53 protein-coding genes and 1 pseudogene (1 of these 54 cut by a window edge) are annotated in these 54,952 nt (G+C 71.5%); 25 read left to right on the forward strand and 29 right to left on the reverse strand.

Going from position 1 to position 54,952, the window contains the following annotated elements; all coding sequences use genetic code 11:
* Together ACFV7R_RS26395 and ACFV7R_RS26400 are read left to right on the forward strand one after the other, a co-directional pair.
* Positions 1–1,194 carry the 3' portion of a SpoIIE family protein phosphatase gene (locus tag ACFV7R_RS26395; RefSeq protein ID WP_385267681.1) on the forward strand. It extends 1,251 nt beyond the left edge of the window, so the window shows 1,194 of its 2,445 coding nt (coding positions 1,252–2,445); its start codon lies off the left edge, out of view; it ends in the stop codon at positions 1,192–1,194.
* A 246-nt stretch (positions 1,195–1,440) separates the two neighbouring features.
* A complete protein-coding gene (locus ACFV7R_RS26400) occupies positions 1,441–2,871 on the forward strand; it encodes a cytochrome bc complex cytochrome b subunit (RefSeq protein ID WP_385267793.1) in 1,431 nt (476 codons plus the stop codon).
* On the opposite strand, the gene ACFV7R_RS26405 is transcribed toward ACFV7R_RS26400, so the two are convergent.
* Together ACFV7R_RS26405 and ctaD are read right to left on the reverse strand one after the other, a co-directional pair.
* The gene (locus ACFV7R_RS26405; protein WP_129803264.1) at positions 2,789–3,190 is read right to left on the reverse strand and encodes a cytochrome c oxidase subunit 4; all 402 of its coding nucleotides are present in this window, start codon (positions 3,188–3,190) and stop codon (positions 2,789–2,791) included. The two genes, ACFV7R_RS26400 and ACFV7R_RS26405, sit on opposite strands and share 83 nt — an antisense overlap.
* The gene (gene ctaD, locus ACFV7R_RS26410) at positions 3,187–4,869 is read right to left on the reverse strand and encodes a cytochrome c oxidase subunit I (RefSeq protein WP_385267683.1); all 1,683 of its coding nucleotides are present in this window, start codon (positions 4,867–4,869) and stop codon (positions 3,187–3,189) included. Before ctaD ends, ACFV7R_RS26405 begins: the two co-directional genes overlap by 4 nt.
* A gap of 127 nt (positions 4,870–4,996) precedes the next feature.
* On the opposite strand from ctaD, the gene ACFV7R_RS26415 reads away from it, so the two are divergent.
* The 6 genes from ACFV7R_RS26415 to ACFV7R_RS26440 all read left to right on the forward strand — a co-directional run bounded on the left by ACFV7R_RS26415 (position 4,997) and on the right by ACFV7R_RS26440 (position 9,478).
* Entirely contained in the window at positions 4,997–5,353 is a 357-nt protein-coding gene (locus ACFV7R_RS26415) for a DUF6479 family protein (RefSeq protein WP_129803882.1), read from the forward strand.
* A gap of 83 nt (positions 5,354–5,436) precedes the next feature.
* Positions 5,437–5,616 carry a hypothetical protein gene (locus ACFV7R_RS26420; protein WP_385267685.1) on the forward strand — a complete coding sequence of 60 codons (180 nt, stop codon included), beginning with the start codon at positions 5,437–5,439 and terminating at the stop codon, positions 5,614–5,616.
* Between the two features lie 130 nt (positions 5,617–5,746).
* Complete coding sequence (locus tag ACFV7R_RS26425; protein WP_385267687.1) at positions 5,747–6,814, forward strand: glucose-1-phosphate thymidylyltransferase; 1,068 nt, start codon at positions 5,747–5,749, stop codon at positions 6,812–6,814.
* Positions 6,811–7,782 carry a dTDP-glucose 4,6-dehydratase gene (gene rfbB / locus ACFV7R_RS26430; protein ID WP_385267689.1) on the forward strand — a complete coding sequence of 324 codons (972 nt, stop codon included), beginning with the start codon at positions 6,811–6,813 and terminating at the stop codon, positions 7,780–7,782. Before ACFV7R_RS26425 ends, rfbB begins: the two co-directional genes overlap by 4 nt.
* The gene (rfbD, locus tag ACFV7R_RS26435; protein ID WP_385267691.1) at positions 7,779–8,642 is read left to right on the forward strand and encodes a dTDP-4-dehydrorhamnose reductase; all 864 of its coding nucleotides are present in this window, start codon (positions 7,779–7,781) and stop codon (positions 8,640–8,642) included. The genes rfbB and rfbD overlap by 4 nt, the downstream gene beginning before the upstream one ends.
* Before the next feature lie 32 nt (positions 8,643–8,674).
* Entirely contained in the window at positions 8,675–9,478 is an 804-nt protein-coding gene (locus ACFV7R_RS26440; protein WP_385267693.1) for a class I SAM-dependent methyltransferase, read from the forward strand.
* Here ACFV7R_RS26440 and rfbC read toward each other — a convergent pair.
* The gene (rfbC, locus tag ACFV7R_RS26445; protein ID WP_385267695.1) at positions 9,462–10,070 is read right to left on the reverse strand and encodes a dTDP-4-dehydrorhamnose 3,5-epimerase; all 609 of its coding nucleotides are present in this window, start codon (positions 10,068–10,070) and stop codon (positions 9,462–9,464) included. The genes ACFV7R_RS26440 and rfbC overlap by 17 nt on opposite strands.
* Positions 10,071–10,074: 4 nt before the next feature.
* Positions 10,075–12,003, reverse strand: a complete 1,929-nt coding sequence (locus ACFV7R_RS26450; RefSeq protein WP_385267697.1) for a glycosyltransferase family 2 protein — start codon at positions 12,001–12,003, stop codon at positions 10,075–10,077.
* 124 nt (positions 12,004–12,127) lie between these two features.
* Between ACFV7R_RS26450 and ACFV7R_RS26455 the strand changes: the two genes are divergently transcribed.
* A complete protein-coding gene (locus tag ACFV7R_RS26455; RefSeq protein WP_385267699.1) occupies positions 12,128–12,628 on the forward strand; it encodes a metallophosphoesterase family protein in 501 nt (166 codons plus the stop codon).
* A gap of 67 nt (positions 12,629–12,695) precedes the next feature.
* On the opposite strand, the gene ACFV7R_RS26460 is transcribed toward ACFV7R_RS26455, so the two are convergent.
* The 7 genes from ACFV7R_RS26460 to ACFV7R_RS26490 are packed head-to-tail and all read right to left on the reverse strand — an operon-like array spanning position 12,696 to position 20,150.
* Positions 12,696–13,340 (reverse strand): SRPBCC family protein, encoded by a 645-nt coding sequence (locus tag ACFV7R_RS26460; RefSeq protein WP_385267701.1) that lies wholly within the window; start codon positions 13,338–13,340, stop codon positions 12,696–12,698.
* Positions 13,341–13,359: 19 nt separating this feature from the next.
* Positions 13,360–14,460, reverse strand: a complete 1,101-nt coding sequence (locus ACFV7R_RS26465) for an XdhC family protein (RefSeq protein WP_385267703.1) — start codon at positions 14,458–14,460, stop codon at positions 13,360–13,362.
* Complete coding sequence (locus ACFV7R_RS26470; RefSeq protein ID WP_385267705.1) at positions 14,436–15,572, reverse strand: VWA domain-containing protein; 1,137 nt, start codon at positions 15,570–15,572, stop codon at positions 14,436–14,438. Before ACFV7R_RS26470 ends, ACFV7R_RS26465 begins: the two co-directional genes overlap by 25 nt.
* A 5-nt stretch (positions 15,573–15,577) precedes the next feature.
* Positions 15,578–16,453: an AAA family ATPase gene (locus ACFV7R_RS26475; RefSeq protein WP_385267707.1), complete on the reverse strand. Its 876-nt coding sequence runs from the start codon at positions 16,451–16,453 to the stop codon at positions 15,578–15,580.
* 15 nt (positions 16,454–16,468) lie between these two features.
* A complete protein-coding gene (locus tag ACFV7R_RS26480; protein WP_385267709.1) occupies positions 16,469–17,323 on the reverse strand; it encodes an FAD binding domain-containing protein in 855 nt (284 codons plus the stop codon).
* The gene (locus ACFV7R_RS26485) at positions 17,320–19,683 is read right to left on the reverse strand and encodes a xanthine dehydrogenase family protein molybdopterin-binding subunit (RefSeq protein WP_385267711.1); all 2,364 of its coding nucleotides are present in this window, start codon (positions 19,681–19,683) and stop codon (positions 17,320–17,322) included. The genes ACFV7R_RS26480 and ACFV7R_RS26485 overlap by 4 nt, the downstream gene beginning before the upstream one ends.
* Positions 19,680–20,150, reverse strand: a complete 471-nt coding sequence (locus ACFV7R_RS26490; RefSeq protein ID WP_385267713.1) for a (2Fe-2S)-binding protein — start codon at positions 20,148–20,150, stop codon at positions 19,680–19,682. The genes ACFV7R_RS26485 and ACFV7R_RS26490 overlap by 4 nt, the downstream gene beginning before the upstream one ends.
* Before the next feature lie 253 nt (positions 20,151–20,403).
* Here ACFV7R_RS26490 and ACFV7R_RS26495 point away from each other — a divergent pair, with 253 nt between their 5' ends.
* Positions 20,404–22,374: a GTP-binding protein gene (locus ACFV7R_RS26495; RefSeq protein ID WP_385267715.1), complete on the forward strand. Its 1,971-nt coding sequence runs from the start codon at positions 20,404–20,406 to the stop codon at positions 22,372–22,374.
* A 73-nt stretch (positions 22,375–22,447) separates the two neighbouring features.
* Positions 22,448–24,304 (forward strand): endoglycosylceramidase, encoded by a 1,857-nt coding sequence (locus ACFV7R_RS26500; protein ID WP_385267717.1) that lies wholly within the window; start codon positions 22,448–22,450, stop codon positions 24,302–24,304.
* On the opposite strand, the gene ACFV7R_RS26505 is transcribed toward ACFV7R_RS26500, so the two are convergent.
* Positions 24,297–25,553, reverse strand: a complete 1,257-nt coding sequence (locus ACFV7R_RS26505; RefSeq protein ID WP_385267719.1) for a YncE family protein — start codon at positions 25,551–25,553, stop codon at positions 24,297–24,299. The two genes, ACFV7R_RS26500 and ACFV7R_RS26505, sit on opposite strands and share 8 nt — an antisense overlap.
* Before the next feature lie 170 nt (positions 25,554–25,723).
* Here ACFV7R_RS26505 and ACFV7R_RS26510 point away from each other — a divergent pair, with 170 nt between their 5' ends.
* The gene (locus ACFV7R_RS26510) at positions 25,724–26,386 is read left to right on the forward strand and encodes a TetR/AcrR family transcriptional regulator (protein WP_385267721.1); all 663 of its coding nucleotides are present in this window, start codon (positions 25,724–25,726) and stop codon (positions 26,384–26,386) included.
* 72 nt (positions 26,387–26,458) lie between these two features.
* On the opposite strand, the gene ACFV7R_RS26515 is transcribed toward ACFV7R_RS26510, so the two are convergent.
* The 3 genes from ACFV7R_RS26515 to ACFV7R_RS26525 form a co-directional block, all read right to left on the reverse strand.
* Entirely contained in the window at positions 26,459–26,827 is a 369-nt protein-coding gene (locus ACFV7R_RS26515) for a nuclear transport factor 2 family protein (protein WP_385267723.1), read from the reverse strand.
* A 144-nt stretch (positions 26,828–26,971) separates the two neighbouring features.
* Positions 26,972–28,690, reverse strand: a complete 1,719-nt coding sequence (locus ACFV7R_RS26520; protein WP_385267794.1) for an ABC transporter ATP-binding protein — start codon at positions 28,688–28,690, stop codon at positions 26,972–26,974.
* A gap of 115 nt (positions 28,691–28,805) precedes the next feature.
* Positions 28,806–29,372 carry a rhodanese-like domain-containing protein gene (locus ACFV7R_RS26525; protein ID WP_385267725.1) on the reverse strand — a complete coding sequence of 189 codons (567 nt, stop codon included), beginning with the start codon at positions 29,370–29,372 and terminating at the stop codon, positions 28,806–28,808.
* A 94-nt stretch (positions 29,373–29,466) separates the two neighbouring features.
* On the opposite strand from ACFV7R_RS26525, the gene ACFV7R_RS26530 reads away from it, so the two are divergent.
* Positions 29,467–29,754, forward strand: coding sequence for a metal-sensitive transcriptional regulator (locus tag ACFV7R_RS26530; protein WP_385267795.1), 288 nt, complete (start codon positions 29,467–29,469; stop codon positions 29,752–29,754).
* A 15-nt stretch (positions 29,755–29,769) separates the two neighbouring features.
* Here ACFV7R_RS26530 and ACFV7R_RS26535 read toward each other — a convergent pair whose 3' ends face one another.
* The gene (locus tag ACFV7R_RS26535; RefSeq protein ID WP_385267727.1) at positions 29,770–30,516 is read right to left on the reverse strand and encodes a sulfite exporter TauE/SafE family protein; all 747 of its coding nucleotides are present in this window, start codon (positions 30,514–30,516) and stop codon (positions 29,770–29,772) included.
* Positions 30,513–32,189 carry a rhodanese-like domain-containing protein gene (locus ACFV7R_RS26540; RefSeq protein WP_385267729.1) on the reverse strand — a complete coding sequence of 559 codons (1,677 nt, stop codon included), beginning with the start codon at positions 32,187–32,189 and terminating at the stop codon, positions 30,513–30,515. The genes ACFV7R_RS26535 and ACFV7R_RS26540 overlap by 4 nt, the downstream gene beginning before the upstream one ends.
* Positions 32,190–32,399: 210 nt before the next feature.
* On the opposite strand from ACFV7R_RS26540, the gene ACFV7R_RS26545 reads away from it, so the two are divergent.
* From ACFV7R_RS26545 to ACFV7R_RS26560, 4 genes are all read left to right on the forward strand, one after another.
* Positions 32,400–33,488: an S-(hydroxymethyl)mycothiol dehydrogenase gene (locus tag ACFV7R_RS26545; protein ID WP_385267731.1), complete on the forward strand. Its 1,089-nt coding sequence runs from the start codon at positions 32,400–32,402 to the stop codon at positions 33,486–33,488.
* Positions 33,488–34,117, forward strand: a complete 630-nt coding sequence (locus ACFV7R_RS26550) for an MBL fold metallo-hydrolase (RefSeq protein WP_385267733.1) — start codon at positions 33,488–33,490, stop codon at positions 34,115–34,117. Before ACFV7R_RS26545 ends, ACFV7R_RS26550 begins: the two co-directional genes overlap by 1 nt.
* Positions 34,118–34,194: 77 nt before the next feature.
* Entirely contained in the window at positions 34,195–35,109 is a 915-nt protein-coding gene (locus tag ACFV7R_RS26555; protein WP_385267735.1) for an SDR family oxidoreductase, read from the forward strand.
* 129 nt (positions 35,110–35,238) lie between these two features.
* The gene (locus ACFV7R_RS26560) at positions 35,239–35,934 is read left to right on the forward strand and encodes a L,D-transpeptidase family protein (protein ID WP_385267737.1); all 696 of its coding nucleotides are present in this window, start codon (positions 35,239–35,241) and stop codon (positions 35,932–35,934) included.
* Between the two features lie 25 nt (positions 35,935–35,959).
* Here the strand turns inward: ACFV7R_RS26560 and ACFV7R_RS26565 are convergent, their stop codons facing one another.
* From ACFV7R_RS26565 to ACFV7R_RS26580, 4 genes are read right to left on the reverse strand one after another with little or no spacing between them, the layout of a single operon-like run.
* A complete protein-coding gene (locus ACFV7R_RS26565; protein WP_385267797.1) occupies positions 35,960–37,162 on the reverse strand; it encodes a Gfo/Idh/MocA family protein in 1,203 nt (400 codons plus the stop codon).
* A 14-nt stretch (positions 37,163–37,176) separates the two neighbouring features.
* Positions 37,177–38,520 carry an ABC transporter substrate-binding protein gene (locus ACFV7R_RS26570; protein WP_385267739.1) on the reverse strand — a complete coding sequence of 448 codons (1,344 nt, stop codon included), beginning with the start codon at positions 38,518–38,520 and terminating at the stop codon, positions 37,177–37,179.
* Between the two features lie 10 nt (positions 38,521–38,530).
* Positions 38,531–39,472 (reverse strand): carbohydrate ABC transporter permease, encoded by a 942-nt coding sequence (locus ACFV7R_RS26575; RefSeq protein WP_385267741.1) that lies wholly within the window; start codon positions 39,470–39,472, stop codon positions 38,531–38,533.
* Between the two features lie 18 nt (positions 39,473–39,490).
* A complete protein-coding gene (locus ACFV7R_RS26580; RefSeq protein ID WP_129803122.1) occupies positions 39,491–40,387 on the reverse strand; it encodes a carbohydrate ABC transporter permease in 897 nt (298 codons plus the stop codon).
* Between the two features lie 165 nt (positions 40,388–40,552).
* On the opposite strand from ACFV7R_RS26580, the gene ACFV7R_RS26585 reads away from it, so the two are divergent.
* Positions 40,553–41,713, forward strand: coding sequence for an ROK family protein (locus tag ACFV7R_RS26585; protein WP_385267743.1), 1,161 nt, complete (start codon positions 40,553–40,555; stop codon positions 41,711–41,713).
* Between the two features lie 100 nt (positions 41,714–41,813).
* The gene (locus ACFV7R_RS26590) at positions 41,814–41,999 is read left to right on the forward strand and encodes a hypothetical protein (RefSeq protein ID WP_385267745.1); all 186 of its coding nucleotides are present in this window, start codon (positions 41,814–41,816) and stop codon (positions 41,997–41,999) included.
* A gap of 73 nt (positions 42,000–42,072) precedes the next feature.
* Here the strand turns inward: ACFV7R_RS26590 and ACFV7R_RS26595 are convergent, their stop codons facing one another.
* Positions 42,073–43,437 (reverse strand): S1 family peptidase, encoded by a 1,365-nt coding sequence (locus tag ACFV7R_RS26595; RefSeq protein ID WP_385267747.1) that lies wholly within the window; start codon positions 43,435–43,437, stop codon positions 42,073–42,075.
* A gap of 202 nt (positions 43,438–43,639) precedes the next feature.
* Between ACFV7R_RS26595 and ACFV7R_RS26600 the strand changes: the two genes are divergently transcribed.
* Complete coding sequence (locus ACFV7R_RS26600; RefSeq protein WP_385267749.1) at positions 43,640–44,818, forward strand: MalY/PatB family protein; 1,179 nt, start codon at positions 43,640–43,642, stop codon at positions 44,816–44,818.
* Positions 44,819–44,842: 24 nt separating this feature from the next.
* Positions 44,843–45,229, forward strand: coding sequence for a PPOX class F420-dependent oxidoreductase (locus ACFV7R_RS26605; RefSeq protein ID WP_129803117.1), 387 nt, complete (start codon positions 44,843–44,845; stop codon positions 45,227–45,229).
* An 11-nt stretch (positions 45,230–45,240) separates the two neighbouring features.
* Here ACFV7R_RS26605 and ACFV7R_RS26610 read toward each other — a convergent pair whose 3' ends face one another.
* From ACFV7R_RS26610 to ACFV7R_RS26620, 3 genes are all read right to left on the reverse strand, one after another.
* Positions 45,241–45,654: a Zn-ribbon domain-containing OB-fold protein gene (locus ACFV7R_RS26610; protein ID WP_385267799.1), complete on the reverse strand. Its 414-nt coding sequence runs from the start codon at positions 45,652–45,654 to the stop codon at positions 45,241–45,243.
* Between the two features lie 162 nt (positions 45,655–45,816).
* Positions 45,817–46,551, reverse strand: a complete 735-nt coding sequence (locus tag ACFV7R_RS26615) for a TetR family transcriptional regulator (protein WP_385267751.1) — start codon at positions 46,549–46,551, stop codon at positions 45,817–45,819.
* Positions 46,552–46,666: 115 nt separating this feature from the next.
* The gene (locus ACFV7R_RS26620) at positions 46,667–47,383 is read right to left on the reverse strand and encodes an ANTAR domain-containing protein (RefSeq protein WP_385267753.1); all 717 of its coding nucleotides are present in this window, start codon (positions 47,381–47,383) and stop codon (positions 46,667–46,669) included.
* Positions 47,384–47,514: 131 nt separating this feature from the next.
* Between ACFV7R_RS26620 and ACFV7R_RS26625 the strand changes: the two genes are divergently transcribed.
* Positions 47,515–47,865, forward strand: a complete 351-nt coding sequence (locus tag ACFV7R_RS26625) for a MarR family transcriptional regulator (protein WP_385267755.1) — start codon at positions 47,515–47,517, stop codon at positions 47,863–47,865.
* Positions 47,866–47,925: 60 nt separating this feature from the next.
* Here ACFV7R_RS26625 and ACFV7R_RS26630 read toward each other — a convergent pair whose 3' ends face one another.
* The 3 genes from ACFV7R_RS26630 to ACFV7R_RS26640 all read right to left on the reverse strand — a co-directional run bounded on the left by ACFV7R_RS26630 (position 47,926) and on the right by ACFV7R_RS26640 (position 51,135).
* Positions 47,926–48,306: a hypothetical protein gene (locus tag ACFV7R_RS26630; RefSeq protein WP_224736273.1), complete on the reverse strand. Its 381-nt coding sequence runs from the start codon at positions 48,304–48,306 to the stop codon at positions 47,926–47,928.
* A 208-nt stretch (positions 48,307–48,514) separates the two neighbouring features.
* Positions 48,515–49,438, reverse strand: coding sequence for a MurR/RpiR family transcriptional regulator (locus ACFV7R_RS26635; RefSeq protein ID WP_385267757.1), 924 nt, complete (start codon positions 49,436–49,438; stop codon positions 48,515–48,517).
* Positions 49,439–49,530: 92 nt separating this feature from the next.
* On the reverse strand, positions 49,531–51,135 hold the full coding sequence (locus ACFV7R_RS26640) for a glycosyltransferase family 39 protein (RefSeq protein WP_385267800.1): 1,605 nt from the start codon (positions 51,133–51,135) through the stop codon (positions 49,531–49,533).
* A gap of 162 nt (positions 51,136–51,297) precedes the next feature.
* Between ACFV7R_RS26640 and ACFV7R_RS26645 the strand changes: the two genes are divergently transcribed.
* Positions 51,298–53,190, forward strand: a complete 1,893-nt coding sequence (locus ACFV7R_RS26645) for a hypothetical protein (protein ID WP_385267759.1) — start codon at positions 51,298–51,300, stop codon at positions 53,188–53,190.
* A 38-nt stretch (positions 53,191–53,228) separates the two neighbouring features.
* On the opposite strand, the gene ACFV7R_RS26650 is transcribed toward ACFV7R_RS26645, so the two are convergent.
* On the reverse strand, positions 53,229–53,864 hold the full coding sequence (locus ACFV7R_RS26650; protein ID WP_385267761.1) for a nucleoside/nucleotide kinase family protein: 636 nt from the start codon (positions 53,862–53,864) through the stop codon (positions 53,229–53,231).
* An 88-nt stretch (positions 53,865–53,952) separates the two neighbouring features.
* Between ACFV7R_RS26650 and ACFV7R_RS26655 the strand changes: the two genes are divergently transcribed.
* Together ACFV7R_RS26655 and ACFV7R_RS26660 are read left to right on the forward strand one after the other, a co-directional pair.
* Positions 53,953–54,348, forward strand: a complete 396-nt coding sequence (locus ACFV7R_RS26655; protein WP_385267763.1) for a YybH family protein — start codon at positions 53,953–53,955, stop codon at positions 54,346–54,348.
* Positions 54,349–54,376: 28 nt separating this feature from the next.
* Positions 54,377–54,710, forward strand: a pseudogene (locus ACFV7R_RS26660) (hypothetical protein).
* Positions 54,711–54,952 lie beyond the last annotated feature (242 nt).

The following is a 54,952-nucleotide window of genomic DNA, read 5'->3' on the forward strand; positions in this document are numbered from 1 at the left end:
GGCTGGGACCGCCCGCACGACTTCGGCCCCGACGAACGGGCCCTGCTCACCGCCTCCGCCGGCCTCGCCGGGCAGGCCCTGATGCGCGCCCACGCCTTCGACGCCGAGCACGAACTCGTCGGCATGCTCCAGCGCCAGCTCCTGCCACGCCGCCTGCCCAAGCTCCCCGGCGCGGTCGCCGTCGCCCGCTATCTGCCCGCCACGGCCGGCCTGGAGGTGGGCGGCGACTGGTACGACGTCATCCCGCTGCCCGACAACCACGTCGCCCTCGTCATCGGGGACGTCCAGGGCCACAGCGCCGCTGCCGCCACCCTCATGGGCCAGATGCGCACGGCCATTCGCGCGTACGCCGTGGAGGGACACCCGCCGGACGTGGTGGTCTCGCACGCCAACCGCCTCCTCGTCGACCTGGAGACCGACCTCTTCGCCACCTGCGCCTACGTCGACGTCGACATGGAGGAGGGCTCCGCGTGGTGCGTGCGCGCCGGACACCTGCCTCCCGTCCTGCGCCACCCCGACGGCAGCACCCACATCGCCGAGGCCGAGGGCGGTCCGCCGCTCGGCGTGGCGGCCCAGGCCGACTTCCCGATGAGCCCGCTGCGGCTGCAGCCCGGCACGCTGGTCGCCCTGACCACGGACGGCCTCGTCGAGTCCGCCGACGCCGACATCGACGAGGGTATGGAGGGGTTCGCCCAGGCGCTGGGTGCCGCCGACCCCGCGCACCTCGGCCTGGTCGCCGACGCCCTCCTCGGCAACGCGCACCGCGGCGACGACGTGGCCCTGCTCCTCATGCGGTACGACGGCATGGCCGTACGCCCGCGGCGCGAGACCTGGACCGTCTGGCGGCTCCCGGAGGCCGTGCGGCACGCCCGCCGCTTCACCCGGCGCACGCTGCGCGCCTGGGGCGTGACCGAGGAGGCCGACGCCGTCCAGCTGGTCGTCTCCGAACTCGTCACCAACGCCCTCGTGCACACCGACGGCCAGGTCCGCCTCGACCTCACCCTGGTCAACAGCCGGCTGCGCGTCGCCGTGGCCGACACCTCGCCCCGCAGCCCCGTCCGGCCGACCAGCATCGGCTGGGAGGCCACGGGCGGCCGCGGTCTGCTGCTGGTGGAGGCCATGTCGGCGGACTGGGGGACAGTGCCCGTCAGCGGCGGCAAACAGGTCTGGAGCGAGATCACCCTGAACCGCTGACGCCGCACGCGCCGACGCAGGCACCCGGGTGCACCCCCCGAACGGGGTGTTTCACGGCCCGCCGGCGCTCAGCACCGCCCCGGCGCGGGATAGACAGCACGGCGGGACGGTGCGTGCGGCGGTCGGAGGTGGCGGCAGGTGGCAGGAGGCGACGAGGCGGCGGCCGGGCGCCGCCCCACTCCCCGAGGGGCCCGCCTCGCCGCCGCGGCGGACGCCCGTCTGCCGGTCTTCGAGGGCGGCGGCCTGATGCGCAAGGCGTTCCCCCACCACTGGTCGTTCTTCCTGGGCGAACTCGCCCTCTACAGCCTGCTCGTCATCCTCCTGACCGGCGTATGGCTGACGCTCTTCTTCAAGCCGGAGATGACCGAGGTCGTGTACGACGGCTCCTACACGCCCCTGCGCGGCGTGCCCATGTCGGCGGCCTTCGACTCCACCCTCCAGATCAGTTTCGACGTACGCGGCGGCCTCCTCCTGCGCCAGGTGCACCACTGGGCGGCCCTCGTCTTCCTCAGCGCCATCGGACTGCATCTGCTGCGGATCTTCTTCACCGGCGCCTTCCGCCGCCCGCGGGAGATCAACTGGCTCATCGGCGTCACGCTGTTCGTGCTCGCCCTCGCCGAGGGCTTCGCCGGCTACTCGCTCCCCGACGACCTGCTCTCCGGCACGGGGCTGCGCATCGCGCAGGGCATCATGCTGTCCATCCCCGTCGTCGGGACGTACCTCAGCATGTTCGCCTTCGGCGCCGAGTTCCCCGGTGAGGACATCATCACCCGGCTCTACGTCCTGCACGTCCTGCTGCTGCCCGGCGCGCTGATCGCCCTGGTCACCGTCCACCTGATCCTGGTGTTCCACCTCAAGCACACCCAGTGGCGCGAACCGGGCCGCACCCGGCGCAACGCCGTCGGCAAGCCGTTCTTCCCGCAGTTCACGGCCTCCTCGGCAGGCCTGTCCCTCATGGTCTTCGGCGTGCTCACCCTGCTCGGCGCAGTGGCGCAGATCAACCCCGTGTGGATGTACGGCCCGTATCGCGCCGACCTGGTGTCGACCGGCGCCCAGCCCGACTGGTACGTCGGCTTCCTGGAGGGCGCGCTGCGCCTCGTACCGCCCTGGGAGACGACCATCGCCGGGCACACCCTCATGTGGAACGTGCTGCTCCCGGCGGTCGTCCTGCCGGGGCTGCTGTTCCTGGTCCTGTACCTGTATCCGTTCGTCGAACAGCGCCTGACGGGGGAGTGGGATCAGGAGCAGCACCTGTGCGACCGGCCGCGGGAACGCCCCGTCCGCACCGCCCTCGGTGTCGCGGGCCTCACCTTCTACGGCGTCCTGCTGCTGGCGGGCGGCAACGACGTCGTGGCGTTCGCCTTCCGAATCTCGGTGAACGCCCTCACCTGGGTGCTGCGCATCGCCCTGGTGGTGGCGCCGATCCTCGCGTTCATGCTGACCCGGCGGTTGTGCCACGCCTTGCTGGACGCGGAACAGGAACGGCTGCGGGAGGGCCTGGAGACGGGTGAGGTACGGCAGACCGTCGAAGGGGCGTACGAGAGCGACCACCGCCCACAGCGCACGTTCCCGCCAGGAGCGCCCCGCCCGCCGCTCACTCCTGCGGACCGGCGCCCCGGCCCACGTACTGGAACACGAGCCCCAGAACGCCCCGGGCCAGCACCGCGCAACCGATGAGGAACAGCCACAGGCCGTACACCACGCCCAGGGCGGTGACGGTGAACCCGGCGGCCGTGACGATCGGCCACGGGCTGTCGGGCGGGAAGAACTCCAGCGGCCCGCTCCCGTCGGCCACCTCGGCGTCGCGCCGGTCCTGCGGCCGCCGCCCCTTGCGCCGGTACTGGACGGCGCTGAAGAAGGACACGACGGCCGCCATCAGGAACGCGATCACCAGCACCGCCGACCCGGCCGGTTCCTCGGACCAGAAGCCGTAGAGACCGGCGATGCCCGCGAAGAACAGCGCGACGCCCCCGAACAGCAGTGCCTCGGTCTTCATCGCTCCACCTCTCCCATCCTGGGCGGCCGTTGCCTGGCGATCTCCGGATGGTGCAGATCGAAGGCGGGCGACTCCGAGCGCACCCGGGGCAGCGCCGTGAAGTTGTGGCGCGGCGGCGGGCACGCGGTCGCCCACTCCAGCCCCCGCCCGTACCCCCACGGGTCGTTCCTCGTGACGAGCCGCCCGTACCTGGTGGTGTGCCAGACGTTGTACAGGAAGGGCAGGGTGGACACGCCGAGCAGGAACGCCCCCGCCGACGACAGGGCGTTGAGGACGGTGAAGCCGTCGGCGGGCAGATAGTCGGCGTAGCGGCGGGGCATGCCCTCCTCACCGAGCCAGTGATGCACCAGGAACGTGAGCTGGAAGCCGGGGAACAGCAGCCAGAAGTGCAGCTTGCCCAGCCGCTCGTCCAGCATCTTCCCGGTGAACTTCGGCCACCAGAAGTAGAACCCGGCGAACATCGCGAACACGACGGTCCCGAACAGCACGTAGTGCAGGTGGGCGACGATGAAGTACGAGTCCGTCAGGTGGAAGTCCAGCGGCGGGGAGGCGATGAGGACCCCGCTGAGACCGCCCAGCAGGAACGACACGAGGAAGCCCATCGCCCACAGCATCGGCGTCTCGAAGGACAGCGAACCCCGGTGCATGGTGCCGATCCACGCGAAGAACTTGATCCCGGTGGGCACGGCGATCAGGAACGACATGAGGGAGAAGAACGGCAGCAGCACGGCGCCGGTGGCGAACATGTGGTGCGCCCAGACCACCGCGGAGAGCATGGTGATCACGATGGTCGCGCCGACCATCGGCAGGTAGCCGAACAGCGGTTTGCGGGAGAACACCGGAATGATCTCCGTGATGATCCCGAAGAACGGCAGCGCCACGATGTACACCTCGGGGTGCCCGAAGAACCAGAACAGGTGCTGCCACAGCAGTGCGCCGCCGTTCGACGCGTCGAAGATGTGCGAGCCGAACTTCCGGTCCGACTCCAGGCAGAGCAGTGCCGCCGTCAGGACGGGGAACGACGGCAGCACGAGGATCGACGTGAACAGCACGTTCCACGTGAACATCGGCATCCGGAACATCGTCATGCCCGGGGCGCGCAGACACATGATGGTGGCGATGAAGTTCACCGCGCCCAGCGTCGTCGACACGCCTGTCACCACTTGCCCCATCACCCACAGGTCGGAGCCCGCGCCGGGGGAGAAGTACGCGCTGTTCATGGGCGCGTAGGCGAACCAGCCGAAGGCCGCCGCGCCACCGGGCACGACGAACCCCGCGACCACCATCAGCCCGCCGAAGAGGTACATCCAGTACGACAGCGCGTTCAGGCGCGGGAACGCCACGTCAGGGGCGCCGATCTGCAACGGCATCACCGCGTTCGCGAAGCCGGCGAACATAGGGGTCGCGAACAGCAGCATCATGATCGTGCCGTGGTTCGTGAAGAGCTGGTTGTAGCCGAGATCACTGAAGAACTGCAGTCCCGGGGCGGCGAGTTCGGCGCGCATGCCCAGGGCCAGCAGACCGGCGACGAGGAAGAAACAGAAGGCGGTGACCATGTACAGGCGTCCGATCACCTTGTGATCGGTCGTCGTGGTCCAGTGCAGCAGCGTGGCGCCCAGCGAGCGCCCCGGTGCGCCGCGTCGCCGGGCGGTCGGGGTGTCGTGCGACAGCTCCGTCATTGTCCTCCTCTCCGGCCGCCGCGACGCTATCGCCGTGACCTGCGGTGCCGCCCGCGCCACGCCCTGTTGTCGCCCGTCAGAGGGCCGACGGAGTCATCCACGTCCCGGGCCCGGGTACTCGGCGGCCATGGACACCACCGTTTATGAAGCAGCCGCATCCGGCTCCGTGGTCGGCATGATCGCGATCCTCGTCGTCGGCGTCGTCATCACCGGAGCACTGATCTGGGCCGTTCAGCTGGGCATCCGGGTACGCCGGCGCGAGCCCCGGCGGCCGCGGCCCGGCGAGCACCCGACGCTGCCGGAGTCCGGCCCGGTCCGGGAGGCCCGGGAGCAGCGCGAACCCCATGAGGTCGCCCGAGGCGAACGGCTCACCCCGCACGGACTGAGGCCCTCCGGCGGTGCCCGCAGCGACGATCAGCGCCGCCCGCGCTGGAACCGCGGCTCCAGCGGTTCGTCCGGCAGCGGCGGCCCCGGCGCCACCTGACCGGCGGCGTTTGCCCGGGCCGGAGGCGGGGACCCGGCCGGAGAACACCAGCACCACCGGACGCAGAAGGAAGATGAAGCGCCGTGACCACGTCCGCCCGTGAAAAACCCGCCGTCCGCCGCCCGGAGACCGGCTGGTCGAAGGCACGCCGACTGCGTGGCAAGGCCGTGCTGCGCACCTGCCTCCCCGCCGTCGAAGGCCCGGACGCGCCGCGGACCTCGCACACCGGCCAGGAGTGGAACATCGTGCGTGGCGAGGACTGACACCCCGCCCGCCCGATGCAGCGACGCAACCCCCTCGTCGTGCCCCCGTAACCCTGCTGTCTGCTCGCCGTAACGGTTGATTAGGACGAGCGGTGCTCCGATGAGCGCGTTCGCCGCTATGGTGAAGCAGATGAAGGCTCTCGTGCTGTCCGGCGGCGCCGGTACACGACTGAGGCCGATCACGCACACCTCGGCCAAACAGCTCGTGCCGGTCGCCAACAAGGCCGTCCTGTTCTACGGCCTGGAATCCATCGCCGCGGCCGGAATCACCGAGGTCGGTGTGGTCGTCGGGGACACCGCCGAGGAGATCCGGGAAGCGGTGGGCGACGGATCGGAGTTCGGCCTGGAGATCACCTACATCCCCCAGGAGCGGCCCCTCGGTCTGGCCCACGCCGTGCTGATCGCACGCGACTATCTCGGCGACGACGACTTCGTGATGTACCTCGGCGACAACTTCATCGTCGGCGGCATCACCGACCTCGTCGAGGAGTTCACCCGCACCCGCCCCGACGCGCAGATCCTGCTCACCCGTGTCTCGGATCCCCGCGCCTTCGGCGTCGCCGAACTTGACCCGTCCGGGCAGGTCATCGGGCTGGAGGAGAAGCCGGAGCGGCCCAAGAGCGATCTCGCGCTGGTCGGGGTGTACCTGTTCACGCCGGTCATCCACGAAGCGGTGCGGGCCGTCCGGCCGTCCTGGCGCGGGGAGTTGGAGATCACTCACGCCATCCAGCACCTCATCGACGCCCGCGCCGACGTCCGCAGCACGGTCATCAAGGGCTACTGGAAGGACACCGGGAACGTCGGCGACATGCTGGAGGTGAACCGGACCGTCCTCGAAGGCCTCGACCGGCGCATCGACGGTGAGGTGGACGCCGGATCCGAGACGATCGGGCGGGTCGTGGTCGAGGCGGGTGCCCGCATCGTGAACTCACGCATCGTCGGCCCCGCCGTCATCGGCTCCGGCACCGAGGTCCGCGACTCCTACGTCGGCCCCTTCACCTCCATCGCGGAGAACTGCCGGATCAAGGACAGCGAAGTGGAGTTCTCCATCGTGCTGCGGGACTCCTCGATCGACGGGGTGGGCCGCATCGAGAACTCGCTGATCGGCCGGCACGTCCGGGTGACGACGGCACCCAGCGTTCCCAGCGCCCACCGACTCGTCCTTGGCGACCACAGCAAGGTGCAGATCCACACATGAACCTTCTTGTCACCGGCGCCGCCGGGTTCATCGGCTCCGCCTACGTCCGCGCCCTGCTCGCAGCGTCCGACGCGCACATCACCGTGCTGGACAAGCTCACCTACGCCGGCTCCCGGGACAACCTGCCCTCCGGCGACCCGCGGCTGGACTTCGTGCATGGTGACATCTGCGACGTCGCCCTGGTCGACAAGCTGATGGCCGACGCCGACCAGGTCGTGCACTTCGCGGCCGAGTCCCACGTCGACCGCTCGATCGACGGAGCGGCCGAGTTCGTACGCACCAACGTCCTGGGCACCCACACCCTGCTGGACGCCGCGCTGCGGCACGGGGCCGGCCCGTTCGTGCACATCTCCACCGACGAGGTCTACGGCTCCATCGAGTCCGGCTCCTGGCCCGAGGAACACCCGCTCAGGCCGAGTTCGCCGTACTCCGCCTCCAAGGCCTCCTCCGACCTGCTCGCCCTGGCGTACCATCACACCCACGGCCTGGACGTCCGCGTCACCCGCTGCTCGAACAACTACGGCCCGCGCCAGTTCCCCGAGAAGGTCGTCCCGCTGTTCATCACCAACCTCTTCGACGGGCGCACCGTCCCGCTGTACGGCGAGGGCCGCAACGTCCGTGACTGGCTGCACGTCGAGGACCACTGCCACGGCATCGAGCTGGTGCGCACCCGGGGCCGGCCCGGCGAGGTCTACAACATCGGCGGCGGCACCGAACTGAGCAACAGGGAGCTGACCGCACTGCTGCTCCAGGCGTGCGGGGCGAGCTGGGACCGGGTCGAGCACGTCGAGGACCGCAAGGGCCACGACCTGCGCTACTCGGTCGACTGGAACAAGGCCCGCACCGAGCTCGGCTACCGGCCGCGCCACGACTTCGCGGCCGGCCTCGCAGCGACCGTCGACTGGTACCGCGACCACCGCGCCTGGTGGGAGCCGCTCAAACGGCGCATCGAAAGCGGGCGCCTATGAGGTGGCTGGTCACCGGGGCGGGCGGAATGCTCGGCCAGGACGTCGTCGACACCCTCCGCGGGCGCGGTGCCGACGTGGTCGCCCTGGACCGGGCCGCCCTCGATGTCACCCGGCCCGACGCGGTCGAGGCAGCGTTCGCCGGGCACCGCCCCGACCTCGTGGTCAACTGCGCCGCGTACACCGCCGTGGACGACGCCGAGACCGACGAGGAACGGGCCCGGTGCGTCAACGCCGACGGCCCGCGGCTGCTGGCCCGGGCCTGCGCCGCGAGCGGCGCCCGGCTGCTGCACGTCTCCACGGACTACGTCTTCTCCGGCACCGCCCGCACCAGCCCCTACCCGGAGGACCTGCCGCCCGCCCCGCGCACCGCCTACGGCCGCACCAAGCTCGCCGGCGAGCGGGCCGTCCTCGCCGAACTCCCGCTGACCGGCGCCGTCGTGCGCACCGCCTGGCTGTACGGCGTCCACGGCCGCAGCTTCGTACGGACGATGCTCGGCCTTCAGGCCCGCCGCGACACCGTCGACGTCGTCGACGACCAGCGCGGGCAGCCGACCTGGAGCGCCGACGTCGCCGCACGCATCGCCGACCTCGGCCCCCGCCTCGGCCCCGCCCTGCACGGCGTCTTCCACGCCACCAACTCCGGCGAGGCCACCTGGTACGACCTGGCCCGCGAGGTGTTCGGCGCGATCGGCGCCGACCCGGCCCGGGTCCGCCCGACGAGCAGCGCGGCCTTTCCCCGGCCCGCGCCCCGGCCCGCCTACAGCGCCCTCGCACACGGCCGTTGGCGGGAGGCCGGCCTGCCGCCGCCGCGCGACTGGCGTGCCGCGCTGCACGAGGCGCTGCCCCTGATTCGCCCCTGATCCGCAAGGAGTCCCCGAAATAAGGAGCCGTCGTGAAACGCCATGAGTTCCTCAGGGAACTGCACAAGGTCACCGCGAACCGCAACTACTTGGAGATCGGCGTCAACGACGGCCGCAGCCTGCGCCTGTCCCGCGTCCCCAGCATCGCGGTCGACCCCGCGTTCAAGGTGGTCACCGAGATCCGCTGCGACGTCCACCTCGTCCGGGCCACCAGCGACGACTTCTTCACCCGCGACAACCCCCTGGCCCATCTCAAGGGCGGCCGCCACCCGCTGCGCAACCTGCGCCGCGGCCGCAGCCCGCTCGGCCACTGGCGGCGCACCACCCTCGACCTGTCCTTCATCGACGGCATGCACCTGTTCGAGTACGCGCTGCGCGACTTCATGAACATCGAGCGGCACTCCGACTGGGGAAGCGTGATCGTCTTCGACGACATGCTGCCCCGCAGCGTCGACGAGGCCGCCCGAGACCGGCACACCACCGCCTGGACCGGGGACGTCTACAAGCTGACCGAGATCCTCACCCGTCACCGGCCCGACCTGCTGCCGGTCCTCGTCGACACCCGGCCGACCGGGCAGCTCGTCGTCTTCGGCGCCGACCCCACGAGCACCGTGCTGCACGACAGGTACGAGGAGATCGTCGCCGAGTACGACGTGCCGGACCCGCAGAAGGTGCCCGAGACGATCCTGGAGCGGGCGGGCGCCGTCCGCCCGGAGGATCTGCTGGGCGCCGGTTTCTGGCCGCTGCTCGCCCGCGCCCGCAACCTCGGAGTGCCCCGCGGCCGCGGCTGGCCCGCCCTGCGGCGCGCGGCGGAGGAGGTCACCCTCCTGCGCTGAGTCCGCGCAGCCGCTCGTAGTGGGCGACGCAGTCGTCGTACGAGGGGAGCAGCCCCGCCCGGCGCACCTCGGCCAGTGACGGGGCCTCGGCGTCCTTGGGCGACAGCACCGGCGACACGCCGTCCGGCCAGGTGATGTCCAGCTCCGGGTCCAGCGGGTGCACGGCGTGCTCCCGCTCCGGCGTGTACGGCGTCGAGCACAGGTAGACCACCGTGGCGTCGTCGGTGAGCGCCATGAAGGCGTGGCCGAGCCCCTCCGCCAGGAAGAGGGCGTGGTGGGCGCCGTCGTCGAGCCGTACCGCCTCCCACTGCCCGAACGCGGGGGAGCCGATCCGCAGGTCGACCACCACGTCGAGGACGGCACCGCGCACGCAGGTGACGTACTTCGCCTGACCCGGCGGCACCTCGGCGAAGTGCACCCCGCGCAGCACGCCCCGCCGGGAGACCGAGCAGTTGGCCTGTGCCACGGCGAGGTCGTGGCCGGTCGCCTCGCGGAACTCCGCGCCGCGGTACCACTCGTGGAAGCTGCCCCGGTCGTCCGGGAAGACCTTGGGCTCCATCACCCACGCACCGTCGATGTCCAGCGGGCGCATCCCGTCACCTCCTCGCCGCTCGCACTCGGTTCGCCGCCTTCCGCACCACTCGCCGTGCCCGCCGTGCCAGCCGCCCGGGAAGGCCGGGGCGGGCCGTGCGCACCACCCGGACGCCACCGGCCCGGCCTCGCAGGACGACGGGCAACGGCAGGAAACGGGGCTCGCCGGCGTCGCTGGGGGCCGGGCACAGCGCGGCCCGCCACGTCGTGCCCGCCAGGTCTCCGACGGGCAGGAGGGCGTCCAGGTGGCCGCCCGGCCTGAGGGTGGCGGGCACGTCGACCCGGGACGCGGGGCCGGTCAGCCGCACCCGTACGTCGGTGGCGGCCGGGACGTACAGCGGCATCGTCCACCGCAGCCGCCCGCCCGGGACGCCGACGTCCCGTGGCCCCGGGCGGCCGAGGTCCAGTCGGCCGCGTGCCGGGTCCACGTCCAGGGAGAGGTTGGCGTGCGGCTCGGTCCAGTACGGCAGGACCACACGACCGGCCACGACACCGGCGTACGGCGCCGACACGTCACCGTGCCGGCCCAGTCGGCACTCCTTGGTCCAGCCGCCGAACCTGACGCGCACGAAGACGTCCCACAGCCCGCCGTTCACCGGGCCCCCGCTCGCTGCCGTACCCGGGTCGACGGTGGTTGTCGCGCGCAGCACCAGCCGGACCCGGCTGCCGTCGTCCACGGGCACGGTCTCCCGGGTCACCTGCACCGGCTGGAAATACGAGGCGGCACTGGAACGCTCCCGCAGCACCACATCCAGCGCCGTCTTCCCGAAGCGGGCCACGCTGTCCGCGCCCAGCCACTCCACCGCCTCGGCCAGGTCCCGCGGCGGCGCGTCGAACGCGGGCGGGGCAGCGCCGGCGGGACAGGTCATCGGCTCGCCGTTCAGCGTGTACTCGGCGGTGAGGCCCACGCGCAGCGCTCCGTCCCGCCACTCCACCCGCTCCGCCCGGGCCACCAGCCCGACGGCGGCCTCCCACTCGGCGAAGGCCACCACGTCGTCGAACCGCCCGGCGGCGGCCAGCGCGGCGACGATGCGCTGCGTCGGCTGCAGCCCGGCCGCGACACCGGGACCGAACCGCTCGACGACGACCTGGTGGATCTGCTGGAACAACTCCCGGCGGAAGTCCTCCGGCAGGGTGAGGAAGCGCCGGCCGCGCAGCCGCTCGACCATCTCGACGCGCAGCCACCGCCGGAACAGCCGGTCGCGCAGCGCACCCGGCTCGGTGTACCGCTCGACGACGTCCAGGGCCTCCCGGAGGTTCTTGAAGTACCCGGCGGGATCGAAGCGCTGGAAGCCCGCGTTGGAGGAGTCGTCCCGGCGGACGTGGTAGTAGCAGACGTAGTCGCTGAGCACCGAGACGTTGTCCGCGCGCAGATACGCCTCGGTCACGAAGACATGGTCCTCAAGCCGCCGTCTGCCCTCGGGAAACCGCAGCCCGGTGCGGTCCAGGAACTCCCGGCGGACCATCTTGTGCGGGGTCAGACTGTCGATCAGCGGGGCGTTGCCGACGGTGGCCCGCGGCCGGTTCGTACGGAACAGCTCCACCGGCACGCCACGGCCCCGGCCCGCCATCTTGCCGACCACGACGTCGGCGCCGTTGGCCACCCCGTAGTCGTACATCCGTTCAAGGGCCTCGTCGCCGAGGTGGTCGTCGTTGTCCACGAACATCACGTACTCGCCGTGCGCGGCGGCGATGCCGACGTTGCGCGGCTTGCCCGACCAGCCGGAGTTCTCCTGGTGGATCACCCGCACCCGGGGGTCCGCGGCGGCGAGGTCGTCCAGTCGGGCGGGTGTCTCGTCGGTGGACCCGTCGTCCACGAAGATCACTTCGTACTCGTCGGGCGGCAGCGACTGCCGCAGCAGCGAGTCGACACAGTCCTCGATGTAGCGCCCCGGGTTGTAGACCGGGACGACGACGCTGACCTTGACCGGCATGGGCTCCAGGTCCCCTCGGGGTCGCTTGCCGTTTACGGAACGGTTCGGTACGCGTTGCCAGATGCTAACCCCCGCCGAGGCGGTCGACACCCCCTGCGAGCGGCGGCCGTCCTACGCTGAAGCCGTGCGTCTGCTCCTGATGTCCGACACCCACCTGCCGAAACGCGCGAAGGAACTGCCGGCCCCGCTGCTCGCCGAACTCCCGCACGCCGACGTCGTGTTCCACGCCGGGGACTGGGTCGACACCGCCACCCTCGACCTGCTGGAGAACCGCTGCCGCCGGCTCGTCGGCGTGTACGGCAACAACGACGGACCCGAGTTGCGCGCCCGCCTCCCCGAGGTGGCGTACGCCGAACTCGACGGCCTGCGCTTCGGCACCGTCCACGAGACCGGCCCCGCCCAGGGCCGCGAGTCCCGCTGCGCCGCCCGCTTCCCCGACCTCGACGTCCTGGTGTTCGGGCACAGCCACATCCCGTGGGACACCACCGCCGCCACCGGCCTGCGGCTGCTCAACCCGGGCTCCCCGACCGACCGCCGCCGCCGGCCCCACTGCACCTACATGACCGCCACGCTCACCGACGGCCGCCTCACGGACGTGACCCTGCACCGGCTGCCGCCGCGCTGAGCGCAGTGTCGCCCGGCCCTGCCGGGACAGCCGACGCACGCGCGGACCACCGCACGGCTCCCATCGCTCAGGCCCGCCTCCTCCGACGTGCGCGTACGACCGCCACGACCACCGCGACGGCCGCCGCCACACCCACCGCAGCCGCCGCGCGTCTGGCGACCGCCGGGCCGACCGCGCGGAGCAGGTCCAGCGGTTCCGACGGCTCCGGGACCTCTGCAAGGTCCACAGGGCGGGGCTCCGCCGTCGGCTGCTCAACGGCCCCCGCGGGCGCCGGCGTGAGCCGCTCCGCCAGACATGCCGCGAACTCGCCGACCAGCCGGTCGCCCACCTCCGTCAGCACCCCGCGCCCGAACTGGGCCGGCCGCCCGGTCACCGCCAGATCGGTCCGCACCGACACCGCCGTACCGCCGTCGCGGCCGGTCAGCGTGCTGGTGACGGTGGCCCGTGCGGTGCCGGGCCCCCGGGTCTCCCGCCCGCTCGCCAGCAGCACCATGCGGTGCGCCGACTCGTCCTGCTCCTCGAAGACGGCGGTGCCCCGGTACGTCACCGTGACCGGTCCGACCTTCACCTTCACCGAGCCCGTCACGGTCTTGCCGTCGTACTCCTCCACCGTCGCCCCCGGCAGACACGGCGCGACCCGCTCGATGTCGAGGAGCGCCCGCCAGGCCTCGTCGACCGGCACGGGCACGGTGAACTCGTGGTGCAGCTCCATCTGTTCCTCCTCAACTGGCTTACGGCGACGGGTGGATCGCGCCCTCCGTGGCCGTCAGCGGAGCCCCGCTGCCGCCCCAGCGCAGCGCGACGATCTCGGCGGCGACGGACACGGCCACCTCCTCGGGCGTACGGGCCCCCAGGTCGAGCCCGACCGGCGAGCGCAGCCGGGACAGTTCACGCGGGGTGAGTCCGGCCTCGGTGAGCCGTTTCTCCCGCTCGTCATGGGTACGGCGGCTGCCCATCGCCCCGATGTATCCGGCGGGCCGGCGCAGCGCCTCCTCCAGCAGCGGCACATCGAACTTCGGATCATGGGTGAGCACACAGATCACCGTGCGCTCGTCGGTTTCGGTGCCGCGCAGGTAGCGGTGCGGCCAGTCGACGACGACCTCCACGCCGGGCGGGAAGCGCTTGGCGGTGGCGAAGACGGGGCGGGCGTCGCACACGGTGACCCGGTAGCCGAGGAAGTCGCCGATGCGGGCCACCGCCGCCGCGTAGTCGATCGCGCCGAACACCAGCATCCGCGGCGGCGGCGCGAAGGAGTGCAGGAACACCGAGACGGTGTCCTCGCGCCGTTCCCCGTGCGGCCCGTAGTGCCGAACCCCCGTGGCACCCAGGGCGAGTTCGCCGCGCGCGTCGGCGGTGACGGCCACGTCCAGGCCGCTCGCACCCAGCGTGCCGGACACCTGGTCCGGCCACACGGCGAGCGTGGCCCCGCGCGGCGCCGGCCCGTCGATCACGGTCGCCACGGTCACCGGGCGGCCCGCGGCGACCGACTCCGCGACCGCACCGAAGGACGGGTCGCGCTCGGCCGTCACGGGCCGGACCAGCACGGTGATCTCACCGCCGCAGGTCAGCCCCACCGCGAACGCGTCGTCGTCGCTGTACCCGAAGGTCTCCAGCCGTGCCTCGCCGCTCGCCACCACCTCCTGGGCGAGCTCGAACACCGCACCCTCCACGCAGCCCCCGGACACGCTGCCCACCACCTCGTCGTCCGGTCCCACGGCCATCGCGGCGCCCGGATCGCGGGGTGCGCTGCGGCTCACCGTGACGACCGTGGCCAGGCCGAACGGGGCCCGGTCCGTGTACCAGCCGTTCAGTGCCGGAAGGATGTCTCGCACGCTCCGCTCCTCTCACCGCGGCCGCGCACCACGGCCGCCAGCCGCTCCAGCGCCGCCAGGCTGTGCCCCTCGACGAAGGCGTCCACGCTCGGCAGCGCCGCCGCCATCCCGGCCGCCAGGGGCGCGTAACCGGGGCGTGCCTTGCGCGGATTGGCCCAGATCACCTGGTGTGCCAGCCGGTGCAGGCGCCGCATCTGGGCCCCGAGCAGCTGCGGATCGTCGCGCTCCCAGCCGTCGGACAGCAGCAGCACGACCGCGCCGCGCGCCATCCCCCGCTGCCCCCATCGATCGAGGAACTCGCGCAGCAGCTCCCCGAGCCGGGTGCCCCCGCGCCAGTCGGGCACGGCCGCCGCCACCTCCGCCATCGCCCGGTCGGGGTCGCGGTGGGACAGCTCCCGGGTCACCCGGGTCAGCCGCGTGCCGATGGTGAACACCTCCGTGCGCGCCCCGCGGGCGGCCGCGTGCGCGAAACGCAGCAGCGCGTCGGCGTACGGCGCCATCGAGCCGCTGACGTCCACCAGCAGCACCACCCGCCGCGGCCGCTCGGCCCGGGCGTGCCGCCGCAGCAGCGCAGGCTCCCCGCCGTGCCGCAGCAGCTCCCGCACCGTACGGTGCGGATCGACGTCGCCGCGGCGGGCCGGTCGCCGTCGTGCGGTGCGGCGCGCCTGCCCGGGCAGCGTGAACGCGGCCAGCAGCCGGTGCAGTTGCGCCCGTTCGGCGGCGTCCAGGTCGGCCACGTCACGGTGGCGCAGGACTTCCGCGGAGCTGGCGAGCGTGGCGGCGGGCGGGGCCCGGTCCTCGTCCGGCGCGGAGGTGCGGGGGCGGCTTCGGGCGTCGCGGACGACCAGGCCGAGGCGCGGCGGGGGAGCGGTACGGGCCGGTTCGGCCGCCGTCCCGCCGGAGCCGAAGTACGCCGCGAACACCCGCTCGTACCGCTCCAGGTCGTCCCGGTCGCCGCACAACGTCAGCCGCCCCGCCCAGTACACGTCCCGGCGCACACCGGGCCGCAGCACGTCCACGGCCCGCAGAAACGCGTGCACCCGCTCGGCGCTCGCGTCGACTCCGGCCGCCCGCAGTGCACGGGCGAAACCGAGGAACGCCGCCATGCCCATGCCCGTCACCTCCCGTGCGCCGCCAGCGCCGCCGTCAGGTCGAGCCGACGGGCCCGTTCGGTGTCCTCCCGGTACTTCAGCACCGAACCCAGCGTCGTCACCGCCAGCTCCGCGTCCACCTCACTCGCGCCCAGCGCGTCCAGGGCCGCCGCCCAGTCGATGGTCTCGGCCACGCCGGGCGGCTTGAGCAGGTCCTGTGCCCGCAGCGTCTGCACCAGCGCGGTCACCTGCTCGGCCAGCCGTGCCGCCACCCCGGGCAACCGCCGCCGCACGATGGCCAGTTCACGCTCGAAGGACGGATGGTCGAACCAGTGGTACAGGCAGCGCCGCTTGAGGGCGTCGTGCACCTCGCGGGTCCGGTTGGAGGTCAGCACCACCACGGGCGGCTCCTGGGCGCGCAGCGTACCCAGCTCCGGCACGGTCACCGAGAACTCCGACAGCAGCTCCAGCAGGAACGCCTCGAACTCGTCGTCCGCCCGGTCGATCTCGTCGATCAGCAGCACCGACGGAGTGGTCTCCAGGGCCTGCAGCAGCGGTCTGGCCAGCAGGAACCGGCGGTCGTACAGCTCGCCCTCCAGCCGCTCGGCATCCCTGACCCCGGCCGCCTCGGCGGCCCGCAGATGCAGCAGCTGGCGCGGGAAGTCCCAGTCGTACAGGGCCTGCGCGGCGTCGATGCCCTCGTGGCACTGCAACCGGATCAGCGGGGCGTCCAGCGCCTCGGCGAGGGCGGACGCGAGCGCGGTCTTGCCGACGCCCGCGTCGCCCTCGCAGAACAGCGGCCTGCCGAGCCTGAGGGTCAGGAAGCAGGCGACAGCCAGCCCCTCGTCGACGAGGTACCCCGTCTCCTCCAGCCGGGCCCGCACCTGCTCCGGGCCGTCCATCGGCGTGATCGGCCCTCACCCCATTCCGGCGGCGGCCAGGACCGCCCGCTTGGTCAGCACCCGCGCGAGGTGCGCCCGGTACTCGGGCGAGCCGGAGGGGTCCTGCGGCGGCCGGGTGCCGTCCGCCGCCGACTCCGCGGCCCGCGCCACGGCCGCCGCGTCCCCGGCACCGGACAGTGCCGCCTCGGCCGGCGCGGCACGCAGCGGGGTCGCGCCCATGTTGGACAGCCCGATCCGCGCCTCGGCGATGTGCCCGTCGTCGCGCCGCACCAGTGCGGCCACGCCGACGATCGGCCAGGACTGGGCGACCCGGTGGAACTTCTCGTAGTGGAAGCCCCAGCCGTCCGCCTTCGGGATCCTCACCTCCACCAGCAGCTCGTCGGGCGCGAGCGCGGTCTGCAGATAGTCGACGAAGAACTCGCGCGCCGGGATGGCGCGCCGACCGCCCGGACCGACGGCGACCAGTTCGCCTTCCAGCGCGAGCAGCACCGCCGGCAGGTCGCCGGCGGGGTCGGCGTGCGCGAGCGAGCCGCCGAGGGTGCCCCGGTGCCGTACGGCCGGGTCGGCGACCGTGGCCGTGGCGGCGGCGAGCAGCCCGGCGTGCCGGCGCACCAGCGGATCGCGCATCACGTCGTGGTGCGTGGTCGTCGCCCCGATGACCAGGGCGTCGCCCTCCTCGCGGACCCCGCGCAGCTCCGGGATCCGGCCGACGTCCACGACGAGTTCGGGGAAGGCGAGCCTGAGCCGCAGCAGCATCAGCAGACTCTGCCCGCCGGCCAGCACCTTCGCGTCCTCGCCCACGTCGGCGAGCGCACGTACCGCCTCGTCGACGGTCGTCGGCCGGGCGTAGTCGAATGCCGGGGGAATCATGCCTGCGCCTCCTTGACCGCACGCCATACGCGCTCGGGTGTACAGGGCATCCGCACGTCCGTCACGCCCAGCGGCCGCAGGGCGTCCACGATCGCGTTCACCACGGCCGGCGTGGACGCGATGGTGCCTGCCTCCCCGACTCCCTTGACGCCCAGGGAGTTCGTGGACGCCGGAGTCTCCGTCCGGTCGGTCACGAAGTCGGGCAGGTCGGGCGCGGACGGCACGAGATAGTCGGCCATGGTGCCGGAGACGAGGTTGCCGTCGTCGTCGTACACGGCTTCCTCGTACAGCGCCTGCGCGATGCCCTGGGCGAGTCCGCCGTGCACCTGACCCTCGACGATCATCGGGTTGATCACCCGGCCGACGTCGTCCACGCACACGTACGAGCGGATCCGGGTCTGCCCGGTCTCGGTGTCGACCTCGACGGCGCACAGGTGGGTGCCGTGCGGGTAGGAGAAGTTGTCGGGATCGACCACGTGCTCGGCGTTGATGGTCGGTTCCATGCCGTCGGGCAGGTCGTGCGAGGAGAACGTCTCGAAGGCGATCTCCTGGATGGTCTTGCGCGCCTCCGGGGAGCCCTTGACGGAGAACACACCGCTCGCGAACTCCAGGTCCTGCTCACTCGCCTCCAGCAGGTGGGCGGCCACCTTCCGTGCCTTCTCCACCACCTTCCGTGCGGCCTGCTGCACGGCCGTTCCGCCCACGACGAGCGACCGCGAACCATAGGTGTCCATGCCCTGCGGGCTGGCCTTGGTGTCGCCGTGCACCACCTCGACGTCCTCGAAGGGCACGCCCAGCGTGTCAGCGGCGATCTGGCTCCAGCACGTCTCATGTCCCTGCCCGTGCGGGCTCGTGCCGGTGACCACCTCGACCTTGCCGGTGGGCAGCATCCGGATGCTCGCCGCCTCCCAGCCGCCGGCCGCGTACCGCAGGTCCCGCAGCACCCGGCTCGGCGCCAGCCCGCACATCTCGGTGTACGTCGACACACCGATGCCGAGCCGCACGGTGTCCCCGCGCTCGTTGCGGTCCGCCTGCTCGGCGCGCAGCTTGTCGTACCCGAACAGCTCCAGGGCCTTGTCGGTGGCGGCCTCGTAGTTGCCGCTGTCGTACGTCAGACCCGCGATCTGCTCGTATGGGAACTCCTCGTGCCGGATCCAGTTGCGGCGCCGCAACTCCACCGGGTCCAGGCCGAGTTCGGCCGCCAGATCGTTCATGATCCGTTCGATGGCGAAGGTCGCCTCCGGGCGTCCGGCGCCGCGGTAGGCATCGGTGGGAGTGCGGGTCGTGAACACGCCGGTGCAGGTGAAATCGTAGGCGTCCATCTTGTAGATCGCCGGATACATGAACGCGCCCAGGATCGGGATGCCCGGTGTGACCAGCATCAGGTAGGCGCCCATGTCGGCCAGCAGGTCCACCTTCAGGCCGAGGAGCCTGCCGTCGCGCCTCGCGGCGATCTCGACGTCCTGGATCATGCCGCGGCCGTGGTGGGTGGCCAGGTAGCCCTCGGAACGGGACTCGGTCCACTTCACCGGCCGGCCCAGGCGGCGCGCGACGTCCAGGGCGATGGCCTCCTCGCCGTACACCTGCAGTTTGGAGCCGAAGCCGCCGCCCACGTCGGGGGCGACCACCCGCAGCTTGTGCTCGGGGACCCCGGTGACCACGGAGAGCATGACCCGCAGGATGTGCGGGACCTGCGTCGCCGAGTACACCGTGAACTCCCCGGACGCGGCGAGCGGGGTGACGACGACGGCGCGTGGCTCCATGGCGTTGGGGATGAGGCGCTGCTGGTGGTAGCGGCGCTTCAGCGTCACTTCGGCGCGGCCCCGCACGGCATCGAACGCCTCGCCGGTCCTCAGCGGCCAGACGTAGCAGCGGTTGGTGCCCTTGTCGCTGTGGACCAGCGGGGCACCGTCGGCGAGCGCGGCCTCCAGATCCAGAACGGGGGGCAGCGGCGTGTACTCGACATCGATCGCCTCCAGCGCGTCGGCGGCCGCATACCGGTCGCGGGCCACCACGACCGCCACGGGGTCGCCGGCGTACCGCACCTCGTCGACCGCGACCGCCGGATGGTCCGGCAGCACGATGTCCTCGGTCACCGGCCAGGCGCAGGGCAGCGAGCCCAGCCCGTCGGCGAGGTCGGCGCCGCTGAACGCCGCGACGACGCCAGGGCGTTCGAGGGCGGGGGAGACGTCGATCCGGTCGATGCGGGCGTGCGCCATGGGGCTGCGCAGGATCGCCAGGTACAGCAGCCCGGCGACCTGGATGTTGTCGGTCCAGGTGGTCTGCCCGGTCAGCAGCCGGGCGTCCTCCTTGCGGGCGCGGGAGCGGCCGACCTCGGGCTCGGCGATCCGGTCGGTCATGCCGTCACCTCCTCCTCGGAGGCGGCGAGCACCGCGCGCACGATGTTCTGGTAGCCGGTGCAGCGGCAGAGGTTGCCCTCCAGGGCGTGGCGCACCTCGTCGGGGGTGGGGTGGGGGTTGTCGCGCAGCAGATCGCGCGCCGCCATGATCATGCCCGGGGTGCAGTAGCCGCACTGCAGGGCGTGCCGGTCGTGGAACGCCCGCTGCAGCCCGGTCCACTCCCCGTCGGTGGCGAGTCCCTGGACGGTGGTCACCTCGGCGCCGTCCGCCTGGACGGCGAGCACCGAGCAGCTCTTGACGCTCACCCCGTCCAGGGCGACCGTGCAGGTCCCGCAGTTGGAGGTGTCGCAGCCCACGGGGGTGCCGGTCAGTCCCAGCCGGTCGCGCAGGTAGTGGATCAGCAGGAGCCGGGGCTCCACCTCGTCCTCGTACGTCGTGCCGTCCACTTTCACCGAGATACGGGTCATGTGCCCTCCCGAGCCGTGCCGGCGGAATGAGGGAAATCAGCGGCTGAGCGTGATGGAAGTCACTCTATGGCGAGGCCTGGTCGACGGCGAGTCGTGCGGCGGGCCTTGTTGAGCGTTAATCCGTTGCCCGTGGATGCCCGGTTCTGCTGCACTGCACGGACCCCGTCACCGCACCGTGAGGAGCAGCAGATGCGCACTGCGTTCATGTCCACCCAGGAAGGAATCCCCCTCATCACGAAGGACATGACGCTCAGTGCCCCTGCTCAACCTGGGAATCCTCGCGCACGTCGACGCAGGTAAGACCAGCCTGACCGAACGGCTGCTGCACACGGCCGGAGTGATCGACGAGATCGGCAGCGTCGACGCCGGCAGCACGCAGACCGACACCCTCGCGCTGGAACGGCAGCGCGGCATCACCATCAAGTCGGCCGTCGTCTCGTTCCCGGTCGACGACGTGACCGTCAACCTCATCGACACCCCCGGCCACCCGGACTTCATCGCCGAGGTGGAGCGGGTGCTCGGCGTCCTGGACGGTGCCGTGCTGGTCGTCTCGGCCGTCGAGGGCGTCCAGGCGCAAACCCGCGTCCTGATGCGGACGCTGCACCGGCTGCGCATCCCCACGCTGGTCTTCGTCAACAAGATCGACCGCCGCGGGGCGCGCTACGAGGACGTGCTGCGGGCGATCTCGCAACGGCTCACGGCGGCGGTCGTCCCCATGGGATCCGCCACCGGACTCGGTACCCGCGCGGCCCGCTTCACCCCCGGACTCGGCCCGGCCGCGCTCGACGTCCTCGCCGACCACGACGACGACCTCCTCAAGGCCTACGTCGAGGACACCGTCTCCGACGACCTCCTGCGCGCCTCCCTCACCGCCCGCACCCGGCAGGCCCTGGTCCACCCGGTGTACGCCGGCTCCGCCAGCACCGGAGCGGGCGTGGCCACGCTCCTCGACGGCATCAAGGAACTGCTCCCCGCCGCCGACGGCGACCCCGGCGGCCCCCTCTCCGCCACCGTCTTCAAGGTCGAGCGGGGACCGGCGGGGGAGAAGATCGCCTACGCGCGGATCTTCTCCGGCACCCTGCGCATCCGGGACCGGGTGCCGTGCGGCGACCCGGCCCGGGAGGGCCGGATCACCGCGATCAGCGTCTTCGACCACGGCATCGACGTCCGGAGCGACGCCGTCCCCGCCGGCCGGATCGCCCGGCTGTGGGGACTGTCCGACATCAGGATCGGCGACTCGATCGGCCTGCGGCGGGGATCGTACGGGCACCTGTTCGCCCCGCCGACCCTGGAAACGGTCGTCGTGCCGGGGCCGGCGGCGGACCGGCGCGCCCTGCACCTCGCGCTCACCCAGCTCGCCGAGCAGGACCCGCTCATCGGCCTGCGCCACGACGAGGTGCGCCAGGAGACGTCCGTGTCCCTCTACGGAGAGGTGCAGAAGGAGGTCGTCCAGGCGACGCTCGCCGACGAGTACGGACTGGACGTCGGCTTCCGGGAGACGACGCCGCTGTGCATCGAGCGGCCGGTCGGTACGGGGGCGGCGGCCGAGTTCAACAAGAGGGACCCGAACCCCTTCCTCGCGACCGTCGGACTGTGCGTCGACCCCGCACCGACGGGTTCCGGCACCGCCTTCCGGCTGGAGGTGGAGCTGGGGTCGATGCCGTACGCGTTCTTCAAGGCCGTCGAGGACACCGTCCGGGAGACACTCGCGCAGGGCCTGCACGGCTGGCAGGTCACCGACTGCACGATCACCATGACCCACTGCGGCTACTCGCCCCGTCAGAGCCACGCCCACCAGGGCTTCGACAAGAGCATGTCGAGCACCGGCGCGGACTTCCGCGGTCTGACGCCGCTGGTGCTCATCGAGGCGCTGCGGCGAGCGGGCACCCGGGTCCACGAGCCGATGCACCGCTTCCGCCTCGAGGCCCCGGCGGACACCCTGGGCGCGCTGCTGCCGGTCCTGGCCGGGCTGCGGGCCGTACCCCGGACGACCGAGACCCGGGGCGCGGGCTGTGTCCTGGAGGGCACGGTGCCGGCGGTCCACGTCCACGCGCTCGAGAAGCAGTTGCCGGGGCTCACCCGCGGGGAGGGCGAGCTGGAGAGCGCCTTCGACCACTACGCGCCGGTCGCGCACGGCACGGTTCCCGAGCGGCCGCGCACCGACCACAACCCCTTGAACCGGAAGGAATATCTGCTGAACGTGACGCGTCGCGTCGGCACTTGAGGTGGCCGAGAACGAACTTACTCCAGAGTCAGAAGTGTTGACGGTGTCCGGAAATGCTCGGACTGTAGTGGACATGCCGAATAGACGTGCGCGTCTGCTCGTTGTTCTGGTTCTCCTCTGTGGATTCCTGACGGCGGGCACCCGTCCCGCCACCGCCGACTCCCTCCCCGACTCCCTCTGGTTCGACGGCTCCCCGCTCACCGTGCAGAACGGCCGCTTCACCGACGCCTCCGGCCGGGAAGTGGTCCTGCGCGGCTACAACGTCTCCGGCGAGACCAAGCTGGCGGAGAACGGCGGCCTCCCGTTCGCCTCGGTCGCCGACGCCCGCAGGTCCGCGACCGCGCTGCGCGCCCTCGGTGGCGGCAACACCGTCCGCTTCCTGCTCTCCTGGGCCTACGCCGAGCCCGTGCGCGGCCAGGTGGACACGGCGTACCTCGCCGCCGCCACCGACCAGATGCGCGCGTTCCTCGACGCCGGCATCCGCGTCTACCCGGACTTCCACCAGGACCTCTACTCCCGCCACCTCTTCGGCCCCGACAGCTGGTACACCGGCGACGGCGCCCCCAAGTGGGCGGTCGACGCCGGGAACTACCCCGACGAGTTCTGCGGGATCTGCCTCTTCTGGGGTCAGAACATCACCCAGAACGAGGCTGTGAAGCGGGCGTCGTACGACTTCTGGCACAACGCGCACGGAGTCCAGGACGCCTTCCTCACCACGGCCCAGAAGACTATGGCCCACGTCAGACAGCACCTGTCGGCCGAGGACTTCGCGGGCATCGTCGGCTTCGACCCGTACAACGAACCGCACGCCGGCGTCTACGATCCGGGCCAGACCAGCCGCATCTGGGAACGGGACGTGCTGTGGCCCTTCTACGAGAAGTTCCGTGCCCGCATGGACGCGGCCGGCTGGCAGACCAAGCCCGCCTTCGTCGAGCCGAACCTGTTCTGGAACGCCAACCTCGACTTCCAGAAGGAGGAGGGCGGCCTGCTGGACGCGGGCACCCTCGGCCCCCGCTACGTCTTCAACACCCACTTCTACGACCAGAAGGCGATCTCGGGCGTCTTCATGTGGGGCAAGGCGGCCGACGGGCAGTACGCCGGCGACTTCGGCACGGTCCGCGACCGGGCGGCGGCGACGGCGACGCCCGCGATCGTCAGCGAGTTCGGCCATCCGCTGTCCAGCAGCGTCTCCGACAAGGCCCCGACCGTCCTCAAGGCCATGTACCAGGCCCTGGACTCCCGACTGCCGGGCGCGAGTTGGTGGTCGAACCCCGAGGCGTCGGGACCGGTCCTGTCCGGTACGCAGTGGCAGTGGGACATCTACAACGGCCGGCACCACGAGCTGATGAACGGCAACCCCGACAAGGTGCTCACCGAGGGCGACGCCTGGAACGACGAGGACCTGTCCGCCGTCCACCTGGACGACGCGGGCACGGCGGCGCTGCGGCAGGACGCGCGGCTCCTGGACCGGGTCTACCCGAGCGCGACCGCCGGTACGACGGTCGCCTTCACCTACGAGGACCGCTCCCGGGACGGCTCGACGACCCTGACCTGGAATCCGGTGCCGGGTTCGCTGCCGAATGTGGCCCGTCTGGTCGGCTCGGGCCAGTACGCGCTGCTGCTGTGGCGGTCGGACGGCGGGGAGGCGCCCACGGAACTGCATCTGCCGGCGTCGTTCCCGACCCCGGCGACCACGGTGGTCTCCGATCTCGGCACGGTGTACGCCCCGCCGTCGTACACCGGCACCACCCCGGTCGGCGTGGCCGCCGAGCCGGGCGGGACGGGCAGCCGCCGCCTGCTGCTCACCGCGCCGGACTCGGGCGTCCTGCACTACGCGCTGGTGACCAACGGGGCGACGGCGCCGTCCGCGGACCTGCTGGGCGCGGCCCGCGCCGAACTCACGGCGTGGGCCGCGCGGGCGGTCAACTAGCCGACGGGCCGGTCCAGTCGGCGGGCACCTGGGCCAGGCGCACGCGCTGGGGGTGGTCGCCGACCGGGACCGACACCGTCTTGCGGCCGGTGGCGAAGTCGATCGCGGTGACCTGGTCGGCGCCGCTCTCGGAGACCACGCAGGACCTGCCGTCACCGCTGACGGTCGACCAGTAGGGCTTGGAGACGGGAACGAGAGGACCCTCCTGGAGGGTGGCCCGGTCGACGACGGTCGCGTAGTCGTCCATGGTGCCCGCGATGCACAGCTTGGTCCCGTCGGGCTTCATGGTGATGCCGTGGTGGCGCGAGTCGTTGACCCAGGTGGTGCGGTCCTCGCTGGTGTCCGGGTTCTCGGGGAGGGTCTTGGTGCGGGTGATCTTGTCGGAGGCGACGTCGTACTCGAAGAAGCCGTTGAAGAACGACACCTGGAAGTACAGCTTGCTCTCGTCGGGGCTGAAGGCGGCGGGGCGGACGGCGTCCGAGTGGCCGTCGAGGCCGATCGCGTCCAGGCGCGCGCGCATGTCGATCACCTTGACCTGCTGGAACGTCCTTGCGTCGACGACGGTGATACGGCGGTCGCCCTTCGTCCAGTCCAGCCAGGGCTCGTCGAGGGCGGTGTTGACGTCGCCGATGGCCATGTTCCAGATGTACTTGCCGTCCCGGCTGAAGACGTTCTCGTGCGGCTTGTCGCCGGTGGCGAACGAGCCGACCTGCTTGCCGGTGTCGATGTCCAGTACGTGCACGGTGTTGGACGTCGAGGCGGAGACGGCGACGCGGGTGCCGTCGGGGGAGACCGCCATGTGGTCGGAGCGGTAACCCGACACGGGGAAGCGCCAGTTGACGTCACCGGTGGCGAGGTCGACGGAGACGACGTCGGCGAAGCTCGGCCGCGAGACGACCATCGATCTGCCGTCCGGGGTGGAGTACATGTCGTCGACGAACTGGTCGTGTCCCTCGCCGACACTGTTGCGGATCGCCATGAAGTAGATCCACTTGATGGGGTCGGCGTTGATCTCCGCCAGCCGCTCCTCCTTGTCGGGGATGACGTTGATGCGGCCGATCTTCGCGAAGTCGCCGGTGGACCTGATGACATCGGCGGTGCCGTCCCAGTTGTTGCCGACGAACAGCACCTCACGCAGGGCGGCGGAGTCGGGGCCGTTGTCGGCGGCGGCGGTGGTCGCGGGGGCGGTGAGGGTCAGGGCGAGGGCGGCTGCGATGGAGCAGAGGTGCCTGGGGCTGATGGCAGGCATGGGTGCTCTCTCTCCTCTGGAGATGGGGGGCTGGCGCGAGCATGCCAATGAACGAATCTGAATACGAAGTCGTTCAGAGTTTGACTTACTGGAAAGTAAGGAGCGAGCACCCTTCTCCACAAGACTGCGTACACGACAAAATTGGCGAACGGCGAAGGACGGGAGGGACGTTGGCAGGCAGGCTCAGGGCGCCGACCGGCCGCTACGGCGGCAGGTCCGCCGAGGAACGGCAGGCCGAGCGGCGCCGACGCTTCCTGGACGCGGCGCTCCAGCTCTTCGGCGACAGCCCCGGCTACCGGTCCACGACCGTCGCGGCGCTCAGCGAGGCCGCGGGACTGTCCACCCGGCAGTTCTACGAGGAGTTCCGCACCCTGGAGGACGTACTGGCCGACCTGCACCTGAGGGTCAACGACTGGGCCGAGGAGGCCGTGCTGGCTGCGGCGGCCGACACCGAGGGCCTGCCGATCGAGGACCGCGCCACCGCCATCTTCCGTTCCTACGCCGGGAACGTCACCGCCGATCCCCGCCGTATCCGCATCACCTTCGTCGAGATCGTCGGCGTCAGCCCCCGCCTCGAGGAGCAGCGGCTCGCCCGCCGCGCCCGCTGGGTCGACTTCATCTGCGCCGAGGCGCAGGCCGCCGCCGAACGCGGGGAAGCGGCACCCCGCGACTACCGCCTCGCCGCCACCGCGTTCATCGGCAGCGTCAACGGACTGATCCACGACTGGAGCGCCGGTTGGGTCCCGGCGACGCTGGACGAGGTGGTCGACGAGCTCGTACGGCAACTGCTGGGGATCCTGCGGCCGGGGGGCTGGAGCCCGACGGCGGCCTGACGCACCACGGTGAACGGGCCTGGGGTGCACGGCCCCGGACCGCGTGACCGAGGCCGTGCGGCACCGTACTGACTACTCCTGCTCGTCCCAGGCCTGGATCAGGGTCTGTTCGGCGATCTTGCCGCCGCGCAGCGTGATCATCGACTCGGCGAGGACGCGGGCCCCGTCGGCGTACTCGCAGGACTCGCTGAAGGCGGCGCGGTTGCCCTGGATGACGCAGTTCTCCAGCTTGTGCGTCATGTCGCGGCTGTAGACGTCGTCGAGCATGGCGCTGATCTCGTCGCGGCCGTGCAGCACCCGTGGGTGGCTGGGCTGTGAGTTGTGGTCCACCACACGCAGTTCGGCGTCGTCGGCGTAGAGCGACAGGAGAGTGTTCGGATTGCCTTCTATGCCCCGGCGCAACGTCTCGGTGTCGAAGCTGGGGCTTGCCGCAGTACCCATCGTGACCTCCTTGGGGGGCCGCGGCCCGGCGGGGGAAGCGGGCCGCGGAGGCCTCTCCTACGAGATTCCTCCGCCCGGTCGGCCTCGGCAAGCGCGGCCGGTGCCGATGCCCAGGGTGCCGGCAGGCCCGACCGGCCCGGCCGCTCAGTCGGCGTCGGCCGTGGCGAGGAACTGGGTGGCCGCCAGCTCCGCGTACAGCGGGTCTGCGGCGACGAGTTCACGGTGGGTGCCCACCGCACGGACCTTGCCGGCGTCCATGACCACGATCCGGTCGGCCATCGTCACCGTGGACAGCCGGTGGGCGACGACCAGCACCGTGGTCGTCCGGGCCACATCGGCGACGGTGTCGCGCAGCGCCGCCTCGTTCACCGCGTCCAGCTGCGAGGTCGCCTCGTCGAGGAGCAGCAGCCGGGGGCGGCGCAGCAGCGCGCGGGCGATCGCCACCCGCTGCCGCTCACCGCCCGACAGCTTGGTGCCGCGGTGCCCGACGAGCGTGTCCAGTCCGCGCGGCAGCCGCCCGACCAGAGCGTCGAGCCGGGTCGTCTTCAGCACCCGCGCCAGGGTGTCGTCGTCCGCCTGCGGGTTGCCCAGCAGCAGGTTCTCGCGCAGCGAGCCCGACAGGACGGGCGCGTCCTGCTCGACGTAGCCGATCGCGGACCGCAGCTGCTGCAGCTCCCACTGGGCGAGTTCCCGGCCGTCCAGCGTGATCCGGCCCGACTCGGGGTCGTAGAACCGCTCGATGAGGGAGAAGACGGTGGTCTTGCCCGCTCCGGACGGGCCGACGAACGCCGTCATGCCCCGCGCGGGCACGGCGAAGGTCACCCCGTGGTGGACGTACGGCAGATCGTCGGCGTACCGGAAACGGACGTCGGTGAAGGCCAGCGCGGCCGGTTCGGCGTCGGCCGACGGCAACGGGGCGGCCTGGGCCACGGGTTCGGCGGGCAGCCGCAGCGCCTCCTGGATACGGGACAGCGCCGCGGCACCGGTCTGGTACTGGGTGATCGCACCGACGACCTGCTGGATCGGCGACATCAGATAGAAGACGTACAGCAGGAACGCGACCAGTGTGCCGACGTCCACGGCGCCGGTCGCGACCCGGGCCCCGCCCACCGCGAGCACCGTGATGAAGGCGATCTGCATCGCCAGTCCGGCCGTGTTGCCCGCGGCGGCCGACCACTTGGCGGCGCGCACGCTCTGCCGCCAGGACTCCTCGGCCGCGGAGTGCAGCGTCTGCTCCTCCCGGTGCTCGGCGCCGGACGCCTTCACCGTGCGCAGCGCGCCCAGCACCCGCTCCAGCGAGGCGCCCATCACACCGACCGCGTCCTGCGCCTGCCTGCTGGCCCGGTTGATCCGGGGCACGATCACGCCGAGGACCGTGCCCGCGCACAGGATCACGGCCAGCGTGACACCGAGCAGCACGGGGTCGACGAAGCCCATCATCACCACGGTCGCGACCAGTGTGAGCCCGCCGGTGCCGAGGCCCACCAGAGAGTCGGTGGTGACCTCGCGCAGCAAGGTGGTGTCCGAGGTGATGCGGGCCATCAGGTCGCCCGGCTCGGTGCGGTCCACGGCCGATATCCGCAGGCGCAGCAGATACGAGGACAGGGTGCGCCGCGCGCCGAGCACCACCGACTCCGCGGTGCGCCGCAGCACGTACGAACCCAGCGCGCCCACCGCCGCGTTGGCGACGACCAGCGCCGACATCGCGACCAGCGCACCGGTGATGGCCCGGTCGTGGGAAAGGTCGTCGATCAGGTCCCGCGCGACCAGCGGCAGCAGCAAGCCGGTGGCCCCGGTGACCAGCGAGAGCACCGCGCCCGCGAGCAGGGCCCACCGGTGCGGCCGTACATAGCCGAGGAGCATGCGCCACGGGGGCGTACTCGTCTGCGTCTGTGCCTTGCTCACGCTGCTCCTTCGCCGGTCGAACAGGGCGTTCAGCCTACGGTGGAGCCGAGCCGTACGGCCGCCCCCGGTCGGCCTACCGGGCCGCGAGCGCCGCCAGGGTGGCGTCCAGATCGGCGGCGCGCGGCCGGTTGTGCGGCAGCTTCCCGAGCATGACCGCCATGCCGCAGGTGTTGGTCAGGGCGGAGAAGACGAGTCCGCCCGCGATCCCGGCGGAGAGCAACTGCCAGGCGGGGTGCAGGAGTCCGAGACCGAGGCCGGTCAGGACGATACTGCCCGCGGTGAACCGGACCTGGCGTTCCATGGACCAGGTCGTGCGCGCATTCTGCTGCGGGCGGCCCAGTTCGTGACCGCGCCGGGACCACTCCTGGGTTCCGCCAGTCAGCGTCATCGCGCCGATGCCCTCCGCGGCGAGGGCCGTGCAGGCCTGCTCGGAGCGGGCCCCGGAGGCGCACACCATGAGCAGTTCGCCGGTCACCTCACGGAGCGTGGGCAGGGCCCGGCGGAGCTGGTCCAGGGGGATGTTGAGGGCGCCGGGGACGTGGCCGGTGGCGTACTCGCCCGGGGTGCGGACGTCGATGACGGTGAGCTCGGGCAGCCGGGTCCGGGCCTCGTCGGCGTCGAGAGTGCGGGGAGTGGTCATGGTGCGTGCGATCCTTCCTTGGCATCCGGTGAAGGGAGACAGTCCCGAGGGGCGGGTAAAATACCCCTCAGGGTATACAGAGGAGTGGGTGACTGTGGATCTGCGGTTCGAGGGTGATGAGCTGAAGTCGGTGCTGAACCGGCTGCGCCGGGCGCAGGGGCAGATCTCCGGTGTGATCAGGATGATCGAGGAGGGCCGCGACTGCGAGGACGTCGTCACGCAGCTCGCCGCCGCCTCGCGCGCCCTCGACCGGGCAGGGTTCGCGATCATCGCGACGGGGCTCCAGCAGTGTCTGACCGACGCCGGGAACGGTGACGGCAACGGCGAGACCACGGACGAGATGAAGGCCCGCCTGGAGAAGCTGTTCCTCTCCCTGGCCTGACCGTCCGGCCCGCTCTCACAGGACGGCGTCGGCCAGCATGAACGCGGCCACCGCCAGCAGGGCGCCGGCGAAGATCCGCTGGAGCGAACCGGCGGAGATCCGGGCCGTGAGGCGTTTGCCGTCCCATGCGGCGAGGACCGACGCGGCGGCGAAGGGCGCGACACGCGCCCAGTCGACGCTCACGTCCGCCCCCGCCCGGGCCGCCAGCGCGACCAGCGAGTTGAGCGTGATGACCAGCAGGCTCGTGCCCACGGCCGCCCGCATGCGCAGCCCCACCACGTTCACCAGCGCCGGTACGGCGAGAAAGCCGCCGCCCACCCCCAGCGCCCCGGTGACCGCGCCGAGGCTCGCCCCGGCCGTGGCGACCCGAACCGGGTGGGTCGGCGCCTCGGTGGGCGCGGAGGCCGACGGCCGCAGCATCCGCAGCGCGGCGACTGCGGCGATCACGGCGAAGGCGCCGGTCAGCACTCCGGCCGGGAGCCGGGCCGAGACCGCACCGCCGACCGCCGCGGGCCCGAGTCCCGCGAGGGCGAACAGGAGGCCGGGCCTCCACCGCACGGTGCCCTCGCGGGCATGCCCGACCAGGGCGGTGGCGGACGTGACGGTGACGACGACCAGGCTCGCGGTAGCGGCCGCGGCAGGGGTGAGGCCGAGCAGGTAGATCAGCGCGGGCACCGCCAGCACGCTCCCACCGCCCCCGAGGGCGCCCAGGGCGAGACCGGTGAGGGCCCCGGCGGCGAGGGCGAGGACGAACGCGCTCACGCGGGAGAGGTGCGCTGCTCGTCGCGCACGACCGGCAGACCCGCCTCGGCCCACGCGCGCATACCGCCCGCGACGTCTGCCACGCGGACGCCGCGCGCGGCGAGCAGGTCGGCCGCCTCGCGGGAGCGACGCCCGGAGCGGCAGATCACGACGACCGGCCGGCCCTGGGCACCCTGGGGCAGCTCACCCCCGGCCGCGAGGCCGGACAGCGGGGCGGGCACGGCGCCGGGGGCGTGTCCCGCGGCCCACTCGGCCGGTTCACGCACGTCCAGGAGTACGGCGTCCGCGCGCGTTCGGCCGCGTGCCTCGGCCGGAGTGAGGCGGGCCAGGACCAGCCCGGCCTCGCGCGCTGCGTCGAAGCGGTCGTCGACGGCGACGACCGCACGCCCCGCCGCGTCGAGGACGGACGCCGCGATGGCAGCCCGCATCCCCCCGGCGCAGTGCACCCACACAGTGCCGTCCGGAATCTCCGCGAGCCGGTCTCGTAGCTGGTGCAGCGGAATGTGCAGGGAGCCCGGGATGTGCCCGGTCGTGCGCTCGGAGTCGCGTCGCACGTCGAGGATCACGACAGCTTCCTGTCGCGCTACCAGCTCCGCGAAGGTGGCCCGCGGAAACGCGCGGGGCTGCTCTCCCGCCGGCATCCAGTCGTCGGGCGAGCCGGTCGCCGCCGCGGCGGGCCGGTCGATACCGACCCGGACGAGTTCGCGCTGGGCGTCGGCCAGTTGGGCGGCCGACTCGGCGAGCAGTGTGACCGGCTTGCCCCAGGGCAGCAGCCAGGCCAGATACGTGGCGAGTTGCCCGTCGGCCTCGAAGTTCAGCGCCCCGGCGACATGCCCCTCGGCGAACGCGACCCGGTTGCGCAGGTCCACCACCCATTCGCCGGCGGCCAGCCGGGCTCGGATCTCCTCGGCGTCCGCGCGGCGGGGCGGGGTGAGGTCGACGGGGGCCGGGCCCCCGGCGTTGGCCGGGCCCATGTGGGCGTAGTACGCGGGCACGTCGTCGAGCTCGGCCAGCAGGTCGACGACGAACGCGTCGACGTCCTTGACCAGGGCCTCGTTGACGAGACGCTCCCGGCCGATGGTCGTCTGTGCGCCCGCGTCGCTCTGCCCGGCGGAACAGAAGCTGCCGAAGCCGTGGGTGGGCAGCACCGCGGTGTCGTCCGGCAGTTCGTCGGCCAGGCGGTGCGCGGAGTCGTGCTGCGCCCGCGCCAGGTGCTCGGTCAGCCGCGGCTCGACCAGATCGGGGCGCCCGACCGTGCCGATCAGCAGGGAGCCTCCGGTGAAGACGGCCACCGCCTGTCCATCGTCCTCAAGGACGTACGACGTGTGGTGCGGGGTGTGGCCGGGCGTGGCCAGCGCGCGCAGCGCCAGGCCCGCCTCGATCTCCGCCCGGTCCCCGTCGGCGACCGGCACGCGCTCGTACGCCACCCGGGCTCCCGCCGGCACCAGATACGCGGCGCCGGTCACCCGGGTCAGCTCCAGGCCGCCGGTGACGTAGTCGTTGTGGACGTGGGTCTCGACCACGTGCGTGATGCGCACGCCCCGCCGGGCGGCGACCGCGATCACCCGATCGACGTCGCGCGGGGGATCGACGACGACGGCGCTGTGCACACCCCCCGCCACATAGCCCCGGTTGCCCAGCCCCGGCACTTCGATGGTGTCGACGAAGTACACGGCAGCACTCCTCTCCTCGCGAAACCCGGGATCGATTACCCCTGGGGGTATATCGTCACCGTAGCAGAATTACCCCCGGGGGTATCTGGAGAGGTGGCCGGAAGCAGCCGTGACCCTCCGCCGACAGGCAGGCAAACCGCACCCTTACCGATCAGTCGCGCGTAAGGTCGGCACCGGGACGGACGCCCGCCGAGAGAAGGGGTCAGCACGATGGCGCAGGAAGTACGTGGCGTGATCGCACCGGGGAAGGACGAGCCGGTCCGGGTCGAGACGATCGTCGTGCCCGACCCCGGCCCGGGGGAGGCCGTGGTGCGGGTCCAGGCCTGCGGGGTCTGCCACACCGACCTGCACTACAAGCAGGGCGGCATCAACGACGAGTTCCCCTTCCTGCTCGGCCACGAGGCCGCCGGGATCGTCGAGACGGTCGGCGACGGCGTCACCGAGGTGGCGCCCGGGGACTTCGTGATCCTCAACTGGCGTGCCGTGTGCGGCCGTTGCCGGGCCTGTCTGCGCGGCCGGCCGTGGTACTGCTTCGACACCCACAACGCCACACAGAAGATGACCCTCGCCTCGACCGGCCAGGAGCTCTCCCCGGCCCTCGGCATCGGCGCCTTCGCCGACAAGACACTGGTCGCGGCCGGCCAGTGCACCAAGGTCGACCCCGCGGTCTCCGCGGCCGTCGCCGGACTGCTGGGCTGTGGCGTCATGGCCGGCATCGGCGCCGCGATCAACACGGGGAACGTCGGCCGTGGCGACACGGTCGCCGTCATCGGCTGCGGCGGCGTCGGCGACGCCGCCGTCGCCGGGTCGCACCTGGCCGGCGCGGCGAAGATCATCGCGGTCGACATCGACGACCGCAAACTGGAGACCGCCCGCACGATGGGCGCCACCCACACCGTCAACTCGGCGCAGACCGACCCGGTCGAGGCGATCCGCGAGCTGACCGGCGGCTTCGGCGCCGACGTCGTCATCGAGGCGGTCGGCCGCCCGGAGACGTACAAGCAGGCCTTCTACGCCCGCGACCTGGCCGGCACGGTCGTCCTGGTCGGCGTCCCCACTCCCGACATGAAGCTCGAACTCCCGCTGCTGGACGTCTTCGGCCGCGGCGGAGCGCTCAAGTCCTCCTGGTACGGGGACTGCCTGCCCTCCCGCGACTTCCCCATGCTGATCGACCTGCATCTGCAGGGGCGCCTGGACCTGGCCGCGTTCGTGACCGAGACCATCCAACTCGACGAGGTGGAGGAGGCGTTCGAGCGGATGCACCGCGGCGACGTGCTGCGCTCGGTGGTGGTGCTGTGATGACCGCCCGCATCGAACGACTCGTCACCTCCGGCCGGTTCACCCTCGACGGCGGCACATGGGACGTCGAGAACAACGTGTGGCTCGTCGGCGACGACCACGAGGTCGTCGTCATCGACGCCGCCCACGACGCGGACGCCATCGCCGAGGCGGTCGGCGACCGCCGCCTGACGGCCATCGTGTGCACCCACGCCCACAACGACCACATCGACGCCGCCCCCGCCCTCGCCGAGCGCACCGGAGCCGTCATCTGGCTGCACCACGACGACCTGCCGCTGTGGAAGCAGACCCACCCCGACCGCGATCCGGACTCCTGGCTGCTCGACGGCCAGATCATCGAGGCCGCCGGCGCCGACCTGACGGTTCTGCACACGCCCGGCCACGCCCCCGGCGCGGTCTGCCTCTACGACCCCGGGCTCGGCACGGTCTTCACCGGCGACACCCTGTTCCAGGGCGGCCCGGGCGCGACCGGCCGCTCCTACTCCCACTTCCCGACCATCATCGACTCCATCCGCGACCGCCTCCTCACCCTCCCGCCCGAGACCAAGGTCCTCACCGGTCACGGCGACCCGACCACCATCGGAGCCGAGGCACCGCACCTGGAGGAGTGGATCGCGCGAGGCCACTGAAAAAAAGGGGCAGAAGACGTCCGGATTTCGCGGCATGCTCGTCGGCGACAGAGTCGGACGGGCACGGGAGGACGGACATGCCGGGACCTCTGAAGGGCAGGGTCGCGCTGGTCGCCGGTGCGACCCGCGGTGCGGGCCGCGGAATCGCGGTGGAGCTCGGCGCGGCCGGCGCCACCGTCTACGTCACCGGCCGCAGCACCCGCGAGCGGCGCTCCGAGTACGACCGCCCCGAGACCATCGAGGACACCGCGGACCTGGTCACCGAGGCCGGCGGCCACGGCATCGCCGTACCCACCGACCACCTCGATCCGGCCCAGGTCCGCGCCGTCGTCGACCGCATCGCCGACGAGCACGGCCGCCTCGACGTCCTCGTCAACGACATCTGGGGCGGCGAGAAGCTCTTCGCCTGGGACAGCCCCGTCTGGGAACACGACCTCGACAACGGCCTACGGCTGCTCCGCCTCGCGGTCGAGACGCACGCGATCACCAGCCACCACGCCCTGCCCCTGCTGCTGCGCCACCCCGGCGGACTGGTGGTCGAGATGACCGACGGCACGCAGGAGTACAACCGCGAGAACTACCGCAACTCCTTCTTCTACGACCTGGCCAAGTGGTCCGTCCTGCGCATGGCCTTCTCCCTCGGCCATGAACTGGCTCCGCGCGGGGCCACCGCCGTCGCGCTGACCCCGGGCTGGCTGCGCTCGGAGATGATGCTCGAAATCTTCGGCGTGCGGGAGGAGAACTGGCGCGACGCCCTCGACCGGGTCCCCCACTTCGCCATCTCGGAGACCCCGCGCTACGTCGGCCGCGCCGTCGCCGCCCTCGCCGCCGACCCCGACGTGGCACGCTTCAACGGCCGCTCGCTCTCCAGCGGCGACCTCGCCCAGGAGTACGGCTTCACCGACCTCGACGGCAGCCGCCCCGACGCCTGGCGCTACCTCGTCGAGGTCCAGGACGCGGGCAGACCGGCGGACACCACCGGCTACCGGTGACGTGCCGGCGGCGGATATCACCGTTCGGTCGCAGTTGGTGCGTGCCTACAACCCATTCCCGTCGATGTCGGTCTAGCTGGCAGAGATTGCGCGAGATCCGCGCATTCCAGGTGAAAGGCAAGGCCGGGCATGGGGGACATACGCAGCCGGGTAACCGTTGTTCTGGGGGCCACCGCGCTGGTGGCGCCGCTCACGCTCGCGCTGGGCGCCGGCACGGCGCAGGCGGCGAGCTGCACCACGCAGACAGGTCCGTATCAGAAGCAGGTGGAGAAGTTCCTCGGGCGGCCGGTGGACGGTGTGCAGTCCGCCGGGGACTGCAAGGCGATCCAGGCCTTCCAGACCAAGCACGGCATAAAGCCGAACATCGGCTACGCGGGCCCCGTCACCTGGGGCGTGATGGACCTGATGCTCAAGCAGCGGGCCGTCGGGAACACGCCCAACAAGGACGGCAAGTGTCCCGTGAACAAGGGCCGCATCGCCTGCGTGAACCTCACGCTCCAGCTCAGCTGGATCCAGGACGGCAAGAAGCTCGTCCACGGCCCCGTTCCGGTGCGCACCGGGCGCGACGGCTACGAGACCCGCACCGGCCTGAAGAAGATCTACTGGCGCAACATCGACCACGTGTCGACCATCTACAACGTGCCGATGCCCTACAGCCAGTTCTTCGACGGCGGCCAGGCCTTCCACTCCGCCGGCGTCAGCATGTGGAACCCGCCCGGCTCGCACGGCTGCGTCAACATGACCGGCACCGCCGCCAAGAAGTACTGGTCGCTGCTGAAGAAGGGCGACGACGTCTACGTGTACGGCCGTAAGCCGGGCACCTGACGATGCCCGGCCCACCCCGGACGCGTCACACCTGAGGCGCGTCCCCGAAGTCCGGGATCTCCAGCCGTACCCCGCCCTGCCGGGCGGACTCGTGGGCGATGATGCCCGGCAGGGTGTAGCGGGCCGCCACCCATGCGTTCACCGACGGCAGGGTGCGGGTGTTCACCGCGGTCACGAAGTCGTCCACCAGGAAGTGGTGGCTGCCCTCGTGGCCGTTGTGCAGGTGGTCGAACTCCCGCGGCAGGCGGGAGCGGTCGTGCACGAGCGCCGACCCGGAGGTGAAGGCGGCCCGGAGGTCCGGCGCGATGTGCTGGAGTGACGGGTCGTCAGCGGACATGGTGGGCTTGGGCTCGAGCAGCTCGCTGATGTCCTCCACACCGTTCTTGTCCTGCCACAGGGCGACCGTGGCGAGCTGCTCCATGCTCCCTTCCGTCCCGAAGAACCGGAAACGCGACTCCCGTATGTGCGAGGGGTAGCCCACCCGCCGGAACTCGTTCGTACGGAACGACCCGCCGCCCGCCACCTCGAACAGCGCGGTGGCGTTGGAGACGTCGTTGTCGAACTGACTGACCGACCGGTCGAAGACCCCGTCGCCCCGCTCGTCGACCACACCGATCGCCGACACGCTCACCGCGTGCGTCTGCCAGGCGCCCAGCACCCCGCCCACCGAGTGCGTCGGGTACAGCAGCGGGGGATAGCTGGCGGTCGCCTTCCAGTTCTCGCCGCCGCTGTACTGGTAGGCCTCGTAGAACCCCAGATCCATGTCGTGGACGTAGTCGCCCTCGGCGTAGAAGATCCGCCCGAAGGACCCCTTCGCGATCTGGTTGCGGGCGTGCACGGTCGCCGGGTTGTACTGGCTGGTCTCGCCCATCATGTACGTCAGTCCGGTCGCCTTGACCGTGTCGATGATCGCCGCAATTTCGTCCGTGCTGATCGCCATGGGGACGGCGGAGTAGACGTGCTTTCCGGCGTTCAGACCCTGGAGGACCAGCGGGCCGTGCGTCCAGCGCTGGGTGAAGATTGCGACTGCGTCGACCGCCTTCGACTCCAGCATGGCCTCGTACGTCGGGAAGGTGCCCGTGAGGCCTTCGGCGGCGGCCAGTTGCCCGGCCCGTTCGGGGAGCAGGTCGGTGACGTGGACGTCGCTGACGCCGGGGTGGGCGAGGAACAGTTTGGCGAACTGCCCGGAGAACTGCCCGGCGCCGACGATGCCGAGGGAGAACGTCATGTAAGTGGTGCCCTTCACTGGTCGAGGATCAGGTTGATCTGGTCGGTGGTCTGGTCGAGGCTGTTCACGGACTTGCCGTTGCCGTAGATGGCTTCCATCTCGGGTTGCATGAGGGCCGTGACGTCCGCCGCGTAGTTGGTGATCGGGTAGGAGAAGGTCCGGAAGTTCTTCTTGTCGTCCACGGGCTGGGTGAAGGCCGAGACCTCGATGCCCTTCTTCTTGTAGGCGGCAATGGCGGCATCGGTGCCTGCCGGAGTGGCGGGGAAGACGACGCCGTGGTCGCCCACGACCTTCTGGCACTTGTCGGAGGCCAGGTAGGCCACCCATTTGCGGGCGCCCGCCTTGTTCTTGGAGGCCTTGCTGATGGAGTCGGCGAGGCCGTTCATCATCGTGGCGCGCTTGCCGGTCGGGCCGACGGGAGTGAGGGCGGTCCTGATGTCCCTGTCCTTGAACCCGTTGTAGGTGGAGATCATCCAGGCGCCGTCGAAGACGGCGGCGGCCTTGCCCGCGGCGATCTGCGTGTTGCCCTGGTTGGACTGGACGTTGTAGTCGGAGAAGGGGGCCATGTATCCCTTCTCCGCCAGGCCGAAGTACCACTCGATGACGGACTTGAAGGTCTTGCTGTCGTACTGGTACTTCGTTCCCCAGCGGGCCTTCTCCGTGTAGCTCCACCCGGCGGATCCGGTGAAGGGACTCCACTGTGTCTGGCCGTCGCCGTAGCCGCCGCCCTGGGTGGCCAGCCCGTACACCTTGACGTTGTTCCTGTCGAAGCCCGGCTCGTCGCCCCGCTTGCCGTTCCTGTCGACGGTGAGACGGGCGATGGCCTTCTCGAAGCTGCCGCCGTCCTCGGGGTTCCAGGAGAGGCCGCCCAGCTGCTCGGCGGTGAGCCCGGCGTCGTTCGCCATCTTCTCGTTGTAGAAGAGTGCGACGGTGTCCCAGTCCTTCGGGGCGCCGTAGCGGTGGCCGTCCTGGCCGATCCAGTTGGCGGCGAGGCCCGGCTGGTAGTCGGAGTCCTTGATGCCCAGGTCGTCCAGCGGCTCCAGCACCTGCAGATCGGCGAACTGGCCGAACTTCTGGATGTGGTCGGTGAACACGTCCGGCTGGGTGCCCGCGATGAACCCGGCGGTGAGCTTGGTCCAGTAGTCGCTCCAGCCCAACTGCGTGATCCTGACCTCGAGTCCGGGGTTCTCCTTCTCGAACCCCTTCGCGCAGGCCTGGTAGGCGGGCAGCTGGTTGGCGTCCCACAGCCAGTAGGTCACGGTGTTCGCGGACGACCCGGTGGAGTCGCCCTTCGCGCATCCGGTCACCAGGGCCAGCGTGAGCGCTCCGGCCAGCGCGGTCAGCGTACGAAGTCGCATCAGTGGTCCCTCACTTGATCCCGGTGAAGCCGATGGAACTGACGATGCGGCGGGCGAAGCAGGCGAAGAGCACCAGCATCGGCAGCGCGGCGATCAGCGTCGCCGCCGTGAGCCCGGACCAGTCGACGCCGGTCGCCGGGGTCTGCGCCCGGAAGATCGCCAGCGCCACGGTCAGCACGCGCGAGCTGTCGCTGTAGGAGACCATCAGCGGCCAGAAGTAGTCGTTCCAGGAGGTGATGTACGTCAGCACGGACAGCGTGAGGATCGGCGTGGACGCCATCGGCAGGACCACCCGGAAGAAGATCCTCACCTTGCCGGCGCCGTCGAGCAGCGCCGCCTCCTCGACCTCCTGGGGGATGTTCATGAAGAACTGCCGCAGGAAGAAGACGGCGAACGGGGTCATGAAGAGGCTGGGCAGCGCGATGCCGAGCAGGGTGTCCACCAGGCCGAGCTGCTTGATGAGCACGAAGTTCGGCAGCAGCGTGAAGAGGGTCGGCACCATCAGCCCGGCCAGGAACAGACCGAACACCTTGTCCCGGCCGCGCCAGCGCAGCCGCGAGAAGGCGTACGCGGCCATCGCGGAGAAGAAGATCTGACAGCCGGTGACGAGCGTCGAGACGATCACCGAGTTGAGCAGGTAGCGCCAGAAGTCGAGCCCGCCGCCCGCCCCGCCCTGCGTCACCGCCTCCTCGGCGGACTGCAGACCGAGGGCCCGCTCGAAGCCGCTGGTGGTGAGGTCCACGGGGAGGGGGTTGGTGGGGTCGGCGCCCAGGCCCGCGTTGGTGGAGAGCGCGGTGCGCAGGATCCAGTAGAACGGCAGCAGGGTGATGAGGACGATCAGGCCCATCACGGTCCAGGCGGCGGCCCGGCCGAGGGAGAACCTGCGCTTGAGCGGTCGTATGCCGGGCGGTGTCGTAGTCGTCGTCGCGGTCACGGTGGTCACGGCGGCCATGTCGGTGTCTCCTTTCCGTCAGCCGAGGTCGGTCCGGCCGGCCCGGGTGAGCCGGTACTGCAGGACGGTGATCGCGCTGAGCACGACCAGCAGGGCGACGGACATCGCCGAGGCGTAGCCGAACTGGAAGCGGCCGAAGGCGGATCCGTAGATGTAGAACTGGAGCACGTTGGTCGCGTTCGCCGGACCGCCCGCCGTGGTCACCGCCACGGTGTCGAAGACCTGGAACGAACCGATCACCGTCATGATCAGCACGACCGCCAGCACCGGCCGCAGCAGCGGCATGGTGATCCGCCAGAACATCCGCCACTCGCTCGCGCCGTCGACCCTGGCCGCCTCGTACATGTCGTTCGGGATCGCCTGCAGACCCGCGAAGAGGAGCAGGGCGGTGTAGCCGACGTGCCGCCAGACGTTGATCAGGGCGATGGTGGGGATCGCCCAGGTCTCGTCGGCGAGGAAGGGGATGCGGTCGGCGCCGAGGGCACTGATGATCTCGTTGCCGATGCCGAGCTGGGTGTCCAGGATCCACAGCCACACGAGGCCGGCGACGACGTTCGACATCAGATACGGGGTGAGCACGATGCCCCGCAGCAGAGCCGACCGGGTCAGCCGCTGGAGCAGCACGGCGATGGCGAGTGCCGCCACCGTCTGTATGCCGATGTTGATGACGACGTACTCGACGGTGACCTTCAGCGAGTCCCAGAAGATCGGGTCGTGGATCATCCGCTCGTAGTTGTCGAGCCCCACCCACTCCGCGGGCGTCAGGAGATTGAAGCGGGTGAAGCTCAGATAGACGCCCCGCAGCGTCGGCCACAGCAGGAAGACCAGGAAACCCAACAGGGCGGGAGCCAGGAACACGGCCGCGAGACGGCCGTCGCCTCGGCGCGTCGGCGGACTGCTGGAGGCGATGCTCATCGGGAGACTCCTCGGCTACGGCGGCTCATCCTCGGGCCACTTACTTTTGAGGCAAAAGAATCCATGCGTCAAGAGGCATGCGGACATCTTCCTGATCCGGTCCGGCCGGTCTAGTGTGGGGATCATTACTTCCGTGGTGAAAAAATATTGGGGAGTCAGGCCGTCATGACCGCAAGTGCCGCCAGCTGGTTGCCGCTGAGTGCGGGGGAGCGCTCGGTGGCGATCGAGGTGCTCGTCCACGGCCCGCTGTCCCGCTCGGACCTCGCGCGCCGGCTGAGCCTCTCGCCCGGCAGCCTCACCCGGCTGACCAAGCCGCTGATCGAGTCCGGGCTGCTGATCGAGGTCCCCGACGGCGGCGCACCGGCCGAGGGCCGGCAGGGGCGTCCCTCACAGCCGCTGGACATCGTCGCCGAGTCCCGTTCCTTCCTCGGCTTCAAGATCACCGAGGACATGGTGTACGGCGTCGTCACCACCCTGCGGAGCGAGATCGTCGCCCGCCACGACCGCCCGCTCACCACCCACGATCCCGGCGAAGTCGCCGATCTGCTCGGGGAGATGACCGCCGAGCTGGCCCACGTCCACCCCCGCCTCGCCGGCATCGGTATCGGTGTGGGCGGACTCGTCCAGGACCGGGCCGTGGTCGGGGAGTCGCCCTTCCTGCAGTGGCGCGACATCCCGCTCGCCGCCCTCGTCGAGGAGCGCACCGGGCTGCCCGTGGTCGTGGAGAACGACGTCGCGGCCTTCGTCGAGGCCGAGACCTGGTTCGGGGCGGGCCGCGGACTGGACCGTTTCGTCGTCCTCACCATCGGCGCCGGGATCGGCTACGGACTGGTCCTGGGCGGCAGGCGCGTGCCGTCCGACGGTGAGGACCGGGATTTCGGCCGCCGCTGGATCCTGGACCCCCACGGGCCCCTCACCCCCGACGGTGACCGCGGCAGCGCGGTCTCGCTGCTGACCATCCCCAGCATCCGCTACCAGATCCGGGCCGCCACCGGGCGCGATCACAGCTACGAGGAGATCCTCGCCGGCGCCGCGGCCGGGGAGCCCATGCCTGCCCGGGTCGTCGACGAGGCCGCACGGGCCCTGGGCACCCTCCTCGCCCACATCGCCAACTTCGCCATGCCGCAGAAGATCCTCCTCGCCGGCGAAGGGGTCGGCCTGATGGATGTGGCAAGGGACACAGTGGAGGAGACGATCCGTGCCCGCAGGCATCCGCTGGCGACGCCGGTCGACCTGGAGACCAGAGTGTCCGACTTCCACGACTGGGCGCGCGGTGCGGCCGTTCTCGCCATCCAGGTGCTGGTGCTGGGCGCGGTGGACGGATGAACTCCCCGGCGGGTTCGGAGAGATGGACGTGATCAGCAACACTGCCCGATATGCCCGATTAGCTCGTGATTACTCACAGCGCCTTCACCTCTGGCGCCGTATGCTTCACGCCATGTCCACCACTGTTGAAGCCGCCACCGAGCGATCGGCCGCGGAGGTCAACGAGGAGATCCGGGCGCTGTGGCGCCGGTCGGGCGGGACACTGAGCACCGAGCAGCGCGAGGAGTACCAGCGCCTCGTCCTGGAGTGGGCCGCCGCGACGCCGCAATCGGCGCAGGCCGCCTGACCGGCATCCGGCGCCGGCCAGGGCCGCGCCGGCCGGTGCTCCCCGGCCTGACGGCGCCTCCCGTACCCCTTCGTCACCCCCACGTTGCCGAGTAATACCGCTGGTAGGCCTTGCGGTCCTGTTCCGTCCGGATCCACCGCGTGGCCACCAGCGCCACCAGGCTGCCCGCGATGACCAGCAGACCCGGACCGATGTTCTGGGGGTCCGCGAGCCGGGACAGCAGCGCCGAGACGTCCTCGCCGGACACCGGAGCCGACGCCCCGGGCTCCGCCGCGTCCGGGGGAGCGATCGCGCTCTGGGTTCCCGAAGCGGAGGGTGCGGGAGAGGCGCCCTGCTCCGGCGTGGAAGTGATCAGGCGTACGCCGAGCGCGGACAGTGCCTGCCCCACCGGCTGGAAGAACGTCGTGCCGCCGGCGTTGCAGTCCCCGTTGCCGCCCGAGGTCACCCCGAGCGCGATCCCCTCGGAGAACAACGGCCCGCCGCTGTCCCCGGGTTCGGCGCACACGTTCGTCTCGATGAGGCCGGTGACCGTGCCCTCGGGGTAGTTCACCGTGGCGTTGAGCCCGGTGACCTCACCGTCGCGCAGTCCGGTGGTGCTGCCGCTGCGGAACACCCGCTGCCCGACGGACGCCTCGCCCGTGCCCGTGATCCGCACTCCCTGCCCGTCGCCGACGGCCACGACGTCGGCGCCTTGTCCGGCCCGGCCGTTCGCGTACTGGATGAGGGAGTAGTCGTTGCCGGGGAAGCTCCCGGTCACGGTCTTGCCCACCTGCTCGTTCCCCTCGTTGTCGGCGAACCAGACGGAACCGTCGGGGCCGCAGTGACCGGCGGTGAGAATGAAGTCGGTCTCACCGTCGGTGACGTTGAAGCCCGCGGAACAGCGCCCAGCGGTGGAGAGCATGGCCTGCGCGCCGTTGAGGCGTGTCGTGAAGGTGCCCTTGGTGCGCTCCATGCGTACGAAGCCGCCGATGCCGTCCGCGACTTCGGTCAACTCGGACCAGTCGGCGGCGGAGACGGTGCTGTCACCCCGTACCACCACCTCGTTCGACCGGTAGTCCAGCATCCATGCCGTGCCGGCCACCCGCGGTGCCGAACGCAGCGTCGCCGTCGCCGACTTCAGCTCACGCATGCTGTGCCGCACGACCTTCGCGGTCGCGCCGGCCCGCCGGACCTCGGCCGCGGCGTCCTCGTCGGTGACCGCGACGACCGGTCGCCCGTCGGAGCCGATCCAGGTGCCTGCCGTACGGGCGGTGCCGAGCCGCTCCACGAGGTCCGAGCCGGTGCCCGCGGCCGACCGGACGGAAGCGTTCGGCGCCCCCGGGGAGCCGGAGGGTTCGCTCGCCACGGCCTGGGTGACCATCCCCGCCCCGAGCAGAAGTCCGCCGACCGCCGCCAGCCGTGTCACTCGCCGGACGATCCGTCGTCGTGCGTGCCTCATGCATGGCTCCCGAACCCCGAACTCGCGGCTGCAACACCGCGGGGCGCCCGGGTGGTTGAGCGCCCTCCCTCCATACGTGCCGGGGCCCGGCCGCGTTCACCCGGAGGGCGAACGGCTCAATTCGTTCGGTCGTGCGGGTCGCTCCTCGGCGGCGGTCACCGGCCTCCTGATCGGACACACCACAGCGACCTATCTTGTGCCCATGACGAGGATCCTGCACGAACCGTCCGGTGAACCGAATCCGTTGCGCGCCCTGGGGCTCGAGCTCCTGCGACGCCGTACGAGCATGAAGTGGCGCACCTACCCCGACGACGTGCTGCCGCTGTGGGTGGCCGAGATGGACGTGCCGCTCGCCGAACCCGTCGTGCGCGCCGTCACGGACGCGCTCGCCATCGGGGACACCGGCTATCCCGCGGGCACCGCCTACGCCGAGGCGCTGGCCGACTTCGCTCAGAAGCGGTGGGGGTGGGCCGGGCTCGCCGTGGAGCGCACGGCGATCGTGCCGGACGTGATGCTGGGTGTCGTGGAGATGATCAGGCTGGTGACGGGGCCCGGGGACGCCGTGGTGGTCAATCCGCCCGTGTATCCGCCGTTCTTCCAGTTCGTGACGCACATGGACCGGCGGGTGGTCGAGGCTCCGCTCGGCCCCGACCTGCGGATCGACTTCGGCACGCTGGAGGAGACCTTCCGGCAGGCCGTGGCGGACGGACGGCGGGCCGCGTTCCTGTTGTGCAGCCCGCACAACCCGACAGGCACCGTGCACACCGCCGCGGAACTGTCCGCCGTCGCCCGCCTCGCCGATCGGTACGGCGTGCGTGTGGTCGCCGACGAGATCCACGCGCCGCTCGTCCTCGCCGGGGCCGGCTTCGTGCCGTACCTGAGCGTCCCGGGCGGCGAGCGCGGACTGTCGCTGATGTCGGCGTCCAAGGCATGGAACCTCGCCGGGCTCAAGGCCGCCCTCGCCGTCGCAGGACCGGCGGCCGCCGCCGACCTCGCCCGGCTGCCCGAGGAGGTCAGCCACGGCCCCAGCCACCTCGGCGTCATCGCCCACACCGCGGCCCTGCGCGAGGGAACCGCCTGGCTGGACGCCGTGCTCGCGGGCCTCGACGACAACCGGCGCCTGCTCGCCGACCTGCTCGCCGAGCACCTGCCCGCGGTCGGCTACCGACCCGGCGAGGCCACCTACCTCGCCTGGCTGGACTGCCGGGCGCTCGGCCTCGGCGACGACCCGGCGGACGTCTTCCTGCACCGCGGCCGCGTCGCTCTCAACTCCGGGATCCCCTTCGGCGCGGGGGGCGTCGGGCACGTACGGCTGAACCTGGCCACGTCACCGGAGATCCTCACGGAGGCGGTACGGCGGATGGCCACCGCGCTGGGGTGAGCGGGGCTGCCTACACTTCCGGCCATGGACGACTCGTCACTGGACCGGCTCGGTGCCGGCAAGTACCTGCTGATCACCAGCTACCGCAGGAACGGCACCCCGGTCCCCACCCCCGTCTGGGTGGTTGCCGACGGTGACGCGCTCGGCGTCTGGACGGTCGCCGACTCCTGGAAGGTCAAGCGGATCCGGAACCGCTCGGACGTTCTCGTCGGCCCCTGCGACCTGCGCGGCAACCCCACCGGCGAGCAGGTCCCGGCCACCGCCGAGATCACCGACCCGGCGACCACGGCACGCTATCGGCAGCTCATCGCCCGCAAGTACGGCGTCGTGGGCCGCCTCACGCTGCTCGGCAGCCGGCTGAGGCGCGGACCGAACGGCACCGTGGGGATCCGCGTGACGCCGACCGGCTGAGGGACGGTCCGTCAGGTCCAGGCCCGGTACGGCTCGTCGAGCAGCTGGAACACCGGCTCGCCCCGCACCGGGTCCTTGGCCGTGGACAGCCGTACCCGGTCCCCGCTGTGGATGCCCACCGGCGGGCCCATGACGCGACCCCGCACCACGAACCCCTCGGACATCTCGATCAGGGACACATTGCGCGCCGCAGGCGTGTTGCGGTGCACGATCGTGCTGTGGCGGACCGTGCCGATGCCCTCGCTGCGTTCCGTCCGCAGGTCACTGCCCTGACAGACCGGACACAGCAGCCGGTGGTACATGGCGGTGCCGCACCATGTGCAGCGCTGGTAGAGCATCGCGTCCGTGTCCTGGGCCGTGGGGTCGAGGACGCCCGCCGCGGAGCCGGATGCCTGCTGAGTGACGCTTCCTGAGGGGTGGTACACGCTGGTCAACTCCCTGCGCTCGGCCGGAGATCCGCGTGCACGCCGCACCGTGTACGCGGGTGCGCGGTTCGCCGTGCCACCGTGCACGGCCACAGCGTATGGCACTGAGTGTCACTCGTAAAGACACTCCGTACCCTCAGTTTCTGTGACCTGCCGTCGGGATCAGTCGCGGGCCAGCGTGGTTTCGATCTCCTGCACCACGCGCCACAGTGGCGCCCCACGCCGGGAGACGACGACCACCACGTCCTCGGGCCGCTCGTCGGCCGGGGGCGGGGGAGCGGTGCCGAAGGCGGACTGGACCAGACCCAGTGCGTGGTCCATCGCGGCGGTCGCGTCGCCCTGCCCGTCCGAACGCAGCCAGGAACGCAGGGCGTTGTTGTGCGCGGCGACCACCGCGGCCGCGATCACGTCGGCCCGCAGGTTCCCGTCGCGCCGGCTCGCGAAGCGCGCGCGCAGGTACTCGGCGAGGGCGCGCTCGTAGCGCCACACCACGGACAGTTCGTACGCCCGCAGGCCGGGCACCTTCTTGGTGAGCCGGTAGCGCTGCACGGAGAAGGCCGGGTTCTCGGCGTACAGGCCCAGCACCAGGCGGGCAGCGTCGCAGACCCGCCCGACCGGCTCCTCGTCCCCGGTGCCGGCCGCGAGGAAGGCCGTCATGTCGGCCAGGCACCGTTCGTGGTCGGGGAATACCACGTCCTCCTTGGAGGGGAAGTAACGGAAGAAGGACCGCCGCCCGACTCCCGCGAGGGCCACGATGTCGTCGACGGTGGTCTGTTCGTAGCCTCGCTCCAGGAAGAGCTGGAACGCCGCCGCGACCAGGGCTTCCCGCATCGGCGGTTTGGCGTCGGCCGCCCGTGCCTTGGCGTCTCGGCCGGGGGCTGTGCTGCTGGAGCTCATGGACGGAAACTAGCATCCGGGCTGGTGTGATGGCACTCAGTGCATCGATCTCAGGGAACTGAGTGCCGTGCCCGCCGACCGTCGTAGCTGCAGGCAGCCGTCCCCCGGGGCGCTCTCAGTCGTCGGCCGACTCGCCCTCCTGGTCGGCGGACGCGGACAGTCGCGCCACGGCCGCGGCCACCTCGTGCTGCACCGCTTCGGGCAGCGGATCCCCCTGTACGGCGGTCACCAGGTCCTCGGCCAGGCGATGGAGCTTGGTGTTCGTGTGCTGCGACACCGTCACCAGCACCTGCCAGGCGTCCTGCGGGCTCAGACCGAACGTGGCCATCAGAACTCCGCGGGCCAGATCGATGGTCGGCCGGGTCTGCATGGCCCGGCGGAGCTGGACGACTTCGACCCCCAGGGCGTGCTCGCCGTCTCCGTCGGAGTTCTCGGACCCGAACATGAACAGCGGCAGAGTGCCCGTCAGGGTGAGCAGCCGCTCGGTGCCGGGTCCGACGGAGCGGATCGTCACCGTCTTGCCCTCGGCCACGGCCTGTTCGCGGACGCCGAGCAGGACATTGAGCGCCGAGCAGTCGCAGAAACCGACACCGCTCAGGTCCAGGTCGATGCCCTCGGCCGCCGCTCCGAGGGCGTCGCGGAGGGCGGCCCGCAGGTCGTCGTCGACATGCAGCCCCAGCTCCCCGCGTATCACAACGACCGTGCGGGCGCCGTCGGGGCGGGTGTCGATCGACAGTTCTCGCGGCTGCAGCGCCGCGGAGGTGCCGTCCGCCCCGGTGCGGCCGGAGAGTTCAGCGGTGGGGGGCTGCGGAGAGAACAGAGACTCCGGCATGGCCGACGCTCCCTCGGAATTCCTGCTTGCTGTCGTCTCCAGAGTCTTCGCCCATCTGGAAGACGTCAAGGGATACATGAAATGAATTTCGCGTTTTGCTATGCGGGAACGCTCGGTCGTATGGTTGGAGCATGGGTGGAGTGCTTGAGCCGCATACCGGATGGACCTTCCTCACCAATCACGCCCGTGTGCTGGCCGCCATCGCCGATGACCACAACGCCCGCGTGCGCGACATCGCGGCGCACTGCAGGCTGACCGAGCGCGCCGTGCAGAAGATCATTGCTGATCTGGAGCAGGCCGGATACCTGTCCCACACGCGTGCGGGGCGCAGCAACACGTACCGCATCGAGCCGGGCAAGGTACTGCGTCACCCGGCCGAGTCCGGGCTGACCGTGGCCGCCCTGCTCGCCCTGCTCGTCCGTGACGAGGACAGCCGCACCCGGAATCCGGCGGGCAGGGGAGCGACCGTCGGCGACGGCTGAGCGCGGCCTCGAGCATGATGCCGTCGGGCAGTTCGACGGCGCTGAACCAGGACTCGCCCCTCAGCGACCGGCGTTGTGCTCCACCAGCGCCTCGGTGACCGCCCGCACACTGCGCGCGATGTGCTGGAGCTGGAGTACCTCGGCGGCGTACAGCTTGATCGTGTGCTCGATGACCGACTCCGGCATGCCGAGCCTCGGCAGGTCGGCCCGCGCGGTCTGCAGAGCGGTGCGGGCCACCCGGATCTCGTGCTGCACCTGGATCTGGGCGTGGCGGGCGAGCAGCACGGGGTGGCGGATCAGCGCCGGATAGCCGGCATAGCGCGCCGGCACCAGCTCACGCAGCCACTTGGCCGCCGAGCGCTCCCAGTCGTAGCTGCCGGGGGTCTTGACCTGGCACGGCCAGTCCGGGCTGATGCGCGTGGACGTCAGGGGCATGATCATCGCTTCCGGTGTGCTGCGGCGCAGAGGGCGGTCCGACGGGTGGGGCGGCCCCGGTCTAGGGGAGTGACCGGGACCGCCCCGGGTGCGGATCCGCGAGCAGTATTTATATATGCCGATCGCTTTGCAAGGCGTATGAAAACATTCATGCGTGATTTGTTGTGGATGATCCGCTTGTGATGCCTCACGGCGTGGGCGAACCGGGGGCGGATCAGTCCCGCAGGAAGAACTGGTGCTGGTCCGAGACCTGTTCGTACGCCTCGAGCCGCGCCTGTGTCCGTTCCGGGTCGGCGTCGGTCATCGCCTGCAGCAGCGCGGCCGCCATCACACCCGGCGCGGCATAGGAGTCGAACACCAGGCGCGAACCCGTTCCGGTGGCGAAGGTGACGTCCGCCTCGTCGGCCACCGGGCCGAGCGCCAGGTCGGTGATCAGGGCCACGCGCAGCCCGGCGCCGCGCGCCAGACGCACGGCGGCCAGTGTCTCCTGGGCGTGCCGGGGCAGGGAGAACGCCAGCACCCAGGTGCCGCCGGCCTCTCGGGACTGGAGCAGCGCGTCGTAGGCGACGCTGCCGCCCAGGGTCACCAGCCGCACGTCCGGATGGATGCGGCGCGCGGCGTAAGCGAAGTACTCGGCCAGCGAAGCGGAGATGCGCAGGCCCAGAACGGTCAGCGGGGTCGACTCCGACAGCTTGCGGCCGATCTCGATGACCTGGTCGGGGTCGGCGAAGTCGCGGCGGAGGTTCTCCAGGTTCTCGATCTCGGCGTCGACCGCCGCCTGGAGTTCGTTGCCGCGCTCTTCCTCGGCCGCAGCGGGGCCGCCCGCGAGGGTGCCGAGGGCGATCGACTGGAGTTTCTCCCGTAGCGCGGGGTAACCACTGAAGCCCACCGCGGCGGCGAAACGCGTCACCGACGGCTGGCTGACGCCGACGCGGTCGGCGAGATCGGTGATCGAGAGGAACGCCGCTTCGGTGATGTGCTCGATCAGGTACTGGGCGATCCGCCGCTGACCCGGCGACAGTCGCGGCCGGTCGAACAGCGCCCTGAGCTGGGAAGTCGGGGCAGCCCCCGGCTCGGTGGCGGTCTTCCCCGAGGTGATCGCGGATGCCTGTGCGCGTGCCTGCTGCGGCGATGGCACCGGTGCGCCTCCTTCTGCTTCCCACGGAGCTTCAACATAGCTCACGGACCGTGGCGGTCAGGGGTGCACGCTACTCGTCGGCACCGGCCTTGTTACCGGCGGTACAGGGTGATCGAGTGCCCGACCTCGCCGACCGGCCGGCTGCTCGCGATCAGCTCGGCCAGCCGCCCGGTGGCCGTGGCGGCCGCCGAGCCGGACACGACCAGCAGCCCGTGCACTTCGTCGGCCGGCACCCGGCGCGGATCGGCCGCCTCGATGCCGTAGAACGAGGGCACCCCGCTGCCCTTGTACACGAGCCAGATCCGCTCGCCCCCATGGCGCTCGCGCAACCGGTCGGCGAGCCGGCCGAGGTCCTGTCCCCAGTCCACGTTGGAGTCGTGCAGCCGCAGACGGGTCTTCTCCGGTCCGCCGAACGCCTCGTTGGAGTACGGCAGGTAGGAGGGGTACGCCCGTAGGGAACTGACGGCCACGAAGGTCACCAGCGCCCCCGTCACCGCGGGGGCCCACCGCCGTCGCAGGAGGAGGACGCAGCCGGCTGCCACCGCGAGGAACACCGGCAGGAAGACGGCGTACCGGGTGCCGAAGTCCCGGCCGCCCTGCATGGCCGAGACCAGCAGTACGGCGGCGGGGGCGAGCAGATACGGCGCGGCCGGCCGCAGCCGCCGTACCACCACCACCGTCACGGCCCCCGCCGCCCAGAGGACGAGCATGCCGAGCGGGGTCTTCACCAGCAGCGCGGCCGGCAGGTAGTACCAGAGCGAACCGGTGTACTGGCGGCCGAACAGGAAGCCCCGCCACGGCTTGTTCTCCAGCCCGAACTGGATACGCATCCCGTCCCGGTACGCCTCGGGGAACGGAAGCAGACCGACCAGGTGACCGCGCAGCCCGTGAACGGCCGGCACATGCTGCCGGGGCGTCCAGCGCAGCGACGGATCGACCGCGACATACGCGGCCCATACGACGGTGACGGCGGTCAGCGTCATCAGCGCGGCGCCCAACAGCAGATCCCGCGGCCTCGGGCGCGTGCACCTGACCGACAGCACGGCCAGGGCCAGCAGCACCGGAACCGCCGGGAGCGCGCTCATCTTCGTCGCCAGGGCCGCCCCGAGCGCCGCGCCCGCGAGCGGCAGGTACCGCCACGGCCGATGCCTGGCCCGCCACAGCAGCCACACCGCCGTCAGCAGGAACCCGGCCGTCGGAACGTCCAGCGTGGCCAGCGAGCCGTGGGCGATGACGTCGGGGGAGAGGGCGTACAGGGCGAGTGCCGCCAACCCGCCCGCCCTGCCCGCAAGTTCATGTGCGAAGGCGAGCACCACGAGCCCGAACAGCAGCGTCAGCACGATCACCGGCAGCCGGGCGAACAGCATCAGCCGCCAGGGATCGTTGCCGGACCCGTACAGCAGATGCCGCCCGAGCGCGGCCTGGCCGCCCTCGAAGGAAGAGTCGAGGTGCGGATCGGCGAGGGCCGCCCCGGCGCCGATGACCAGCTTGCCGAGCGGCGGATGCTCCGGGTTGTGGCGCAGCTCGTGCTCGCGCAGGTACACGGTGCCCGTGCCCACGTAGACGGGCTCGTCGATCGTCGGCGTCTGCTGCGCGGCGCCGGTCACCATGGCGACGGCCATCTGGCCCAGCAACAGGGCCGCGACCAGCGGCGCCGGCCACCGCTTGCGGCTGATCCAGTGCCGGACGTGCGTCATCATCCGCTCCGCGGAAGTACCGACAGACCGTCTGCCGTGCAGTGGGGTACGGCGCGCAGCGCGCCGGAGTTCAGCTCGATCCCGTCGGGGGAATGCCTGACACGGTCGGCGTGTCCGCGTTCCGCGAGACGCCGGCCTCCCCGACGAAAGGGGCGAACCGACGTGCATCTCCCTCACCAGCGAGGCCCGTTGCACGATCTGCCGGACACACCGGAGGCCTACGACGCCGTTCTCGCACAGGTCGCCGAGCAGGCGCTGGCGCGGATCACGCGGGACGGCAGCCTCGAACACCCGGCTGCCGTTCTCGACGTCGGCGACACCTCCCTGGGTGTCACGTCCCTGCTCGCGCTCGCCTGGCAGCACGGCAGAGACCCTCGGCTGCCGCCGGCCGTGCACCGCAGCCTCGCCTTCCACCTGCGCGAACGGGTGTTCCGGGAGGACAACCCCGGCTATCCGAACCTCAGGATCCGCGACTCGGGCCTGCCGTACGCCCGTTACGTCCTCGAGCCGGGCGCCCACCCGCACGGCGACTGGCCGAGCACGGTCTGGGCGCTGCTCCAGGCGGTCGACGTGCTCGACACGGCCGACGGACTCCTCGACGACGAACCATGCCTGGAACTGCTCGAGTTGGCGGTCGGATACTGGGGCTGGCTGACCGAGGCCACCTTCTTCAACCCGCAGGAGGCGGCCAACCAGGCGATCGGCTGCGTGGTCGCCGGCCTGATGCTGGCCCGCCATCTCCCGCCCGCACAGGGGGAGTCGGTCCGCTCACGCGCGATGCGTCTGTACGCCGAGGAGATCCGCGCCCGCCGCATCCGTGACCGGGGTGCGCTGTTGCCGCCCGAGCACGGCGGGGCGTACGACAACAACTACGGTCCCATCTCCCTGTCGTTCCTCGCCCAGGCCCACCGGATCAGCGGCGAGAAGGTCTTCGCCGAGGACGGCGACGCGCTCGCCCGCTGTCTCGACGCCCGCCTGACCACCGGCGGCTTCGACGTGGGCGGGCCGCGCTACAGCGAACAGCACTGCGGCTTCGAAGCGGTCCTGGGCCTGCGCCACTTCGGCCGCCGGATCGGCGCCGACCTGGGGCGCTACCGGGGCGACACCCGCTGGGCCCGGCATGCGACCAGGCCCGACGGCGGCCTCGACGGCCACTTCGCCTTCATGCTCGTCTGGCAGATCCAGGACACGCCGGGGTGGCACCGTACGCCCTCGACCGCCCCGGCCCGCCACCAACTGCGCGCGGGCAGCGTCTCGGTGGCCTTCGACGACCGGATGACCCCCTCGCTGATCGAGGCCGGCGGCACCTACCACCTGCCCGCCGTCGTCCACCGGCAGCACGGCTTCGGGCCGGTCACCGACGGCTTCCTGCTGTGCCGCCCGTTCGGCGCGGTCCGCGTCCGCGACGTGAGCACCGGCGAACTGACCGCCAAACTGGTCACCAAGCCGGTCGTCGACCGCGACCACGTCCTGCGCCATGTGCGATCCCTGTACGTCACCGACGGAACGCACCTGTGGACGACGGTCGCCGTCGAGCGACTGGAGGGGACGCCGTATCTGCTCGCCGGCCTGCCGTACGCCGCGGACGACGGCGAGCGCGTACGCAGGACCGCGCAGGCCGCCGACGTGGCCGGTGCCGGCACCCTGCGGCTGACCCACCCTCCGACACGGGACGCACAGCACTTCGACGCCCGTGCGGAGGTCACCCAGGAGCAGGCGGCCTTCGCGCTGGCCGCCGACCCGCGCGGCTTCGGCAACCCGGACGAGGGCTGGCGCCACCTGCTCGCCTCCACCGCTCTGGAGGCGGGACCGGCCCCCGGCGCCCCGGAGGACCTGCATGTCTTCGCCGTCCGGCACGGCGGCGCTCCGGGCGCCCCGTTCACGCCGTCCTTCGAGGCGGGGCCACACGGTCTGACCGTCCGCACCGAGGCCTTCACCGCCCTGATCGGCGACGCGGCGGGCGACGCCCACGGGGAGCCGGAGCTGACGCTGGAGGCCTGCCGCCCGGCACCGGCCCGGCCCACGCCCGGCGGGCGGCCCGCCGGGACCCGGTGACCGGCTAGGCAGACCTCCGGGCAGCCAGTGCCGCGGCACTAGCCGGTGGGCACGACCAGGTCCGCCCGGTCCCGTGTCCTCGCCACCAGGTCGGCATTGCGCTGGTCCGGGCCCAGTACCCACGCCCGCGCCTGATCGGGGCCCTTGCCGAACTCCTCGTGCCGGGCGGTCAGACGGCGGATCCGCTCGGGCTCGGCCAGTTCGCAGAACCACACCTCGTCCAGCTGGGGTCGCACCCGCGCCCACGCCCCCGTGCCCAGCAGCAGGTAGTTGCCCTCGGTCACGATCAGCCGGGCGGCCGGCGGCACCGGGATCGCCCCCGCGATCGGCTGTTCCAGGACGCGTTCGAAACCGGGCGCGTACACGATGCCGTCGTCGGCCTCGTCGTGCAGGCGCCGCAGCAGCGCGGCGTACCCGGCGGCGTCGAAGGTGTCGGGCGCGCCCTTGCGGTCCCGGCGGCCGAGCCGGTCCAGTTCCGCGTCGGCCAGATGGAAGCCGTCCATGGGGACGTGGGCGACCCAGGGCCGGCCGGTGCCGTTCAGGTCCCGCACCAGGCGCTCGGCCAGGGTCGTCTTGCCCGCGCCGGGGCTGCCGGCGATGCCGAGGACGGCCCGCCGGCCGTGCGCTGCGAGGGCCCGGGCACGGGCCAGGAGGTCATCGAAGGTCACCGGCACACAGCAGAGTGTGGCATCCGGGCATACGGCGATGATTTCCGGGACTGCGGGGAGTCGACCGGAGTGGGGAGAAAGGAGCCGAAGGATCATGACCGACGACGAACAGCAGATCCGTACCCTCGTCACCGGGTGGGCCGACGCCGTCCACCGCGGCGACCTCGAGGCGGTCCTCGCGGACCACACGGAGGACATCGTCATGTTCGATGTGCCCCCGCCCCACGAGGGCATCCACGGACTCGCCGCGTACCGCGCCAGCTGGCCGCCGTTCTTCGAGTGGCAGGCCCAGGGCGCCTCCTTCGAGATCGAGTCCCTGGACGTCACCGCGGGCACCGACGTCGCCTACGCCCATGCGCTGCTGCGCTGCGGCACACCCCAGGAACTCGCCGAACGGCCCACCCTGCGTCTGCGGCTGACGCTCGGCCTGCGCAAGGTGGACGGCCGCTGGCAGGTCGCACACGAGCACCACTCGTTCCCGCACGACTGATCCCCCCGCGCGGGGAACCCCTTCCGGGATGACGGAGCTCGGTCTTCCCGAAGCAGTCCTGGCCTGCCTGTTCGATCTCGACGGGGTCGTCACCAGGACGGCCGTCGTGCACGCGGCCGCCTGGAAGGAGACGTTCGACGCCTTCCTGCGCGACCGCGAGGGCGAGCGTTTCCGGCCGTTCGACGCCGGCGCCGACTACGACGAGTACATCGACGGACGGCATGGACGCGGGCCGCGCCGGCGGATTCGGGTACGTCGTCGGCGTCGACCGCGCCGGACAGGCCGACGCGCTCTACGCGCACGGCGCGGACATCGTGGTGCAGGATCTCGCCGAACCGGGGAGCACACCGAACGCCCGCTGAGCCGGCGTGTGGCCGTATGCAGCGCTGCACATCCCCTCCGCGTGGGTTAGTTTTTGCATGTTTTCCCTGATTTCCGCCCCCGCGTCCGTGGACTGCAGGAGGGCGTCAGCAACCCTGTGAGCCGTGGGGAGGGGCCAGGACGATGACCGACAGCGTGCGCGTCACCCGGGCCGGCGCGCTGCGTCCGGGTTCACCCAGCGCCCTGCGAGTGCACGTCGCACCGGCGCCGTGCGGGGGCCCGG

It is taken from the genome of Streptomyces sp. NPDC059866 (assembly GCF_042731325.1).
Taxonomy (GTDB): Bacteria; Actinomycetota; Actinomycetes; order Streptomycetales; family Streptomycetaceae; genus Streptomyces; species Streptomyces flavusporus.

What these genes read in the sequence shown, in the direction of transcription:
- ACFV7R_RS26620 (WP_385267753.1), bottom strand. Translation starts at nt 47,383, where the DNA reads ATGCCGGAGTCTCTGTTCTCTCCGCAGCCCCCCACCGCTGAACTCTCC.
- ACFV7R_RS26550 (WP_385267733.1), top strand. Translation starts at nt 33,488, where the DNA reads ATGACCGCCCGCATCGAACGACTCGTCACCTCCGGCCGGTTCACCCTC.
- ACFV7R_RS26595 (WP_385267747.1), bottom strand. Translation starts at nt 43,437, where the DNA reads ATGAGGCACGCACGACGACGGATCGTCCGGCGAGTGACACGGCTGGCG.
- ACFV7R_RS26545 (WP_385267731.1), top strand. Translation starts at nt 32,400, where the DNA reads ATGGCGCAGGAAGTACGTGGCGTGATCGCACCGGGGAAGGACGAGCCG.
- ACFV7R_RS26475 (WP_385267707.1), bottom strand. Translation starts at nt 16,453, where the DNA reads ATGGACGGCCCGGAGCAGGTGCGGGCCCGGCTGGAGGAGACGGGGTAC.
- ACFV7R_RS26490 (WP_385267713.1), bottom strand. Translation starts at nt 20,150, where the DNA reads ATGACCCGTATCTCGGTGAAAGTGGACGGCACGACGTACGAGGACGAG.
- ACFV7R_RS26590 (WP_385267745.1), top strand. Translation starts at nt 41,814, where the DNA reads ATGCTTCACGCCATGTCCACCACTGTTGAAGCCGCCACCGAGCGATCG.
- ACFV7R_RS26485 (WP_385267711.1), bottom strand. Translation starts at nt 19,683, where the DNA reads ATGACCGACCGGATCGCCGAGCCCGAGGTCGGCCGCTCCCGCGCCCGC.
- ACFV7R_RS26585 (WP_385267743.1), top strand. Translation starts at nt 40,553, where the DNA reads ATGACCGCAAGTGCCGCCAGCTGGTTGCCGCTGAGTGCGGGGGAGCGC.
- ACFV7R_RS26615 (WP_385267751.1), bottom strand. Translation starts at nt 46,551, where the DNA reads ATGAGCTCCAGCAGCACAGCCCCCGGCCGAGACGCCAAGGCACGGGCG.
- ACFV7R_RS26575 (WP_385267741.1), bottom strand. Translation starts at nt 39,472, where the DNA reads ATGGCCGCCGTGACCACCGTGACCGCGACGACGACTACGACACCGCCC.
- ACFV7R_RS26625 (WP_385267755.1), top strand. Translation starts at nt 47,515, where the DNA reads ATGGGTGGAGTGCTTGAGCCGCATACCGGATGGACCTTCCTCACCAAT.
- ACFV7R_RS26460 (WP_385267701.1), bottom strand. Translation starts at nt 13,340, where the DNA reads ATGGAGCTGCACCACGAGTTCACCGTGCCCGTGCCGGTCGACGAGGCC.
- ACFV7R_RS26640 (WP_385267800.1), bottom strand. Translation starts at nt 51,135, where the DNA reads ATGACGCACGTCCGGCACTGGATCAGCCGCAAGCGGTGGCCGGCGCCG.
- ctaD (WP_385267683.1), bottom strand. Translation starts at nt 4,869, where the DNA reads ATGACGGAGCTGTCGCACGACACCCCGACCGCCCGGCGACGCGGCGCA.
- ACFV7R_RS26515 (WP_385267723.1), bottom strand. Translation starts at nt 26,827, where the DNA reads ATGGGTACTGCGGCAAGCCCCAGCTTCGACACCGAGACGTTGCGCCGG.
- rfbB (WP_385267689.1), top strand. Translation starts at nt 6,811, where the DNA reads ATGAACCTTCTTGTCACCGGCGCCGCCGGGTTCATCGGCTCCGCCTAC.
- ACFV7R_RS26560 (WP_385267737.1), top strand. Translation starts at nt 35,239, where the DNA reads ATGGGGGACATACGCAGCCGGGTAACCGTTGTTCTGGGGGCCACCGCG.
- ACFV7R_RS26405 (WP_129803264.1), bottom strand. Translation starts at nt 3,190, where the DNA reads ATGAAGACCGAGGCACTGCTGTTCGGGGGCGTCGCGCTGTTCTTCGCG.
- ACFV7R_RS26630 (WP_224736273.1), bottom strand. Translation starts at nt 48,306, where the DNA reads ATGATCATGCCCCTGACGTCCACGCGCATCAGCCCGGACTGGCCGTGC.
- ACFV7R_RS26520 (WP_385267794.1), bottom strand. Translation starts at nt 28,690, where the DNA reads ATGCTCCTCGGCTATGTACGGCCGCACCGGTGGGCCCTGCTCGCGGGC.
- ACFV7R_RS26400 (WP_385267793.1), top strand. Translation starts at nt 1,441, where the DNA reads ATGCGCAAGGCGTTCCCCCACCACTGGTCGTTCTTCCTGGGCGAACTC.
- ACFV7R_RS26605 (WP_129803117.1), top strand. Translation starts at nt 44,843, where the DNA reads ATGGACGACTCGTCACTGGACCGGCTCGGTGCCGGCAAGTACCTGCTG.
- ACFV7R_RS26480 (WP_385267709.1), bottom strand. Translation starts at nt 17,323, where the DNA reads ATGATTCCCCCGGCATTCGACTACGCCCGGCCGACGACCGTCGACGAG.
- rfbC (WP_385267695.1), bottom strand. Translation starts at nt 10,070, where the DNA reads ATGCGCCCGCTGGACATCGACGGTGCGTGGGTGATGGAGCCCAAGGTC.
- ACFV7R_RS26525 (WP_385267725.1), bottom strand. Translation starts at nt 29,372, where the DNA reads ATGACCACTCCCCGCACTCTCGACGCCGACGAGGCCCGGACCCGGCTG.
- rfbD (WP_385267691.1), top strand. Translation starts at nt 7,779, where the DNA reads ATGAGGTGGCTGGTCACCGGGGCGGGCGGAATGCTCGGCCAGGACGTC.
- ACFV7R_RS26505 (WP_385267719.1), bottom strand. Translation starts at nt 25,553, where the DNA reads ATGCCTGCCATCAGCCCCAGGCACCTCTGCTCCATCGCAGCCGCCCTC.
- ACFV7R_RS26555 (WP_385267735.1), top strand. Translation starts at nt 34,195, where the DNA reads ATGCCGGGACCTCTGAAGGGCAGGGTCGCGCTGGTCGCCGGTGCGACC.
- ACFV7R_RS26425 (WP_385267687.1), top strand. Translation starts at nt 5,747, where the DNA reads ATGAAGGCTCTCGTGCTGTCCGGCGGCGCCGGTACACGACTGAGGCCG.
- ACFV7R_RS26500 (WP_385267717.1), top strand. Translation starts at nt 22,448, where the DNA reads ATGCCGAATAGACGTGCGCGTCTGCTCGTTGTTCTGGTTCTCCTCTGT.
- ACFV7R_RS26470 (WP_385267705.1), bottom strand. Translation starts at nt 15,572, where the DNA reads ATGGGCATGGCGGCGTTCCTCGGTTTCGCCCGTGCACTGCGGGCGGCC.
- ACFV7R_RS26565 (WP_385267797.1), bottom strand. Translation starts at nt 37,162, where the DNA reads ATGACGTTCTCCCTCGGCATCGTCGGCGCCGGGCAGTTCTCCGGGCAG.
- ACFV7R_RS26655 (WP_385267763.1), top strand. Translation starts at nt 53,953, where the DNA reads ATGACCGACGACGAACAGCAGATCCGTACCCTCGTCACCGGGTGGGCC.
- ACFV7R_RS26600 (WP_385267749.1), top strand. Translation starts at nt 43,640, where the DNA reads ATGACGAGGATCCTGCACGAACCGTCCGGTGAACCGAATCCGTTGCGC.
- ACFV7R_RS26415 (WP_129803882.1), top strand. Translation starts at nt 4,997, where the DNA reads ATGGACACCACCGTTTATGAAGCAGCCGCATCCGGCTCCGTGGTCGGC.
- ACFV7R_RS26450 (WP_385267697.1), bottom strand. Translation starts at nt 12,003, where the DNA reads ATGCCGGTCAAGGTCAGCGTCGTCGTCCCGGTCTACAACCCGGGGCGC.
- ACFV7R_RS26580 (WP_129803122.1), bottom strand. Translation starts at nt 40,387, where the DNA reads ATGAGCATCGCCTCCAGCAGTCCGCCGACGCGCCGAGGCGACGGCCGT.
- ACFV7R_RS26570 (WP_385267739.1), bottom strand. Translation starts at nt 38,520, where the DNA reads ATGCGACTTCGTACGCTGACCGCGCTGGCCGGAGCGCTCACGCTGGCC.